Here is a 40,495-nt window from a genome sequence, read left to right as displayed (position 1 = left end):
AATCCCTACTACGGCAGTCTTGGAACATACTTCGCTGATGTGACTGGTGATGGCAAGGCTGATGCTATCGTTGTTAACAACGACAAAGTTACTGTGCGACGCTCTAATTAAGTGAATGGCATTCGCTAGGAAGTCAGCGCCCTGACTCGGCTACAACACTCAATCTGACCACTGCTTATAAAACTTTTTTGATAAACGGGCTGGCTTCCCTAATAAAAAATGGTTCCTTCCAGACGAGTTTATTTATGGTTGGTTTTGGGTATAGCGATGTCTACGACGGGCGTAGCTGCGGCCCCGATGCTATCCCTTTTTCTCAACATTAAAGCAACGATCGCTATCACTTTGCTATTTGATGCGATCGTTTTCGGATTGATGGTTGTAGACGGTTTGCAGGTGCGGCGTTCTCGCGTGCAAATTACCCGCGAACTACCGTCGCGATTATCCATTGGGCGGGACAATCCTGTGGTGCTAAAAGTAACATCGCAAAATACCGATGCCCTAATTGAAATCTGTGATTATTACCCAACAGGGTTTGGCGTATCTGCACCCGTACTTCATGCTCTTGTTAAGAGTAACAGCACCCAGGAATTGACGTATACCGTCAACCCGACACAACGGGGAGAGTTTCCTTGGGGAAATATTCAAGTCAGACAGTTGGGACTTTGGGGATTAGCTTGGGATGATTGGCAAATTCCCCAAAGTCTGCCAGTAAAAGTTTATCCTGATTTAGTGGGATTGCGATCGCTCACAATTCGTCTGACATTGCAATCATCAGGATCAATGCGCCAATCTCGTAAAACTGTTATTGGTACAGAGTTTGCCGAACTGCGGAACTATCGCACTGGTGACGATTTACGGTTTATTGATTGGAAAGCTACCGCTCGTCGGGTTGGGGCCTATGGTAATGCAACGCCACTGGTGAGGGTTCTGGAACCAGAACAGGAGCAAACATTACTTATCTTGCTTGATCGTGGACGGTTGATGACAGCAAAAATGCAAAGTTTGCAGCGATTTGACTGGGGTTTGAATGCAACTTTATCCTTAGCTTTGGCGGGGTTACATCGAGGCGATCGCGTGGGTGTTGGTGTATTTGACCGCCAGATGCATACGTGGATTCCCCCAGAACGCGGTCAACATCATTTGAATCAGCTAATTGATCGCCTAACTCCAATTCAACCAGTGTTATTTGAATCTGATTATTTGGGGGCGGTGACAAATGTTTTGCAGCGTCAAACTCGCAGGGCGCTAGTGGTAGTGATTACCGACTTAGTTGATGTCACCGCCTCTACAGAACTCCTGGCTGCACTCTCCAAGCTAGCACCGCGCTATCTGCCATTTTGTGTTACTCTGCGAGATCCGCAAGTTGATCGTCTGGCACATACCTTCACAGATGATGTTACAGATGCTTATGCCCGTGCAGTGGCACTCGATTTATTAATGCAACGACAAGTAGCATTTGCCCAGCTGAAACAAAAAGGTGTATTGGTACTAGATGCACCAGCAAATCAAATTGCCGATCAGTTAGTTGAGCGATATCTGCAACTCAAAGCGCGGAATCAACTTTAGTAGAGACGCGAAATTGAACTGGGCTTCTCTACGAGACGCTATCGCGAACGCCCCGCTACGCTAACGCGTCTCTACTAATCACGATTAAACAACCACAAAATTATTGTTGCTTAGTGACAATCCAGCTGATAGTTGGGCAAATTTTACCTGAGTAAACCCAGTCGCACTGCCATCTTGGTCAAAATACAATGCACCTTTAATAAAGTCATAGATAAATCGTTGATTGCTTGTCGTTGCAGATGTTCCCAGAGTAAACTGACTTTTCTGAAGTGAAGATGTTGATAAGCTGCCACCAAAAGCAGCAGCCGATACCTGAATCAGTTCATTGGTGGCGTTGAAATCATAAATAGTGTCAATGCCTTCATTGTAACTATTGAAAACAAAGACATCATTACCATCCCCTCCATAAAGGGTATCATTCCCGTTCCCACCGATGAGGATGTCATTGCCATTACCACCATCAAGGGTGTTATTCCCTAAGGCGGTTATGGCGGAGAGCAAATCATTGCCATTGCCCCCAGAGAGGAAATTATCGCCTGATGAATAGTCAATATTCAAGGAATCGTTACCAGCGCCACCGTTGAGAGTGTTATTGCCAGAGGCAGCATAGCGTCCGTAACCGATTTCCATGAAGCCAGAGGCGGAGAGAAAATCATTGCCATCGCCCCCAGAGAGCAAATTATTGCCTTCTGAAAAATCAGCATACAATTTATCGTTACCAGCGCCACCGTTAAGGGTATTATTGCCAGAGGTGGTAGTGGGAAGCCGTCCGAAATCAAAGTCGAATGAGCCAGAGGCGGAGAGATAATCATTAGACTTCTCCGAAAATGAATCTACAACCCTTGTGCAGCTTGGGCTGATACCTAATTTCTGGAGATGTCTATTGCCATCGCCCCCAGATAGCAGGTTATCGCCTGTTGAACCGTCAGTATACAAAAAATCGTTACCAGCGCCACCATTGAGAGTGTTATTGCCAGCGGTATTATAGAATTTGTGTCCTACGTTGCTGCGGGCGTAAAATGAGCCAGAAGCACTAAGAGAATCATTGCCATTGCCCCCAGAGAGCAGATTATCGCCTATTGAATCAGACTGAGAATTATCTAATAGAACATCGTCACCAGTACCACCAATGAGAGTATCATCGCCCGCACCACCGCGCAGCAAGTCGTTGCCACTCAAGCCATCGATGCGGTCATTACCCCCCTGACCATTGATTACATCATCTGAGTCATCAAAGCCGTTGACATTGTTGGAGAGGTCGTTAAGGAAGGTGACTGTGTTCAAGTTGAAGATAGTGCTTTGGGTGGAGTTAGCATTGAAGACATCAAAGCTATCCGTGATGCTAGTTTGCCCATCAAACAGGATATTGCCGACCTGAGCTAAATTGTCTAGGTTTTCCAGGGCAAAGTTTTGCAGAACCACTTTAGGACTATAAAACACCCCTTCAAAAATGATTTCTAGATTGTTGCCATTTTGAGTTAATAGCAGATTTCTCGGAGTTAATTGGTCATTTCCTCTAAATTGCAAGGTATCCAATTCGGTAATCACCGCTGCTGATGGATTTGAGCCTTTACCAATGCCACCGAAATCGGTGATGGTACTAACGTCAGTATCACCTTCGTCGTAAACAAATTTATCATTGCCACCGCCACCAGTTAAGATATTATTACCCAAATCAGTATAGATGGTGTCATTCCCATTGCCACCGTCTGGGTCAGCAGCAGATTCTGAGCAGTCAAGCCGGAACCAAGGAATTTGATGGTGTCTACTTCGGCAATGACTGTTGCTGTTGGGTTTGTCCCTTTACCTACGCCACCGAAATCAGTAATAGTATCAGTGTCGTAGCCGTCGCCCAAGTTGTAAACAAATTTATCTTTGCCACCGCCACCAGTCAGAGTATCGTAGCCCTTTTTCGCTGTGATGGTATCGTTGCCTGCTTTAGCGTTAATCGTGTCCTCGAAGTCGCTGCCTACTAGAGTATCATTACCGTTGGTTCCAATGACATTTGCCATAACTTTTACCTACCTAAATCGATTTTTTCAGTAACTTCAGTTCTCAACCTTGAGTTTAGTGCAGTTTTAGCGCCCAAAAATTCGCCGAAATTTGACGTTTTCGTGGCAGCGATGCCTGGGTTGGGCTACGCCTATTATTATGATCAAGATCAAGCGATCGCCTGGGAATATCTTATATGCAATAATCGTTACAAGTTACCAGAGTTAGAGCGCAGACATGAGCCAACTTTGCCCAGAACGCTTGCAAGCCATCCGCACCCATACCGAAAGTTGAGCAACAAAACCCAACATCTACTCTCTGTTAACACTAATTGCATTGAACAACCGAATGCAAGGTGCTTACAAAAGCACCTTGCAATCCGCACCGCTTAGTGATATAAAAACGCTAATTTCGATTAAACAACCGCAAAATTGTTGTTGCTTATTGACAATCCAGCTGATAGTTGGGCAAATTTTACCTGAGTAAACCCAGCCGCACTGCCATCTTGGTCAAAATACAGTCCACCTGTAGAAAAGTCATAGATAAATCGTTGAGCGATGGCTGTTGCAGATGTTCCGATGGTAAACTGGTTTTTCTGAAGTGAACCGGTTGATAACCCGCCAGCAAAACCAGCAGCCGATACCTGAATCAGTTCATTAGTGGCGTTGAAGTCATTAAGACTATCAAGACCTTCTTTGTAACTATTGAAAGCAAAGGTATCAGTACCAGATCCTCCATAAAGGGTATCATTACCAAAACCACCTGTCAGGATATCGTTGCCCAAACCACCATAGATTGTGTCATTCCCATTGCCACCGTTGAGGGTGTTCTTACCAGAGGCGTTAGAGGCAGAGATATAATCATTGCCAGCCCCACCAGAGAGTAGGTTATCGCCTTTTGAATTGCTAGCACTCAAGTTATCATCACCAGTGCCACCGTCAAGGGTGTTATTCCCTATGGAGCGGGAGTCGAATGTGGACGAGAGGTCGCGGGGTTCGTGCGGGTCTTGGTTGGGGGTGTACTTGTAGTAGCCAGAGATGGAGAGAGAATCATTACCATCGCCCCCAGACAGCAGGTTATCGCCTGTTGAACCGCCAGCACTCAAGGTATCCTTACCTGCACCACCGTTGAGGGTATTATTGCCTATGGAGCGAGAGTCGTAGTCGTCGTAGTTACTTCCTTGGTGGTAGCCAGAGATGGAGAGAGAATCATTGCCATCGTCCCCAAAGAGCAGGTTTTTGCCTGTTGAACCGCTAGCGCTCAAGTTATCGTTACCAGCGCCACCGTTGAGGGTGTTATTGCCATAGGAGCGAGAGTTAAAGTAGTCGTTTGCGTACACGAAGCTCTGGTAGCCAGAGACGGAAAGAGAATCATTGCCATCGCCCCCAGAAAGCTGGTTATCGCCAACGAGGGTATCATTCCCCGTACCACCAATAAGGGTGTCATCCCCCGCGCCACCAATGAGAGTATCATTTCCCGCACCACCCCGCAGCAAGTCGTTGCCACTCAAGCCATCGATACGGTCATTGCCCCCCTGACCATTAACGACATCATCTGAGTTATCTAAACCCGTAATATTGTTAGAGAGGTCATTGAGAAAAGTTACCGTGTTCTTGATGCCCAGGCTAGTTTCAGTGGAATTGGCATCTAGGACATTAAAATTGTCTGTAATGCTAGTTTGCCCATCAAACAGGATATTACCGATAGCTGCTCTGCCTCCAGAAGCTTTCAGATTCTCCAAGTTTTCTAGTTTGAAGTTTTGCAGGATAACTATGGTATTAGCCTTCCCTTCAAAGGCGATTTCCAGGTTGCTGCCATTCTCGGTAAGCAACAGATTTCGGGCAGTTAAGCCGGAACCAAGGAATTTTAGGGTGTCCACTTCAGCAATGACTGCTGCTGTCGGGTTAATTCCTTTACCTACGCCACCGAAATCAGCGATTGTATCAGTGCCGTCACCCAAGTTGTAAACAAATTGATCCTTGCCACCGCCACCTGTGAGGAAATCACCTCCCACACCACCAATGAGAGTATCATTCCCAATACCGCCCTGTAGCAAGTCGTAGCCGTCGGTTCCAATGATAATTGCCATAATTTTTACCTACCTAAATCAATTTTTTCAGTAACTTAAGTTCTCAATCTGCTGTTAGTGCTGTTTTAGGGAACAAATAACTCGCCAAAATTTCACATTTTCGGCATAGTTTAACGTCACCCTTGAGGATCGCCTTCGCTGAAAATACCTCGAAAAATCAAGCCAGAATGCCTAAAACTCACACTTGATAGTCGGTTTTGTTATCAATAGTCCTAATTATAATCAAGATCAAGCGATCGCATGGCGATGTATTGTCTCTAAGTAATAATTACTACAAGTTGCTAGAATTAAAACGCAGACATAATCCAACTTAGCCCAGAACACTTGCAAGCCATCCGCACCCATACCGAAAGTTAAGCAACAAAACCCAACATCTACTCTCTGTTAACACTAATTGCTTTTAACAATCGAATCCAAGGTGCTTACAAAAGCACCTTGCAATCCGTACCGCTTAGTGTGGAAAAACGCTAATTTCGATTAAACAACCGCAAAATTGTTGTTGCTTAGTGACAATCCAGCAGATAGTTGGGCAAATTTTACCTGAGTAAACCCAGCCGCACTACCATCTTGGTCAAAGTACAGTCCACCTGTAGAAAAGTCATAGATAAATCGTTGATTGCTTGTCGTTGCAGATGTTCCGAGGGTAAACTGACTTTTCTGAAGTGAACCTATTGATAACCCGCCACCAAAACCAGCAGCCGATACCTGAATCAGTTCATTAGTGGCGTTGAAGTCACCAAGACGATCAACACCTTCATTGTAACTATTGAAAGCAAAGGTATCAGTACCAGATCCTCCATAGAGGCTATCATTACCTTTGCCACCTGTCAGGATATCATTGCCATTACCACCATCAAGAGTGTTATTGCCTAATGCGCTGTAGGCGGAAAGAGTATCATTGCCATCACCCCCAAGGAGTAGGTTCTTGCCTGTTGAATAATCAACAATCAAGTTATCGTTACCAGCGCCACCATTGAGGGTGTTATTGCCAGATGTTCTCCGATAGACTGCCTGGTCGTCGCCTAAGTAGTTGTCGTACTGGTAGCCAGAGGCGGAAAGAGTATCATTGCCATCGCCCCCATTCAGTAGGTTCTTGCCTGATGAATAATCAACATTCAAGTTATCGTTACCAGCGCCACCATTGAGGGTGTTATTGCCAGTGGTACCAAAATAATTTCCTCCCCAGCCGTAGCCGTAGTCAGAGGCGGAAAGAGTATCATTTCCATCGCCCCCATCCAGTAGGTTATTGCCTGATGAATAGTTAACATTCAGGTAATCCTTACCAGCGCCACCTTTGAGGGTGTCATTGCCAGAGGTATTCCAATACCTGTAGCCCTCGAAGTCAGAGGCAAAGAGAGTATCATTGCCATCGCCCCCAGAGAGCAGGTTAGCGCCTGTTGAAATGTTAGCACTCAAGTAATCATCACCAGTGCCACCGTTGAGGGTATTATTCCCAACGGCAAGATTGACGGAGAGAGTATCATTGTTATCGCCACCAGAGAGCAGATTAGCGCCTGTTGAAAACATCGCATTCAAGTAATCGTCACCAGCGCCACCGTTGAGAGTGTTCTTACCAGAAGCGCCATCTCGGTAGCTACCAGAGGCACTAAGAGTATCATTGCCATCGCCACCAGAGAGCAGGTTATTACCTGTTGAAATGCCAGCACTCAAGTAATCGTTACCAGCGCCACCGTTGAGGGTGTTCTTACCAGAAGCGCCATAGTCAGACGCGGAGAGAGTATCATTGCCATCGCCACCAGAGAGCAAGTTATTACCTGTTGAAATGTCAACATTCAAGTAATCGTCACCAGCACCACCATTAAGGGTGTCATTGCCCGCACTATCAATGAGAATATCATTTCCTATATCACCTTGCAGCAGGTCATTCCCCGTACCACCAATGAGAGTATCATTCCCTCTACCACCAACGAGAGTATCATTCCCCGGACCACCCCGCAGCAAGTCGTTGCCACTCAAGCCATCGATTTTGTCATTACCCCCCTGACCATTAACGACATCATTTGAGTTGTCTAAACCCGTAATATTGTTGGATAGGTCATTGAGGAAGGTCACTGTGTTCTTGATGCCGATGCTAGTTTCAGTGGAGTTGGCATCCAGGACATTAAAATTGTCCGTGATGCTAGTTTGCCCATCAAACAGGATATTACCAAAAGCTGGTTTTGTTCTAGAAGCTTTTAGATTCTCCAAGTTTTCTAATTTAAAGTTTTGCAGGATGACTTTTGTACCATCTTGCCCTTCAAAGGTGATTTCCAAATTGCTGCCATTCTGGGTGAGCAGTAAATTTTGGGCAGTGAAACCAGCACCTTGGAATTTGATGATATCCACTTCGGCAATGACTGCTGCTGTTGGATTTATTCCTTTACCTATACCACCAAAATCGGTAATAGTATCAGTGCCGTCGCCCAAGTTGTAAACAAATTGATCCTTGCCGCCACCACCAGTCACGGTGTCGTTGCCCCTGTTCCCGATGATGGTATCGTTGCCAGCTTTACCGTTAATCGTGTCCGCGCTGTTACCACCAAGTAGAGTATTATTACCGTTAGTTCCAATGATATTTACCATAACTTTTACCTGACTAAATCTATTTTTTTAGTAACTATTAAGTTCTCAGCCCTAAATTAGTGCTGTTCTAGAGGACAATAACTCGCCGAGAGTTGACACTTTTGGTATACTTTTGTGTCTCTCTTGAAAGAGAGTAATTTTTCTCGAAAATCCAATCTATTGGCCAGCTTGCAAGTAGCACCTATTTAAGTATCAAAGTCTCACGCACTATACAAATCCATGATCTATGAATTAACTCAAATAAGTCGTTTAGGCTTTTTTTAACCATCCTTTATAGAATAGCGTAGGCGTAGCCCAACGCAGGCATAGCTGAAAAAGCGTTGTCAAATCAAGCTTGAATGCCTCAAATTCACACTTGATAATTTGGTTTTTTTGTCAATGAGTCAGTCCTACTCTCTTAAAAATAGAGAACAGTTAACTCTTGATAGGGAAAGGGATTTTTATAACCCCGTTGTGGGCTATTGCCCGTGGGTGTTTAGCTTAAAAATACAGAACATCTAAATAACACTGTGATAACCATATATGAATATTTACTGAGATGTCTATACTGAAAGCCACATCTTTGCATACTCTTCACATTAAATGCTGTTTGTGTATATAAAAATACTTAAAATTGTGTATTTCTAACATTTTGATAGTCAATAATTTGCAGAAAGCAGCAGGTAATGTGAAGTTTGATCGATTCGCGGAGCGTGTCGTTCGCGGAGCGTCTCCGACAGGAGAAGACAGCCTTCCAAGGGAGGAAACTTGTTAGATCCTTGAAATAATAAAAGACGATAAGCGTACCCTACGCAGAGGCTACAAAGGTGTGAATGATGGGAGAACCTATAATCTTGACACTTATGTGGTGGGTAAGTTTGCCACTGGCAGCATTGGGCATCAACTGGTCGCAGGTTTTAATCTCACCAGGAATACTGATGATACCATGAATAGTAACCGCCAAATTGCTGCTATTAACCTGTTTAACCCGGTGTAGGGTAGCCAGCCATTCGGTGATGTTAGCTTTTCTACACACCAAAAGAACCAGATGCTCCTTATCAACTTAGGCTCAAACCCCCACAAGGCGAAACCACAGCAGTCTATGTCAATCCTTACCTGGTGCAATTATGGGCAGCAGTGTCAGCGATCGCGGGAAAAATTGCGTTGGGAACTCAAAAAGATATTAGCCCAAGGCGTTGAGCACGAGTAAACCTGCTTTTGCTTTCCAACAGAAGCTAGCAGATGAGCCAAAGATTTTTGGTAAGGTCATTCGCGCAGCTGCCATGAAATGACAACTCAACTTAATAGTACCCTCAAGGGTACTACTAGATACATTTTTTAGTTGATATCATAGCTTTTAAGTACAGCGATGGAGGCAATCTTTCCTCTAGCTGGCATTAAAAATTACAGGTTAAACAAAAATGATCATGAATTCACTCAAGAAGTCCATGCGCTTGACCAAGATTTTAGCATTTGCTCTATCATTTCTGGTTTTCTATTTCTCTACATCAGCGATCGCAGCGCCAAGCACCCTTGCTACCTTAATTATCACGGAAAAAGCGACAATTACTGGAGGAAAGTTGAGTATCGACACAACACATCCTTTGCCAGCTACAACAGTTATTCGCTCTGCTAAACTTTCCTTACCGGCTGGTGAAACTGGAACAATTAATAAGATTAAAATTACTAGCCCAAATGGACTTGAATTCGGTTGTCAAGATATTCAAGTGAAAGACGGTGTTGATTTAATTAAAGCCTGTGGTGGTCCTGCTGTTTTAGAAGCAGGAGGAGCGATTACTTATGTAGCTGAAGGAAGTGGTTTTGCACCAAAACTTAACACCAACCTAACAGTTGTTTTATCGGATGATTTTTAGACACCAGTTTTAGCTCGACTTTATCCATTTTTTGGCAACGCTCAATCTGACGCTGAAAGCTTTGTGGGACAATAGTTTTACTTGTTCGATTTCACCGAGAATCCGTGACATGGAAAAAGTTTTTGCCAAAAAGCTAGGGTTTTGCTGTATCAAGGAAACCAAGTTCTTAATTTTGGATAAAGTCGAGTTTAGAGGATGTTTGAAAAGTATTTGGCTGTGATTTTAGGCACTTATTTATCTCCCATAACCTCCCTTAAAAAGCAGGGCTGTTTCATTCCCTAAAAGACGCTGATTTACAAGCGTTTCAAGCAAAAAAATCAGGTTACTAAAAAATCTGATTGGACAAGAAAATGGTGATCACACTTAAATTTATCCGTTGAAGTGGTAATTTTTATTTTTCCCACTTCCCTAAATTTCCCAGTGAGTACTCTTGACAAAATCATGACCTTATAGAATGAAACACCCCTGCCCTTAAAAAGGGGGGAACTGGAATTAAAATCCCCCAATTTATCGGGGGATTTAGGAGAATCTAGAACGTTTTGATACCTACAATAGAACTTTTCAAACAACCTCTTAACCGGAATTACAATTACAAGTTTAGTGAATAAGTCGCTCTAACTTTTATTCCAGGCACAAATTAGCCTTATCGGCTTAAGCAGTCAGCATTTGCGCTTGGAATACATTGTGCTATGTGAATACATTACTTATGTCAATAATTTATCCCCTAACACATTTCAGTCTTGCCTTGAATGAATGCGTTTTAGTAGGCTGGGCAATTCGTTTGTGGCGGCAATCAACCAGCCTAGCAATGATTGTATAGGCATCGGTATTTGGATAATCAGGGTTCCAGTGAGTTTACGACACTTTACTCTATTATTCTCTCATAAGAGTGATGGAAGAGCGTTAATGCTACTTTCTGAGTAGAGGTGTAATTTGGCAACACTTGATTCAATTTTGCTTCATTGAGATGTAGATGATCTGACAACACGGCAGAGATAACATCCCGAAAATCAGTAGTAATAGCCAAGTCCCTACCTTGGTAAAGTTGGGCTGTAGATAAACCAGGCCATTCACCGTAAACTTTACCACCGCGAATATTACCGCCCAAAACCCACATGACATTTCCATGACCGTGGTCAGTACCACCGTTATCATTTTGCTTGACTGTACGACCAAACTCGGACATCACGACAATTGTCGTATTCTGGTAAACGCTCCCCAAACCTTTGACCAAAGCGGTCAAACCTGAACCCAATTTTTCTAGGTTCCGAGCTAACTGTCCTTGAGTGCTACCTTGATTGACATGAGTATCCCAACCCCCCAAAGCCATAAACCCTAATTCAATTCTGGGGTCTTTGAGCATTAGTTGCGCCAATCGTTGGGCATCGCTGGCGAAGCCATCAGGTGAAGGCGCACCATTATTCGCCATTTTCATTTCACTATCTAGGTCATTCATGATCGCCTGACGCGCCATCTGTCCTTGGCGATAGGTCTGACTTAGGGCATCATTACCGCTATAAAGTTGGTTAAATGCTGCTGCTAATTGAGGACGATCTATTGGCAAAGGTCTGTTAGCATTTCTCCCTGATGCGATGTTAGCTACAGGCATCCGTCCAGAAAAAATCCAGGGTGTTGTTTCTCCGACACTTACTGCTTGGATGGGTGTTTTTTGAGAAATCACCCCTAGTAAACGATTCATCCAACCATTCGGAGTATGTTTGTCACCAGGCGTAGCGTTTTCCATGTATTCTTGAGCATCAAAGTGAGAACGAGTTGGATCGGGAGAACCACAAGCGTGAACAAATGCCAAACTGTTCTGCTGCCATTCGGGCATCAAAGAAGCTAATGCTGGATGCAACCCAAAGCGTCCATCTAAATCTATTACTCCCCCTTCCTTCCCTGGTTGAGGAATAGAAATTTGCGGTCGGGCTTGATAGTAAGCTGTTTCTGAGTAAGGAACCACGACGTTTAAACCGTCTACTGCCCCCCGGAGGAAAATTACAATCAAGCGCTTCTGGTCACTGTTTGGGGTAGCGGATCTAGCTATCCAAGCATTGCTGCTTACGGCTGTGATTGCGGAAGCTGAAAAAATTCCACCTTGGATTAGGAAGTTGCGTCTTTTCATAATTAAAATTACTGAGTTATGGCTGTTTTAAATTCGGTAGAATACAAGTTCTTTGTAAAAACATAGAAATATCTGATCTTCACTGTATCTGGGTCAGAACTGCTATGTCAGCAACCCAGGTCTTTAGACACTGCTGCTTTCGCGTAAGCTTTGAAGCCGTGCTGACTAGACCACTTAATGATTTGAGTTTTATAACTTCACAATTGTGTAACTAACGATGCATAAATTCTGGACTGCCCAAAATTAAAGCACTATGGATTTGAGGGGAACTAGAGGCGATCGCCTTTTGCGTTTTCACTGAAAAAGAATTGCCCAATGTATTAGTTAGTTGCAAAGCATCTACAGGAATACTGGGAGACTTTTGTAAAAGTCCTTGGCCTGTGCCGATTTTCTCCTGTCCTGGTGTTCTCTCCCTCTCTTCCATATTTGTGGGGATGCTTGATAAGGGTAAATTTCCATTGGCGATCGCTGATGCAAAGCTGAGGCGGCGGTTCATTGCATCAGGATTTAACCACACATCTGCTGTGTTTTTGTAACCGTCTGGAGTTTGGCAACCGTATAGGGGCATTCCCAACTGTTGCAGCAGATTGGAGATTGGTTTTGTGTTCTTCACTTCGACACCCGTGGCTCGTACTGCCGAGATAGCGTATTGATAGGGTGTTTTAAACTTGGCATTAAAGTTTTTTGCATCCCAGAATTCCCGGCTGTGGAATAGGGTTTTAAGAACCTCACGAATATTGCCATCAGTGGCAAGATAACGTTGTGTGAGATTGTTTACCAGAGTAGTTGGGGGAAGATCGCTGACAAAATATTCAGCTATCTGATAGCTGATGTGACGTGCAGTTGCCGGACTTCGAGCCAAAATATCCAAAGCTTCCTCACCTTGGGCTTCACCACCACTTTTAATTGTGTGTCCCAGGAAAACTTTGTCGCTAAAATCATGACGCTTTGGGTTGAAGTAAAATCCGAAACTATTATCTGTCTGCTGACCGGCACGACTGAAACCCCAACCACTTAAAATCCGCGCCAGAGCAATCACATCTTGCTGAGTATAACCTTCATCCACACCGAGAGTGTGTAGCTCCATCAGTTCGCGGGCATAATTCTCATTCAAACCTCGGACATTACCTTGGGCATCAGGGCGGCTGTCAGCCCGATTTTGGAAGTTGTCCAGATAAAACTGCATGGCTGGATGATGAGCTGTTGCCCCTAACAGGTCACGAAAGCGACCCAAAGCATAGGGTCGAATCGCCTGTTGTTCATAAGCTCCTACCCAGAGGCGATCGCGTCCTTTAGCAGCATCTACATTAAAATGGTTATACCAAAAGTCCACCATCACTTCCTGGAGTTGTCGCTGACTGCTAGTTGCCTGTAATAATCGCGCCTGGACTGCCTCATTTAGCACCTTTTTAGCCCACTTGTTGGCAGCTTTTTTTTCTGACTGGCTGGGTTTTTGTCCTGGGAGATGAGTTGTGCCATATTCTAAGAGTTCCACTGGATTCAAGTGGAGAGTATCTAGCTGCTTTAGTTGGCTGGTGAGACTTTGTGGTTCGGGAATCGATTCGGGTGAGAGCTGCTCTTGAATGTATCGCTCTACACCCATAGACTCCACTCTTTGCACATCTTCGGGACGAGGGCCAAAGCTGAGGCGATTTATTATATGTAATACTTTTGGGTCAACAGGTGTGGAGGCTGCATGACTGGGGTCAATTCCTCCCAGTAAGATCAACAGCAACAATACCCAATATTTCGGCTTTACAGTCATAGAGTTAATTGTGCTGTGCTATAGGTGGGGGATTTTTCTTATACATGCGATCGGCAAATTTCTGTCGTTGCTCTGGGTTCAAAATTTCCCGAATCGCAAGCGTATTTTCAAACTGGGTATCAGCAAGCTGCTGCTTTACAAGCTTGATTTGGTTATATTTACCACGCACTTGCTCTTTAGTAGCTGTCCCTGCTATCAGGTCATGTAATTCCTGTTCCCCTTGACGTATCTCCTGTGATTTTTGGGCTATCTGCTGTTTGGATTGATTACGAATTTCCTTAATCTGTTGCAGTTGCTGGGATGTCAAATTCAAATCCTTGAGCCATCCCCCTGATTTACCACGATTTGGATGAGGTACATTTGTGGGGGTTTGGGCAATGACTTGGCGTGAAACTAAAGTTGGCTTGGCCAGAGCAATAGTGCTACCAAGGACAATCATCGCCACCGCCAAAATGGAAACACGACGGATTAACATCAAAGCGATCTCCTATTCAGTATCTAAATCTGTAAAATGCCATACATCACTTTCCAGATGTTCGTTACTGACTGTACCTTGCCAATTGCTTTCAATAAAAGTTTCTAATGTGGCAAGTTCAGCCGGACTCGGTTGAGCCGGTATGAAGGCACGGTAGCCAACTATAGCAGATACTAATCCAGCAGCAAGGGCAGGCAGAACTAACCTCAGCCTTGAATAGTGGCGTAAGGGTGCTTGAGGCCAAGTTTTCACCTGTTGTAAAATTTGTTGTTCCAAATCAGGCGAGGCTGGCGGAACTTCTGGGCGATGTTGGCAGAGAAAATTAATTAGGTCAGAATCATCATTGGGGAGCTGAGTCATAGCTGTACTCCTTGGTTTTGGAGAAATTGACGCATGGCAGCACGAGCATGGAATAGGCGTGACTTGACTGTTCCCAGGGGAATGTCTAGAATTTGTGCTACCTCTTTTTGAGGTACTTCTTCCAAATCATGCAAAACCAATATCGTGCGATGGTCAAAACTTAGGTTTGCCAGTCCCCGTTGCACAAGGTCTTGATAATGCAGATTCATTAACTCTGGGGCTTCCTGTTGGGTAGGAGTTTTTTCACTCAGAATCTGTAATTGAGTTCGCCTTTTAACATCTGCCTGTCGCTGGTCATAAGCCACGTTCCAAGCGATTCGATATAGCCAGGTGGAAAATTTTGCTGTTTGGCGAAACTTGGGTAATCCTTTCCAGGCTTGCAGAAACACTTCCTGCACCACATCATCCAGGCAGGCAGGAGTACAGAGTTTGTAGAGGATTGACCTCACTCTTTGCTGATGGCGACGGTAAAGCTGACCGTAGCTTTGGGTATGACCTCGCAAGCACTGCTGTACTAGATAACTGTCAGATTCGCTTTCTGATTCACCAATCAATTGATTTGTTTTTGAAATCTTGGCTGGCACAACTAACACCTGAGGCGTTCTCCTCTATCCGTTTCGTTGCTTGTATTTATTAGACTGGATGAATGGGAAAAAGGTTCAAATGGGTTAGAAGTTGGGGCATAAACAACACCTGTTCAAGGTAACTACGGCTCTCAATACGTAGCAATTCATTTACTAATATCTAGTTTTACTAAGTTTAGGTAAGTATTTTAGACCAGCCGAAACGTGTAATATCTGACTATATATGAAGTGCCATCCAGATCCACGCCACACAACCAGCAATTGAGAACACGGCTGGTATTTTTTGAAAGCCGTCTCCCCTAATTGAACCTTTTGTGAAAGAAATAAGTCTAAAACTATAGATTTCTGGTTCAATCAAAGGTATGTCTTTATGAACATGAAAAGAATTCTCTCATCTTGTTTGTTAGGCGTTTTGCTAACTTCGAGTGTTTTCGCAGAGCGTGCATCTGCTCTAGAAGTAATTTTGGGAAACGATCACCGACATGAGTGGCGCGAACGAGAACAAGCGAGGCTAGTATTGCTACGTAGAGAGCGTGAAGAACGTGAGCGCCGTGAATGGCAACGTAGACAACATGAAAAACGTGAATGGCGCTCTAGACATGAGTATGACTATCGATAAGAAATCACTCTCAGTTAAGAGATTAGCACTTAATACACTAGATCGATAAAAAGTAGAAGGGAGGCAATAACTTCCCTTCTTTTGTGGCATCAGAGGAAAAATTTTCAAAAGGGAATGGCACTCGACCAACCAGTTTTTTCAATAAATCAAGTGAGCCGTCCAGGTTGTCGCTAAAGATGCGAGAGTAAGTTTTCAGAATCATTGTACATGCAAAATTTTGATTCGCTAGATATCATTTTTGGGTAAGTTAGTAAATAAATAAGTCCGACTCTGCAATATTTATTTACAACGTTTCCCATTTTGCCGTTATCTCGGTGGACACCCAATAATGAGCAAGTAATAAATGCTGCTTAATTGTCATGACTCGTAACCGCTAATTTACTTATATTGAATCTGCTGGAATCTCTAGGATTTATCGTCATAATTCCTCCAATTATTGAAATACGTTGTTGTTGAATCCACGTTAAACCTGTGGTCGATTACCTTTTATAACACTAGCAATGAAAGCATAGCTTTTGCCCCTCAAACGACTTAATCTAGGGAAAAGTTAGAGAAAAATTAGTTAATTAGCAGGTGAATAATTATATGGAATTAAAAGCACAAAACTGGAAAAATTTGACAGCAAACCATTTGTGCGACTGGCACGGTATTTGGACAAGATATTCGCCCCAAGGAGAAGTTACCGAGTCGTTTCGTAGTCTGAGAAGCTTTCAGAGCAATCCACAGCACACAGAAATAGCTCACACTAATCGCTATATATATGCTGATGGCACAATCAAGTCAGAAAGTTGGGAATATAACTTGGAGTCTAATAGCTTACTTGATGGGGTTTTTCACCCCCAAAGTCAGTGGATGAGGGGGTTGTTCTTTGAATCAGGTCATGCTGCTTGGGTGACAATGCAGTTAAAAATTGACTCCTTTTTTGCTGTTGAATTATTTTTTAAGGACGAGGAACTACGACATAGTGTCGGTATTGTTTACGATCAGCAAGGAGCTTTGTTCCGAACGGCGAACATTCGTGAAGATGCTACAGGTTTCCCTAGTAAATACTGGTCTAAAGAAATAGAACAGGTATCTGAGAGAAATCTGAGTGGCAATTGGCAAGGAACCTCCGTCACCATTACCCCTGATTTAAAGATTTCTGAGCCTGTACCAACTCAACTACACCCTAGTTGGGAAGGACAAAATACCTTCTTTTTACCTGACGGAGTTTCTATCAGTTGTCCAGATAAAGTCAGTGTTGGTACTCCTTTGATTCTGGCAGCGAATTGGCTGGTGACAGACTCCAAATTGCAACAATTGAGCGTATTGTATGATGAGTCTGGCGCTTTTGCTGCACTGACTCTGGAACTCCTGCACATTTGATCCTCCCGAATTGGTGGGCTTTGCCAATATAGCCAAGGGACTTCCAAAAAATAAAATAATCAACTAGTAAAAATGTACTCTTAATTTTTGTTGATTAATTTATTCTTTGGAAGTCCCTTAAGACCGGACTCAATCCCTCAGAAGCGCCATAAACTGCCGCTGCTAGTCCAGTAGGCCCACCACCCACAATCGCCAAGTCATAGAAAGACCGCTCTGCCTGGGTTTGCAGTCCAATTTTAGCGGCAATATCTAAATTAGATGGTTGAATTAATCTGGAAGCATCGGGAAACAGCAGCAAGGACAATTGCTGTCTACCATCAGCTTGTGCGTATTCCACCAGTTTTGCGGCATCTTGCTCCAGTTCAATGTTTAACCACTTGTATGGAATCTGGTTACGCGCCAGGATGTTACTCAACAATTGCAGTGCCTAGCCGTTGTCTTCAGAAATCTGTCGTCAAAATATTTACTGTTTAACCAGTTGCTTTAAACGAAAGTATGCCTCTTCTGGTGTCAGCGCAACTGATTGACTTTCATTAGGCATGTAAAATACCCAGGTATCAGGAAAGTAATGCACCACAAAGCTTGGAATCAGACCCAAACTTACTGCTTGCTTTCCGAGTTTTTCAGCTTGTTCCTCTAAACTCAGTTGGTCATGAAATGGGTGTTCAGCCATACTTTTTCATCTCCCTGCACTTTATTTGACCCTGTAAGAACGTTCAATACCCGCATTGCACAAATCACTTAAAAGTGATTCACCATGTTCCAGAATGACTTGAGAATATTTTGGTAGTAGACCTAAATAATTTCAAATATGCTTTTGTAGAGAATCATAAAGCTATTTTGGTCATTCAGTCTAGCCCAATGTCTGTTTCTCCAAATCCTCCGGTACTCATAACTTGGATAATGTTGAGTTGCTTTAATCAGGGAAGAGGGTACAGGGGATACCTATAACCTATTCACTCTAACGAGGGAGACTAGTACACCTGGCGCGTAAATCCAGCTAACATCTCAATTAACAAGACTTAAGGCAAAATCCCCTTGTTAAAGATAGGCAAACTGACGCCGTGCACTAGCTACAATTAAGCTAAATCTTTGGCGTTTCATGTGACGCCGATAGCGTAGCTTGCTTCCCTGTTCGCGGAGCGTCCCGTAGGGAAGGGGTACGCCAACGGCATAGCAACTCTTAGAGACGCTACGCGTAGCTTGCTTCTTTGCAGGAGTACGCTTAGAGCGAGTCTTCTCCCAAAGGGAGACGCCAAGGGCGAACGAGCGTCACAGCCTGTCGTAGACATCGCTCAATCACGTTAGGATACTTAGTTAGGTGTTCCTCATCAAACGGTAATTTACTTATGAGCCAACTTGAAGACATTCAAGCTGAGTACGAAAAGTTTCCTGAAGCATTTGAGAGTGTAATCATTAGCACCGTGAGTGCCCAGGCAATACCCAATGCTAGTTATGCTCCCTTTGTAATGGATGATTCCAAGAATATCTACATTTACGTCAGTGGTCTTTCAACTCATACCAAAAATCTCTATGCCAATCCTCATGTTAGTGTCTTGTTTATTGAGGATGAAGCTAAGAGTAATCTAATTTTTGCCCGTCGTCGTTTGAGTTTTGATTGTACAGCAACTTTGATAGAGCGTGAAACTGACAAGTGGAATCAAATTGTTGAGCAATTTCAAGGGCGCTTTGGTCAAATCATCGAGGTTTTGCGCGGCTTGTCTGACTTTCGGATTTTCCAGTTAACTGCGAGTGAAGGTCGTTTTGTAGTTGGTTTTGGGGGAGCGTATCACATCAGTGGTGATAACCTCAATCAAGTTGTTCAAATCACAGGAGATGCCGGCAAAAAGCAAGGATGAATTATGAATTAGTTTAACTGTATGCAAATTAAATATAGAACAGCTTAGAAGACAAAAAGTTTACTTCCTCTGGGATTTATCGGTAAGCTTTACTTTATACCTCATAATTTTGCCTTCGGGTAAAGTGTTATTAAACTAAACTTTTTAATTTTATGCTTCAGTTTAAACCTCCTGGCTTTGGACATAAACTTATCCATACATCCTTGGGGGCAATGGTTTACTATACCCAAACGAATGCACCTTGGGCGATGCCTGCGGCGGGCGGAGCGATCGCTGATACTGAAGATTTACGCCCACTACTGTTTCTCCACAACTTTGGTGGTGGGGCGTCTGCATATGAATGGTCTAAAGTTTACCCGGCTTTTGCCTCTAATTACCATATTTTAGCCCCCGATTTAATCGGCTGGGGAGAATCGGCTCATCCAGTCCGGGATTATAAAATTAGGGATTATCTCAGCACGATCGCAGAGTTTATCATCCAAACTTGTCGTCAGCCGGTGACGGTGGTAGCCTCGTCTCTAACAGCCGCTTTTGCTATCCGCCTAGCTATTGTTCAACCCAATTTATTCAAAGCACTGTTTTTGGTGTCACCCTCTGGATTTGATGATTTTGGACAAGGTGCTGGACGCAGACTTCCGCTTTCGGTGATCAATACGCCTCTGTTGGACAATTTTATTTACATGCTTGGTGCTGAAAATGAAATTGCAGTCCGAAATTTTTTACAAAGTTTTCTTTTTGCCAAGTCACAACGAGTATCTCAAGAAATGGTGGAGGCTTATTTAACCTCTGCACAACAGCCTAATGCCAAGTTTGCCGCTTTAGCATTTTTGCGGGGTGATCTTTACTTTGACCTGAGTTTATATATTCAGCAACTGACAATTCCCACCGTCATTTTTTGGGGAGAAAAGGCACAATTTACTAGCATCAAATTAGGAAGACGCTTGGCAAATTTAAATATAAGGGCAATTCAAGATTTTTATGCGATCGCAGATGCAGGAATATTACCTCACTTGGAAATGCCAGAAGTTTTCATTGGTCTATTGCAAAGGTATCTTTAGGAGTTAGGAGTTAGGAGTTAGAGTTAGGAGTTAGGAGTTAGAGTTAGGAGTTTGGAGTTTGGAGTTAGGAGTTTGGAGTTTGGAGTTTGGAGTTTGGAGTTTGGAGTTAGAGTTAACTTTCGCCTGTTACTTAGAGAGCAACTGTGCATTTAATGCTTTCGTGATGCGATCGCTAGAAACTTCCTAGTGAGCTAGAGTGTAAATATCAAGGCTTTCACTAAGTTGTTTGAGCCTAACACTAATGGCTTTTTGCAGTTGGCGCAATTCATACCAAGCCAATGTCCGACCATCTTCAGGTGTATTAGTAGTACCCAACATTATCTCTAGCAAAATATTCAGATATTCCCCTTGCAGTGAACGGCGGATGCTAGAAATTGGCTTTGGTTTTTTTGAGGCAAAAACCTCTGTCCAGATGCCTGTTTGCAGAGTGTCGAACAGTTCGGGCATTGAAAGTGCTTGCCCAGGCTGGGTTTTTAATTCTATATCTTGTAAACGATTGAGCCGATCGCTGTCTAATAGCGATCGCAGTACGGCACTTTGGAAGTTCAAAATACTTTCGTGAATTGGATAATCAAGGCGGTTGTTAGGTACAGAACTACCCCAGTGTTCCCAGCGCAAGGGTGCCAGTTGATTCAGTAATTTTGGAGAAAAACTGAAAGCATCAAATTGGCGAAAATCTTCCTTTTTACCTTTAGCAAGATTATTTTCAGCACTTGCTAAGTTTTCAACATATGGGAGTGCATTTAATTGTTGTACATCAATATTTGAAAGCTGGTTTCCCCCGCGTAATTAGTTACTAGTAACAAGTTAAACAGTATTAATACTATACAGATTCCTAATTTGCTTATCCAGTATTTCATCCTTTGGCTTTCCACCTGAAGCAGTTCTCGTGTTGATGAAAAAATGTGATTAATTTGTTATCTGCAAGTTCCTCAAATATTTATGAATTACGGTATAAATCCACTCAGTCAGACAAACAACGCCTCTAGCCTAAAAGTCGTGTGACTATTGATTATTATTAGTAGCTCTCTAGGAATTATCCATTAATTATCTATATCTTAAGATAGATAATTTACACATCTAAAGATACATGTTTTTTTACTTCTATCTGTATTCAAAACTAAATCTAGCATTAAAAATGTATTTAGTGCTACAAAAGTTATTTCACATCTGACTCTAACTGTTAACGACATACAGTTAAGTGGGTAGGCGCAATTAGAAATCATTTCAGGACTTACGCAAAAAAGTTCTGAAGTAGGGGTAATTCATGAATTACCCCTACGACAAATCAGGTTTTTGAGACAATTTTGCGTAAGTCCTACATTTATAAAGTAAATCAAAAGTTAGGGTGCGTTACGGCATTAGCCTAACGCACCGCTATCTACAGCAGTTTGCAAGTAATTAAGGTACACAATGCAGGACTCAAAATCAGATATAAAGAGTTTCTACCTCATGCTTCCAGCAAGAACAGCCTCCTGCCTTAAAACCCGTAGCTTTGTACTTCATGCAAAAGAAAACTGCTGTAACATGGTGCATTAGGTGCTCCCATCGTGTTTATCGTGACAAATCATCTCAAAATATGCGCTTAATCCACCTTACAGTAATTTTCTTTTTACTTTATAAATAGCTTCTTAAATCTAAGATGTCATTGCGAGGAACGAGGTAATCGCGAATACTTGGATTACTTCGTTTCTCGTAATGACAGACCAGATGATATTTATCTATGCTCATCTACATTATGTCCCATATTTATAATAACTATAGTTTTTTCGCTTTAATATTCTCCTGATTTGAGAACTACTTAACTCCATCCCGTTTGCTTGCTCTGGTAAATATGTGGCAGATAGCTCAATTGTTATGTAAACTCTCCAGAGAAAGGCAGTATTGCTCGTTGCTCCTGCTCATAGCCGAATTGCAAATATCGATGCATTTAACAAATCATCTCTTCCCCAAGATTTAAAAAGTCTTTATTTTTTATAAATTAAATATGCCTTTTGTTAGAAGGATAATTACCTTTTTATAGTTAATCTTTATTTGTACTCAAAAAAACAAGCTAATTAGCATGATAAATTTGATTTCTAGGACGATAGGTCACATCAGTTCCCTGCTTAAAGGACTTCAGGTAAAATCTTTTTTGGCTGTTGTTATAGTTGGTTTTCTAGTGCTGACGACGAATGTCAGTTCTGGGCAAAATGACAAATCATTAGGCGAGAGAGTTCGCGAACAGGTAGAGCAAAATGATGCTCAAAGACCGAAAACAGTAGGGCAGTGGAATAAAGATGCTCGTGAAACGGAAGGTTCTCCTGGTGAACGACTTCAGAAGATTGGACAACAGTCAGCAGAAGCCTTGAAAGAATTTGGGTCGGGGTATGTAGAAGGTGCTCAGAAAACTGCTAGTGATGTAGGGGAAAGTGCAGCACAGACAGGCAAAGATATCTCTAACCAAGTTCGACGCTAAATGCGTTACAATATTTTATTGGCAGCGAGTACTTATAACTTTTCGCCAATAAATGAGTCACATAGGGACGCTGGGTCTAACCAACGAACTCTTCTAATACTTGGGTAACGCGCTTACCCTTGCTGATAAAAGATTGTAGCCGTTTCTCAGTTGCATAAAATATAAGTCTTTAGTAGGGGCGCACAGCTGGCTGTGCGCCCCTACTGCGTATTGCATCCAAAGGAAAATTGCTAATTTTGAGTTGCCGCAGCTACGCCAGTCGTAAACATCGCCTGCACCTTGTTGGATGCATCTGCACTGCAAAATCCAGATTAATACCAGATAAGAGATAACTTTAAGTAATATCCTATAGCAATCCGATTTGATTTCTGAAATTATTTGCGTAGGCTGGGAGTGGGGAGTAGGGAAGAAGCCTCTTTGAGTTGTACTGAATTTTTTCAAAAATCAAATATGAGTCCTATAGTAAGTTGGCATAAATAAAGTGAACTATTAGGGCTTGTCATTTATTCTTTGTAAAAAGTAAAAGACACTTGATGCAGAAGCGTCAGTGGCTTTCCGTAGGGGAATGAAAAATGACAATATAGTTATGTTTGTTTATACCGACTAATGTAACTTCCTTAAGTATAAAAGTATATTTTTTTACAAACCTAATAGTACTTTAATAACAGCAAAGTAACTGTTGAATAACTGTTTGAAAACATGAAACAATGAGGAGATAGTTAAGACAGTTAATAAAAAAGCACATAGATAATTAGCGAGATGAAGCAATCTAAAAGCACGCGAAGGCGGGGAATTGTCCTAACGATCGCTGGGCTGAAGCGTTTACAAGCGGCGATTCTGGCTGTGGAAAAACTTCAAAACAATGGCAACCGCTTCACTTTAGAAGATTTAGGCGATCGCATGAATGTTTCTACCAAAACTCTGAACCGATTATGGTCGTTGAATACAGGTGTAGATCAAAAAACCTTGAAATTGTGCTTTAGCGCCTTTAACTTAGAATTACACAGGGAAGACTATGCAATTCTGAGTGAGCCGAATAATACTGAAGGTTCTCAAACTAGCTTGGTTAGTTTAAATACACAAAAAAGGTTTTCACCTCCGTCTTTGTCCTTGGATTCATTTGTTACTCAACATCATAACCAACTGGAAAATCTTTGGTCATACCCAGATGGCCCCGTACCTCTAGATTCCCCTTTCTATGTAGAACGTCCCCCCATTGAGGAACTAGTTTATCGAGAAGTAATTCAACCAGGCTGTGTGATTCGGATTCGAGCACCAAGAGAGATGGGTAAAACTTCTCTTGTATTGCGGCTATTAGCCTTTGCCCAGATGCAAGGTTATCGCCCGGTGAACGTGAATTGCAACCAAATCGATTCAAGCTGTCTGACAAACTTAAACAAGCTTTTGCGTTCTTTTTGCTGGCAAATTGCAACAGAATTAGGCATTGATCCTAAGCTAGATGACAACTGGGATGAGGAAATAGGCTGTAAGTTGAGTTGCAGTGTATACTTACAATCTTATTTGCTCAAGCAGAGTCAAAGTCCAGTGGTTTTAGTGTTAAATGAGGTTGATCGCTTTTTTGAATATCCTGAAATTGCTCAGGAGTTCTTTGGTTTGTTGCGCTCTTGGTATGAGGAGGCACGACAAGATACCAACTTGCATAAACTGAGGCTAGTGGTGGTTTATTCCACAGAAGTGTATGTCTCCCTGGATATCAACCGCTCCCCATTTAATATCGGACTACCAATCAGTCTGCCAGAATTTACTGAGTACCAAGTAGAATACTTAGCCCAACGGCATGGGCTAGATTGGACATCTAGTAACGAGGTTGCCCAACTGATGTCCCTCGTGGGGGGACATCCAGCACTAATTCGGATTGCTCTGTATTATCTATGCTGTCAAAGAATCACCTTAGAAGAACTCATACAGGAGGCGATCGCTAACGGCGGTATCTATCGTTATCATCTATGGCGACACTGGGCTATCCTGCAAGAAAATTCCAGTTTGCTAAACGCATATGTTGAAGTTGTGGCCGCAAAGCAAAGCATTCCTCTCAATCCTATTCACGCTCATAAGCTCGAAAGCTTGGGGTTGATCACTTATGAAGGCGATCGCATCCTACCCCGTTGCGAACTCTACCGTGCTTACTTTAAAAAACAACTAGGCGTTGCTGAATTTGAATATGAATCATTGCAAAAACGTGCTTGAGAAAAAACGATCAGATCCTCTTTCTCTTGCGCCCACGCAATTTTGAGCAAAGGAAGCTTCCGCTCAAACTTCTCTTGAGCGTGAAGCTATTTTATATCTTGAATCAGCAACGCCAACAACTATCTACAGTTTTCCAATAATGGGGGCTGAAAAAGATTTTAAACCATTCTGTTGTCATCGTTATAATCTTTTCATCAAATAATTAACCTGATCAGCTATGATAATTTAATTGGTAATGCTTAGATTTTACATGAGACTGTAGAGTTGCTAATTTTGGGATTTCCGATGAAAAATAATTAACTAGTTGACCAATAAAGTTGATATTCCTCAATAGAAAATGTTCCATTATTGGAAGACATTTTGAAAAATAAATAATAATCTCCTGGCTCCCAAATACTAAATTCTCGCTCTTGTTCTTGAACATTAGCCGTCGTGCCACCATTGGGAATGGTCATGCTAGCAGTTTGTGTTCCTTTCTGCGCTTTGATCAGAAAAACTTCTAGCAGGCAGAAACCCTGTAGTTCTGCGGAATAACGAATTTTGAAGCGGATTTTTCCTCCATCTCGTAGGGTCTTTTGAACAGAAAAATTTTCGGACTGAATAGGATTGCCAGACAGATGAATGCCTTGACCTTGTGTTAATATATGGGGATGCCTTTGAGCGAGTGAACTCATTATTTTTTATCCTCAAAAAGAATAGACTCTATTAAGATAATTGCAATTTTGAGAAATGTTTTTTATTCTCACGTTTGTATTTTCTCGCCCTCACCAAGAAAATGCAATGACAGATAAGACAGTTAAAAAAATTGATTGCAGCAAAAATAATCGAGACTTAAGCATTTACTAGACAGTTAAGACAGTTAGTTCCCAAGCCCTTGGTTATTAATAGACCTCTTGCATAAATCAAAAATTAAGAACCCCACCCCGCATTTGCTGACACAAACGCTCCCTGCTTGCGGGGAGGGGTTGGGGGTGGGGTGTTAGGGACTTTTGCAAGAGGTCTCTTCTCTGCGAGACGTTACGCGAACAACGGAGTAAGGTGAGGAGAATGTCAAGAAAATTGTATATCTTGCAACTTTGCCACCATTTCGGCACGCGCCGAAACCTTCAATTTACGAAACATCCTTTTCAAAGCTTGTTTGACGGAATTTTGCGTAATCCAAAGTTTTTCCCCAATTTCCCCATTCGTTAACCCCTGCGCCACCAACTCGGCAATTTCTAACTCACGCGCTGTTAAAGGACTTACTAAAAGGGAATTGGATATTTTTGGTTTTGGTTTTGTCCGTAGATTTGCCATTTTTGCTGATAAATGAATGCATAAAGCACTAAGATCAGCTAAATCGTTGCCATTAAAAGCAGGATTTCCCTTGTCACGAGCTAAGTTAAGCGTTCCTACAAGCCGGCCATCGCAAACAATTGGCCCGGTCATTACGTGTTCGTGATCGGAACGCGAGCAAAAATGCTTCCAGTCTCCTGGTGATAATAATAACTGCTCATGGGCGGGAGCATGACGCTCAACCACGTAGCGCCCGACTGGATTGCTTTCTAAACATACTGCGGGAATACCCTGAACATCAATATCAGCCGTTGGCTGCTCATCTAGGAAATAAATACCCCAATTTTGCACGCCAAAATGCTCGCCAATTTTATCCGTGAGAGCTAGTCTTAATTCTTGCTCATTCTGGACATTGGCGATCGCATGAAATACGACGTGGAGAGAATTTGCCATAAGTGTACCCAGTTGGGGACTATCCAAGCCTCAACAATTACTTCTATGCTAATACCAAGAAAACTAAAACGCTAATTACAGTAGCGACTAGGAGAAGCACATGACAGTTACACAACTCTCTGCTCAGGAACTTTTCCGGGCTGCTTACGAGAACCGCTACACTTGGGACAAAAATTTCCCTGGTTATACCGCAAATATCACTTTTAAGCAAGATGATAAAGTATTTACAGGCAAAGTTATCATCAGCGCCAATCTCAAAGCCGAAGTTTTGGACGTAGATGACGAGTCGGCCAAGCAGGCAATTCATGGTCAAGCATGGGAGATAGCAATTCACCGCATCCGCCGCAGCTTTGAAGACACCCACAGCGCCAATACGTTTAGCTATGGTAAAACTGACGAAACTGGTGCGGTTGAGCTTTTAATGGGTGGTAAGGCTGAGGGCGATAAATATAAAGTCCGCAATAATGAAGTATGCCATGTTCACCGTCTAATTCACGGTACTTTTGTGACAATTGACACCTTCAGCAGTCACGACACTGGGGAAGGCTACCTGTCCCATACTTATGACTCTGTGTACCATGACCCCAAAACTGGGGAACAAAAGGGCGGTAAAAGTGAATTTACCGATGAGTATGAGAAAGTTGGTGACTATTTCATCCTAAATCGTCGGGAGATTCGCACCGAGACAGCAGGACAAGTTTCTATTCAGGAATTTGTTTTCTCTGACATCAAATTGTTGGAACCTGTTGCTGCTTAAGCTGTATTATATGTAATCTAAAAATTAGCGTAGGCGCAGTCCGCAGCAGGCATCGCTCTCTAATTGAAGGGAGCGATAGCTTTTATTTTTTGACGTTTTGAATTCTAAGCATGAGGTTTCAAGAAAATAGCTTGATATTTAGAGTATTGATAACTTATTTCTGGCGATCGCTTCAGATATAATCAACATATAAAAAGTCAGAGGCTATTATTTAATCAAAATAGTAAGCAAAATGACACAACTATCTTCTAATCACACACCGCGTCGAGGAAGAGTATTTCCAGAACGTCAACTATCACCTGAAGAAAAAGCACGACGCAAGGCTGAAGATGAGGTATTTTATCAGCGTTGTCGAGTAGTATTTGACAGAGTTCAACCAGAGTTAATCAAAGAACACTACGACTGGTTCATAGTCATTGAGCCTGATAGTGGAGACTATTTTATAGATCAAAATGAGGATATTGCTAGACAAAAGGCTCGTGATAAATTTGGTAATACTTTGCGTCTCATGATGCGAATCAATGAGACTGGAGCCTGCGGCAAAATATGATTGTCGGAGATTTTAACAGTAAAGGCGAGTTAATTTTTGAAATTGGTTTGATAGCTGTTGATGGTGATATTATCTCAGTACAGGCACTACTAGATACAGGATTTACTGGCACTCTAGCAATTGATAACCAAGATGCTTTGAGCCTGGGATGGTTACGGGAAAGTCAGAGAGAAGATATGCGGACGGCGCAGGGAGAAGCACAGTTTAACCTGTATCAGGGAGCTATACTTTTAGATGAAGAAGAGTTCATGATTTCAGCGTTGGGTGGAGATGAACTGCAAGATATTCTTTTAGGTGTGCGTTGGCTACAGACAAAACGACTAGTGGCAGATTTTGCAGCAGGAGTGTTGACATTGGGGTAAAGGCGATCGCTTTATTGTTAGTTTGAGGATCGCTTTCTCTCTACATTATGTAACCCCATCACTCTCAACGATTTAAAATTCTGTTGGTTAGACGCGCAGCCGTTTATCGTCAGAGATCGCTTTGATTTTTTGACGTTTTGAATGAGAATTGCGAACTTTTTGAGATGATAACCAAAATCAATCAACTATACAAGTTCAATAGTCATATCATATCCGCCAAATTACCCAGAACCCCCAACCCCAACCCCTCCCCGCAGGCTCTTAGGGGAGACAAAGCATAGCTTTGGCTCTTTGGGGTTCTTCGGGTTTAATAAGCAATCAAGCGGACATGATATCATTAGTGTTTCCAGAATTTAATAATTTATTACTAACGTAAAAAAATAAAATAATTGGCGTTAAGAAGTAACGGTTCTATCTGTGTAGTAAGCAATTTAGATCCCGATGTAGTATTAGATGAAAGAATCTAGAAAATAACTAAGCGATCGCTAAAACTTTGTACAGATGGCAATCGTAATAATATCAATTAATTTATGTCGGTCAAAGCCAGTTACCAACTAAAACATAAGGTGCCCAGTAACCAGGACGACTGTAATTGGGATAATCTTTTAACAACTTTACTTGGGCACGACGCAAGGCTTCAGCCTTTGTCACCTTAGTTTTAACTAACTCACGATAAAATTCACCAATTAAGATAGCAGTAGATTTATCACTGATATACCACAGTGAAGCCAAGGTACTACGGGCACCAGCTTTTACGGATGTTCCTGCTAGTCCTAGCGTGGCGCGATTGTCACCAGCAGCAGTTTGGCAAGCACTCAAAACCAGCAATTCCAAGGCTTCTGAACGAGTTTGATCCCGACGCCGCAGCAGGCTATCAAATTGCATCACGTTGATTGGGCCATCAGCAGCAAGGATAAAAGTATTCTCAGGACGGGAGCTAAATTGACCGTGGGTTGCCAGATGTAACACATTAAATGGCACAGCATTTACCTTACTCTCTAGGTTTTTGCTGTTGAAGTCCCTATCTAGTAACTCCGTAGTAGACGCGATCGCTTGGGAAATAGAGTTAAATTCTGATTTAATTTCTGGTAACGGTGGAAATTGCTGTTGAAAGCCTGGTGGTGGTTGTACTAACCCGGCAGCTAGGACGTTGAGTTTTGTTTGTGTCAAGGGTTTGGGTGCGAGTAACTGGAGTCCCAAGCTGAGTGCTACAGCATATTTTTCTACCAGATATTGCTGACCGTCATACAGTATAGCCATTGGCACGTTTCGCAAGATTCCATCCAGTACAAATACAAGGGTTTTGACTCCACTTTCTTTTAAATCTGACTCAATTTCTTTGATTAACCACCCATAGACTTCCTGTGACAGCGCCTGCACTTCCTCAGTTCTATCAGGTTCTAAAAGATACTCTCTAAGTTGTTTTATAATACCTTCTACTTCGTTATGGGACTTGTTTACTGTATAATTACGCAGTGGCTTATTAGGAATTTTGACAATAACTTGGAGTTCAGAAGGCAGAATAATTGGATAAATGATTGCGGCTGTGGGATTATCTTTGTCTACCACTGTGTCAAGCAAAACAGTTTTGGCATTAATGCAAGCTTCCCGAAAAAAGTCGTCTAATTCCGCCAGTTGCAGTGCTTCAATCCTCTGTCTCGCTTTGTCTAGGATTGCTTCGCTTGGATGATTTTGCTGAGACTGCAACAGTAATTCTACCGACTCTCGATATACAGGTTCTACACTTTCTTTAAAGGAAAACTGGACATCTCGATTCACAACAACTAAGTCACTACGGAGAGTCTGCAACTCACTGACCGCAGTATCATAGGCGGCAATAGCGCCCTTAATCTCTCCCTGCTGTTTTAACAAGCGTCCCAACTGCCAATACCAACGATAAGCGATATCTGGGGCGTTGATTGTTTGGGCTATGATCAGTGCCTGTTGGGTGAGGTTCTGGGCAATTGGCCATTGTTTAGTTTGCTCGTATACACTGCCCAGAGTCCCAAGGGCAAAGCTTTCGGCTCGCTGATCTGCCAAATCTTGAGCTTGTTGCAAAGCGATCGCGCAGATTTGAGCGATCGCTTGGGGTGGAGTCCTGAATTTCATCAAGCTTTGAGCTAGATTAATCCGGGCATAGATAGTTCTCACAGAAGGAGGTAATTCTGCCAGTTGAGTTTGGATTTGCGGCAATAATGTCTGCGCGGCTGCTGTTTGTTCCGTGTTCACTAGCAAGCTCAACTGATTTATTTCAGCCTGGACTTTAGTAATCGAGTTAGGAGCGATCGCAGCAGCTTGCTGATAGAATTCTATTGCCCCTTTAAAATCTTGCTCTACTTGTGCTGTGTTGCCTAAACTGAACAAAGCAGCGCTCACATCCTGGGGAGAATCCAATTTTTGGGCAATTGACAAACTTTGCTGTAATATCTGACGAGATTGATCCAAATCACCGGCTAATTGCAGAGCATCACCAAAAGACCGTAATTCTACTGCTTTGGTGACTGAGTTAGGTTTTGATTGTAACTGCTGCTGCAATTGAGTCAAGATTGTCAAACCCCGACGATAAAACCCCAAAACTTGCCATGCTTGTGCTTGGTTGATGCGATCGCGGGTAATGCCATTTTGATCACCTAATTTCTTATAGGTTACTTCTGCACGTTGCCAGGTATTAAGTGCTTGTTCAGCTTGTCCCAAGTCTAGTTGAATGCTACCTTGAATATCCAGAATTGGAGCCAGAACCTGAAGATTTTGGGAATTAGAGGATTTTTCGAGCAACTTCAAGCTATCTGTAATTGCCTGTTGCGCTTGTGTCAAATTACCCAGTTTTTGATCTGCCAATGCCAAATTACTTAATGCCACAGCTTGCCGCAATTCATTGCCTTGGCTGTTATAACTTTTAACTGCTTGTTGCAAAATTTTAATTGCTTCTGCAAACTGTCCTGTCTCATATAGCACTTTCCCCTGTTGCAACAAGTCTTGTGTTTGTGCAGTCGGATTTTGGATTGACACTCCAAGAGTTGCGATATGTTGTGTCTTTATAGTTGCAGCAACAGGAAAAGCAATAACGCACAAAAAAGCTGTCACCAGAACCAAGAGAATGAAAACAGGCAAGTCATGGATTTTAAAAAGACGAATGAACCATCTGTTACATCCGTTACACATTCGTTGCCACTGATTGTTTTTACAATTATTGGGTTTCATGGGAATTCCTCCCCATACTCTTGGGGTAACGAATTATTGATTACAGGACATGGCAGAGGGAATAGAAGAACTTTGCCCAGATTGAGCCACAAGGATAATATGACCGTTAGCATCGACAATCCATCCTTGAGCCTCCACAATCTGATCAGTAGATTTGGTAACAGTTGCAGTAGATAATTTATCCGTGACTCTGGGTGTTGCTTGTGGGGGCAAATCTACCCAACCTGTAATCACTGCTCGTCCTCGCAACGGTTCATTAGGACTTTGGGGTAATCCACCGCGTCCTGTAGCGATAAAACGACTGGCGTTTTGTCCTCTTCTGGGAGTGCAACCTTGAGCAATTTGTTGGGATGCATCCACGAGGTTAGAGGGTAGTTGAATTAAGCCGCGAGAAGGGTCTACATCAAGGGTGTTAATGGTTATTGTACCACTCACTCCCAATTGCGAACTCGCTGTAATGTCGCTCTTTTCGGTTGGCCTTTTTTGCGGGACAATACCGAAAATACCCTTTGTTGTAATGTCAACTCTACCACCAGATCCAGTGAAGGCGTTAGCGCTGATATCGCTATTTTCTTTGGGAACTGCAACGATAAATCTTGAGTTGATATTGATGTTCCCGCCATCGCCACCTTTTTCGGCTGTACCTGCGTTGGTGGAAATTTGACTGTTGCGACGGAGTAAGAGTAAGTCGCTGTTGACGTTGATATTGCCACCGTTACCGGATGCAGATTCGGCGTTGAGTCTACCTTGGTTGTCTAAGGTAATTTTGGGTGAGTTGATTTCGATGTCGCCTGTGATTCCTGAACCAGAGGAACTGACGAAAAAGCCACTGTTAGCACCAATATTTAGTACGTTATCAGGAAAGTTATTAACTCGGTCATCATAACTAAAGTTACTACCACTAATTATTACTTCATCAGTAGCATTGACAGTTATTTTACCTGCACGTCCATTGCTTGAGGTAGTGGTGGTAAGTTGTCCACCATTGAAGGCGTCAAAAATATTTGCATTTACTGTAATATCGCCACCCTTTTGATTATTTGTGGAGTCTGCATCCAGTAAAGCGCTGTCCGAGATGCGAAAGATATTGGTGTCTAGGGTGATATCACCACCTTTACCTGTGGAAGTAGAATCAGTAAATGTGAATAAACCACTAGAATCTCCGCTCTCTTGACTAGTTCCAGAAACAGTTACCGCATTTTTTGCATTGATGCGAATATTCCCCGCATTTTCCTGTCCAAAAGTTGAGGCAACAAGTTGAGCGCCATCTCGTAATGAGAAGTCACCAGAATCGATGGTAATGTTACCCCCATTGCCAATTGTTCCCGTGTCCACGTAAGTGCTAATCCTACTGGGAAAACCGTTTTTCTTCTCTCCAGCAATATCAACAGCACCTGTTACCTTAACATTGACATTGCCTGCATCCCCTCTTCCTGCTGGTTGGGTATCAGATGCAGCACGAGTAATAGTTAGCAGTTGAGGACCATCAGTGAGTGACAGGGAAGTAGCATTGATGTCGATATTGCCACCCTTACCCACACCTCCAGCTTCCACGGTGCTGAGGATGGAAGCATCATCTGCAAGGGAAACAGCATTTTTTGCACCCACTGTCACATTCCCCGCATTCCCCTGTCCATAAGTTGAGGTAGAAAGTTGAGCGCCGTCTCGTAATGAGAAGTCACCAGAATTGATGGTAATGTTACCCCCATTGCCAACTTTTCCCGTGTTCACAGAGCTGTAAATCCCACTCTTCAAACCGTTTTTCTTCTCCCCAGCAATATCAACAGCACCTGTTACCTGAACATTAACATTGCCTGCATCCGCTCTTTCTGCTGGTTGGGTATCAGATCCACCACGAGTAATGGTTACGAGTTGAGCGCCATCAGTAAGTGACAGGGAAGTAGCATTGATGTCGATATTGCCACCCTTACCCACACCTCCGGCTTCTAACGTGCTGAGGATGAAAGCATTTGCAAGGGAAACAGCATTTTTTGCACCCACTGTCACATTCCCCGCATTCCCCTGTCCCAAAGTTGATGTTTCAAGTACAGCGCCATCTCGTAATGAAAAGTCACCAGAATTGATGGTAATGTTACCTCCATTGCCAACTTTTCCCGTGTTCGCAGAACTGTAAATCCCACTCTTCAAACCGTTTTTCTTCTCTCCAGCAATATCAACCGCACCTGTTACCTTAACATTGACATTGCCTGCATCCCTTCTTCCTGCTGGTTGGGTATCAGATCCACCACGAGTAATGGTTAGCAGTTGAGCGCCATCAGTGAGTGACAGGGAAGTAGCATTGATATCGATATTGCCACCCTTACCCACACCTCCGGCTTCCACTGTACTGAAGATGGCAGTTTGTTCACCTGCAAGGGAAACAGCATTTTTTGCAGCCACTGTCACATTCCCTGCATTCCCCACTCCTGAAGTTGAGGCAGAAAGTTGAGCGCCGTCTCGTAATGAGAAGTCACCAGAATCGATGGTAATGTTACCCCCATTGCCAATTGTTCCCGTGTCCACACTGCTGCCAATTTTACTAGAAAAACCATTTTTCTTCCCAGCAATATCAACAGCACCTGTTACCTGAACATTGACATTGCCTGCGTCCACTCTTTCTGCTGGTTGGGTATCAGATCCACCACGAGTAATGGTTAGCAGTTGAGCGCCATCAGTGAGCGACAGGGAAGTAGCATTGATGTTGATATTGCCACCCTTACCCACACCTCCGGCTTCCACGGTGCTGAGGATGTAAGCATTTGCAAAAGAAACAGCATTTTTTGCACCCACTATCACATTCCCCGCATTCCCCTGTCCATAAGTTGAGGCATAAAGTTGAGCGCCGTCTCGTAATGAGAAGTTACCAGAATCTATAGTAATGTTGCCTCCTTTACCTTTTGCTCCTTCTCCTACAAAATTGCCAATCCCGCTACCAGAACCAGCAATTTTGATGTCTCCGCTAGCATTTAGCATAATATCCCCTGCAACAGTCTCGGGTGTCCCCAACCCCCCCCCGATACCAGCATAAAGGCCACTTCTGCCTAATATTTCCAAATTTCGGGCATTGATAGCAATATCACCGCCACCAGCACCTACGACATATATAATTGCTTGATTCTTAAGTGATACCGAAGCACGAGTCACATTAAGAGGAAATTTCAAGCTGAGATTATTGCCATTAAAAAGAAGATTGACATTTCCAGGTGCTGCTAACCCTCCTAATTCAACTCTCCCACCAAAAGCATTTAACTGGCCGCCATCCATGCTGACATTACCACCCACTAGCAGCAAACTTTTACCATCAGGCACTCGTAAACCATAAGCATTAAAACCTGCGGGATCTATTCCTGCTGGTGCAATTGACCTGTTTTCAATTCTGCCAGCCTGAAGTTGATTAAAAAACAATGCCGAAGGATTAACTGTTAGTAATGCAGAAGGACTCTGAGGATTAGTTGCACTAAATTCTAACCGATCGCCAAAGACAAATGAATTCGCCGTAGTCGCTATAAAGGAACCGCTCACATCCAAACGCGCATTCTGTCCAAAAATGATGCCATTGGGATTGAGAAAAAACAAATTTGCACCACCATCCACCCCCAAAGTGCCGAGAATATTCGAGATATTACTTCCCGTCACCCGTGTGAGAATATTTTTAATTCCGGTGGGATTGGCAAAATAAACACGCTGCAATTCCCCGACATTGAATTCCTGGAAACTATGGAACAGGTTTGCACCGCGAGTTGCTCCGCCATCAATCCGGTCAGCCGGAAGTCCTTTAATATTGACATTGGAAGTGACTTTTGAAGAGCGATCGCCCAATGTTCTATCAGGGATAATCTGGGCTAAGGCGTAATTTTCAGAACAAAAAATGATATGAGTAAGCACTCCAATAATGCTAAAAACTCCTAATAAACCTGAGCGCCAATTATTATCTCCACAGATTGCCATATCAGAACCAGCCTCACCTGCTCATTTGCTACCTGTGAATATGCAATAGACCTCTTCTCTTGCAAAAGTCAAAAAATCAGAAATGTCATTTTGTTAGCGCAGCGTTCCCGCAGGGTACAAAACGTAGTGGAGAGAAGAATCTCACTACTCTATTTTGCTCCGCTCAACATGACAATTGAAGCATTTATTTATGCAAGAGGTCTAATCAATCTATTGATAAATTTATCTACAATTTATTTCAGCAGATATCTTAACTAGATAAGAGTGAAGTTTTTAAAACTTAAAGTTTAGGTAATGCTTCCCAAAAGAAAAAGTTACAAATCACTCATCAACCTCGCCTTACGGAGAAAGAATTGCAGCACCGTTTCTTCACGGGAAATAATATCAGCCCTACCATCCATGCCCAATTGAATGTGACACTGGTTTTTCCCTTTACCTAAAACCAGAGTTTCCGGTTCAATAGTCACTTCATAAAAAGCACCAGGCGCAAAAAGCTGTCACCAGAACCAATAGAATGAAAATAGGCAAGTTATGGATTTTAAAGGAACGAATGAACCATTTGTTACATCCGTTACATATCCGTTGCCACTAATTGTTTTTATGACTCTTGGATTTCATTGGAATTCCTCCCCCTACTCTTGGGGTAACGAATTATTGACTACAGGACATGGCAGAGGGAATAAAAGAACTTTGCCCAGATTGAGCCACAAGAATAACATCACCCTTAGCATCGACAATCCATCCTTGAGCCTCCACAATCTGATCAGTAGATTTGGTAACAGATGTAGTAGGTTTTTTATCTGCAATTTCCACAGATAATTTATCCGTTACTCTTTCTGTTGCTTGTGGCGGCAAATCTACCCAACCAGTAATCACTGCTCGTCCTCGCAACGGTTCATTAGGACTTTGGGGTAATCCACCGCGTCCTGTAGCGATAAAATGACTGGCGTTTTGTCCTCTTCTGGGAGTGCAACCTTGGGTGATTTGTTGGGATGCATCCACGAGGTTAGAGGGTAGTTGAATTAAGCCGCGACTAGGGTCTACATCAGGAGTGTTAATGGTTACTGTACCACTGACTCCAAATTCCGAACTCGCTGTAATGTCGCTGTTTTCGGTTAGGCTTTTTTGCGGGACAAGACCGAAAATACCGTTTGTTGTAATGTCAACTTTACCACCTTTACCAGTGAAAGCATTCGCGGTGATATCGCTATTTTCTTTGGGGACGGCGACAATGAAGGGGGCATTGATGGTGATGTTACCGCCATCGCCACCGAATTCGCGATTCCCGGCAGTGGTGGAAATTTGACTGTTGCGACGGAGTACTAGCAGATCCTGCACTGTTAGCGCAATATTCCCACCTTGACCGCTGTTTGCTATTGCTGAGAGGAAAGCCTTATTGTCGAGAGTGAGAAAGCCTGCTTGTACCTGTAAGCTGCCAGCCTTCCCGATTCCTTGGCTATCTACGGCGACACCCGCACCATCTGCGATCGCTAACTGCATCGGGTCAATGAAGATACTGCCACCATTTCCACTAGAGCCAGTCGCGGTGTTGGCAAACAACCCTGCTTCTGAACGAACAGGATCAATTATAGCTTTGGCTTGCTCCTCACCAAAAACTTTAGCAACAGAGTTAAAGCGATCGCTAAAGGTAGAATCACTACCTGAAATAGTGATGCGGTCTTTAACTTTGACGGCGATGTTACCTGCATCGCCCCTGTTTAAGGCAGTGGTCAGAAATTGCCCACCATTTATTACTTCAAGCACATTAGCATTAACGGTGATATTACCACCCTTGGAGCCGCTTTGGCTGCGGGCGCTCAAAACCGCCCCATCTGATACACGTAAGATACCAGTAGTGACGCCCAGTTCACCACCTTGTCCACTGGCTCCTTTGCTGGTGTTCGTAAACAACCCACTAGAGAATCCGCCTGCACGACCATCTTCAAGGACTGGGAACGAAGCAACTCCGGAGAGTTCAACAGAATCTGTTGCATTGACCAGAATATTTCCTGCATTTCCCCGTCCTTGAGTGCTAGCTCCTAGTTCAGCGCCACCCGTTAGAGAAAAAGACCGGGATGAGATGTCGATATCACCACCCTTGCCTACTGCTCCAGGGTTTACAGTACTCAAGATATCAGTGCCACTACCTGCCAGAGAAACCGAATCTTTAGTTTGCACAAATACGCTACCAGCATTCCCCTGTCCACCAGTACTGGTTTCCAGTTGAGCACCATTGGTCAAGGAGAGTGAACCAGCAGTAATATTGATATTACCACCCTTGCCATTGCCCACGATTCCTTGATCTGGTATCAATCCCAAAAATCCGAAAGTCATGCCAGGTGGTAGCGCTCCCACCCCGCTGTAAACGCTGCTTGGTACAGGGATACCACTTATTTCCCCCGCACCGTCCAATAAAACTGCACCATCAGCTTTAATAGTTACGTTTCCTGCATTCCCTTGTCCACCAGTGAAGGTACTCAATTCAGCGCCATTGGTTAGAGAAAATGAACCTGTAGTGATATTAATGTCGCCACCATTGCCAATGCCCACACTTCCTGGAGTTGCTACTGCTATCACCCCGCTGTAAGCCCCGCTAGCTCTAGGAAAGCCATCTATTACCCTCGCACCGTCAAAGGAAACTGCACCATCAGCTTTAATCGTCACATTTCCTGCATTCCCCCGTCCACTAGTGGCGGTAACTAGATCAGCTCCATCAGTTAAGGAAAGCGAGTCGGCGGTAATATTGATGTCGCCCCCCGTTCCTACTCCTGAAACATTGCTAGAGATGAAGCTACCACTTAGCGAGACTCTACCCGATGCCTGTACAAATACGCTGCCTGCATTCCCTTTTCCAAGGATGCCGGTATATAGAATAGCGCCATTAGTTAAGGAAAATGTCTTAGCTTTTATAGTGATGTTACCACCATTGCCGACTGCTCCACTGTCTACACCGTTGGATATGTCGCTATTCGTGAGAGAAACCGAGTCCAACGCTTGCACAAAAATGCTGCCGCCATTCCCCTGCCCAGAGGTATTGGCAGACAGGAAAGCGCCATTAGTTAAGGAGAGTGACCCAGCGGTGATATTGATGTCGCCACCATTGCTGCTGAGTACTTCTTTTGCTACATTGCTGCCGATAAAGCTATTGTTTGCGAGAGAGACTCTACCCGAAGCTTGCACAAATACGTTACCGGCATTCCCCCGTCCATATGTGCTGGCAAACAGGCCAGCGCCATCACTTAGAGAAAGCGCCCCAGCAGTAATATTAATATCACCACCATTGCCAACCGCTTCATTTTGTACACTGCTGGCAATAGTGCTATTTATAAGAGAAACCGAGTCAGACGCCTGCACAAATGTGTTACCTGCATTCCCCCGTCCAAGGGTGCTAGCAATTAGTTCGCCATAAGTTAAGGAAAGTGTCTTAGCTTTAATATTGATATCGCCACCCAAGCCTTCCGCTTCACTTCCTACACTGCTAAGGATGTTGCTATTTGCGAGTGAAACCGAGTCAGACGCCTGCACAAATACGCTGCCGGCATTCCCCCGTCCATATATGCTGGCATTCAGTTGAGCGCCATTGGTTAAAGACAGCGACCCGGCGGTGATATTGATGTCACCCGCATTGCCTATCGCTCCGTTGCCTACATCGGTGTAAACTCCACTGACACCTCCGTTATTCACTCCATCAATAGTGACAGCATCACGGACATCAATATTCACATTGCCAGCATCGCCACGCCCAGCAGCGAGCGGATCAGAAGTTCCCTGAACGAAGGTTAGCAGTTGAGCACCATTGGTTAAAGACAACGACCCGGCGGTGATATTGATGTCGCCACCCGCTCCGACTGCTCCTGTTTCTACAGTGCTGTCGATGTGACTATTTACCAAAGAGACAGGACCTGATGCCTGCACAAATATGGTTCCCCCATTCCCCTTGCCAAAAGTGCCGCTCTCTAGATAACTACCATTGCTAAGAAAAACTGACTCAGCATTAATCCGAATAGTACCACTATTACCATCTGCATTATATACTGAGTCCCAGATTGAACTTGCGTCAACTTTGATTGCTCCCGTTAAGTTGAGTGTAATATCTCCTGCCTGACTATCCACAGATCCTAAAGACGGTCGTATTCCTCCCACGAACTCGCTCCCTCCAGCAATATTTAGATTTCGCCCGTAGATGGCAATGTTGCCGCCATCCCCAGCAGCGACATCTAATCTAGCTGCGTTAGTAACAGAGACGTCTGTTCGCTCTACTCCCTCAGGAAAACTCAGACTCAGATTATTAGCATCCATATTTAGTCCAACTGTTCCCCCTGCTGCTAATCCTCCTAACTCCACCCGTCCACCAAAGGCATTTAACCTCCCGCCATCCATGCTGATATCGCCACCAACTAACAGCAAACTTTGACCATCTGGTACACGTAGACCAAATGTATCGAAGCCTGATGGGTCTAATCCGGCTGGTGCGACTGAATTGTTTTGAATCGGTGCGGCGGCAATTTGATTGAATAGTAAAGCGGAAGGATTAACTGTTAGTAATGGGGAAGGAGTCTGAGGATTAGTTGCACTAAATTCCAGCCCATTGCCAAACACAAATGAGTTCGCCGTACTCGCTACAAACGAACCCGCCACATCGAGGCGTGCGTTGTTCCCAAATAAAATGCCATTGGGATTGAGAAAAAACAAATTTGCGCTACCATTCACCCCCAAAGTGCCGAGAATATTCGAGATATTACTTCCCGTCACCCGTGTGAGAATATTGGAGATTCCCGTGGGATTAGCAAAATAAACACGCTGCAACTCTCCCACATTGAATTCCTGGAAACTATGGAACAGGTTTGCACCGCGAGTTGCTCCGCCATCAATCCGGTCAGCCGGAAGTCCTTTAATATTAGACCAGTCCTAAAACTTGCAAGCAAGTATTTACAAGGCTTTGAAACCAATCCTTGCAGCTTTTCTTTGAACGTAACAATTAGGGTTTGAT

The 40,495-nt window shown here is 43.4% G+C and carries 26 protein-coding genes and 5 pseudogenes; 13 read left to right on the top strand and 18 right to left on the bottom strand.

Features of this window, described 5'->3' with window-relative positions:
• Positions 1-219 precede the first annotated feature (219 nt).
• Complete coding sequence (locus V7K30_RS10970; RefSeq protein ID WP_334999069.1) at positions 220-1,566, top strand: DUF58 domain-containing protein; 1,347 nt, start codon at positions 220-222, stop codon at positions 1,564-1,566.
• A gap of 87 nt (positions 1,567-1,653) precedes the next feature.
• Here V7K30_RS10970 and V7K30_RS10965 read toward each other — a convergent pair.
• A pseudogene (locus V7K30_RS10965) lies at positions 1,654-3,578 on the bottom strand (calcium-binding protein); the annotation flags it as partial.
• A 102-nt stretch (positions 3,579-3,680) separates the two neighbouring features.
• Here V7K30_RS10965 and V7K30_RS10960 point away from each other — a divergent pair.
• Complete coding sequence (locus V7K30_RS10960) at positions 3,681-3,950, top strand: hypothetical protein (protein WP_334999068.1); 270 nt, start codon at positions 3,681-3,683, stop codon at positions 3,948-3,950.
• Positions 3,951-3,973: 23 nt separating this feature from the next.
• On the opposite strand, the pseudogene V7K30_RS10955 reads toward V7K30_RS10960, so the two are convergent.
• The 3 genes and pseudogenes from V7K30_RS10955 to V7K30_RS10945 all read right to left on the bottom strand — a co-directional run.
• A pseudogene (locus V7K30_RS10955) lies at positions 3,974-5,638 on the bottom strand (calcium-binding protein); the annotation flags it as partial.
• A 486-nt stretch (positions 5,639-6,124) separates the two neighbouring features.
• Positions 6,125-8,230 (bottom strand): annotated as a pseudogene (locus V7K30_RS10950) (beta strand repeat-containing protein); the annotation flags it as partial.
• Positions 8,231-9,017: 787 nt separating this feature from the next.
• Positions 9,018-9,248, bottom strand: coding sequence for a hypothetical protein (locus tag V7K30_RS10945; protein ID WP_334999065.1), 231 nt, complete (start codon positions 9,246-9,248; stop codon positions 9,018-9,020).
• A 382-nt stretch (positions 9,249-9,630) separates the two neighbouring features.
• Between V7K30_RS10945 and V7K30_RS10940 the strand changes: the two genes are divergently transcribed.
• Positions 9,631-10,083, top strand: coding sequence for a hypothetical protein (locus V7K30_RS10940; protein ID WP_334999064.1), 453 nt, complete (start codon positions 9,631-9,633; stop codon positions 10,081-10,083).
• Between the two features lie 865 nt (positions 10,084-10,948).
• Here the strand turns inward: V7K30_RS10940 and V7K30_RS10935 are convergent.
• The 5 genes from V7K30_RS10935 to V7K30_RS10915 form a co-directional block, all read right to left on the bottom strand.
• Positions 10,949-12,208: a DUF1501 domain-containing protein gene (locus V7K30_RS10935; protein WP_334999063.1), complete on the bottom strand. Its 1,260-nt coding sequence runs from the start codon at positions 12,206-12,208 to the stop codon at positions 10,949-10,951.
• A 211-nt stretch (positions 12,209-12,419) separates the two neighbouring features.
• A complete protein-coding gene (locus V7K30_RS10930; RefSeq protein ID WP_334999062.1) occupies positions 12,420-13,973 on the bottom strand; it encodes a DUF1800 domain-containing protein in 1,554 nt (517 codons plus the stop codon).
• Between the two features lie 4 nt (positions 13,974-13,977).
• Positions 13,978-14,448 carry a Spy/CpxP family protein refolding chaperone gene (locus tag V7K30_RS10925; RefSeq protein WP_334999061.1) on the bottom strand — a complete coding sequence of 157 codons (471 nt, stop codon included), beginning with the start codon at positions 14,446-14,448 and terminating at the stop codon, positions 13,978-13,980.
• A gap of 12 nt (positions 14,449-14,460) precedes the next feature.
• The gene (locus V7K30_RS10920) at positions 14,461-14,808 is read right to left on the bottom strand and encodes a hypothetical protein (protein ID WP_334999060.1); all 348 of its coding nucleotides are present in this window, start codon (positions 14,806-14,808) and stop codon (positions 14,461-14,463) included.
• Positions 14,805-15,392, bottom strand: a complete 588-nt coding sequence (locus V7K30_RS10915; RefSeq protein WP_334999059.1) for a sigma-70 family RNA polymerase sigma factor — start codon at positions 15,390-15,392, stop codon at positions 14,805-14,807. The genes V7K30_RS10920 and V7K30_RS10915 overlap by 4 nt, the downstream gene beginning before the upstream one ends.
• 370 nt (positions 15,393-15,762) lie before the next feature.
• On the opposite strand from V7K30_RS10915, the gene V7K30_RS10910 reads away from it, so the two are divergent.
• Positions 15,763-16,011 carry a hypothetical protein gene (locus tag V7K30_RS10910; protein WP_334999058.1) on the top strand — a complete coding sequence of 83 codons (249 nt, stop codon included), beginning with the start codon at positions 15,763-15,765 and terminating at the stop codon, positions 16,009-16,011.
• A 585-nt stretch (positions 16,012-16,596) separates the two neighbouring features.
• The gene (locus V7K30_RS10905; RefSeq protein WP_334999057.1) at positions 16,597-17,376 is read left to right on the top strand and encodes a DUF3598 family protein; all 780 of its coding nucleotides are present in this window, start codon (positions 16,597-16,599) and stop codon (positions 17,374-17,376) included.
• 94 nt (positions 17,377-17,470) lie between these two features.
• On the opposite strand, the gene V7K30_RS10900 is transcribed toward V7K30_RS10905, so the two are convergent.
• Both V7K30_RS10900 and V7K30_RS10895 read right to left on the bottom strand, forming a co-directional pair.
• Positions 17,471-17,794 (bottom strand): hypothetical protein, encoded by a 324-nt coding sequence (locus V7K30_RS10900; RefSeq protein WP_334999056.1) that lies wholly within the window; start codon positions 17,792-17,794, stop codon positions 17,471-17,473.
• Between the two features lie 45 nt (positions 17,795-17,839).
• Complete coding sequence (locus V7K30_RS10895; RefSeq protein WP_334999055.1) at positions 17,840-18,049, bottom strand: hypothetical protein; 210 nt, start codon at positions 18,047-18,049, stop codon at positions 17,840-17,842.
• Between the two features lie 676 nt (positions 18,050-18,725).
• Here V7K30_RS10895 and V7K30_RS10890 point away from each other — a divergent pair.
• The 3 genes from V7K30_RS10890 to V7K30_RS10880 all read left to right on the top strand — a co-directional run bounded on the left by V7K30_RS10890 (position 18,726) and on the right by V7K30_RS10880 (position 20,480).
• A complete protein-coding gene (locus tag V7K30_RS10890) occupies positions 18,726-19,235 on the top strand; it encodes a HugZ family pyridoxamine 5'-phosphate oxidase (protein WP_334999054.1) in 510 nt (169 codons plus the stop codon).
• Positions 19,236-19,387: 152 nt separating this feature from the next.
• The gene (locus tag V7K30_RS10885) at positions 19,388-20,293 is read left to right on the top strand and encodes an alpha/beta fold hydrolase (RefSeq protein ID WP_334999053.1); all 906 of its coding nucleotides are present in this window, start codon (positions 19,388-19,390) and stop codon (positions 20,291-20,293) included.
• Between the two features lie 58 nt (positions 20,294-20,351).
• Positions 20,352-20,480, top strand: coding sequence for a hypothetical protein (locus V7K30_RS10880; RefSeq protein WP_334999052.1), 129 nt, complete (start codon positions 20,352-20,354; stop codon positions 20,478-20,480).
• Here V7K30_RS10880 and V7K30_RS10875 read toward each other — a convergent pair.
• Positions 20,477-20,956 (bottom strand): annotated as a pseudogene (locus V7K30_RS10875) (zinc-dependent metalloprotease); the annotation flags it as partial. The gene V7K30_RS10880 and the pseudogene V7K30_RS10875 overlap by 4 nt on opposite strands.
• A 1,399-nt stretch (positions 20,957-22,355) precedes the next feature.
• On the opposite strand from V7K30_RS10875, the gene V7K30_RS10870 reads away from it, so the two are divergent.
• Positions 22,356-22,751, top strand: coding sequence for a hypothetical protein (locus V7K30_RS10870; protein ID WP_334999051.1), 396 nt, complete (start codon positions 22,356-22,358; stop codon positions 22,749-22,751).
• A gap of 759 nt (positions 22,752-23,510) precedes the next feature.
• Positions 23,511-24,959 carry an AAA-like domain-containing protein gene (locus V7K30_RS10865; protein WP_334999050.1) on the top strand — a complete coding sequence of 483 codons (1,449 nt, stop codon included), beginning with the start codon at positions 23,511-23,513 and terminating at the stop codon, positions 24,957-24,959.
• Between the two features lie 296 nt (positions 24,960-25,255).
• Here the strand turns inward: V7K30_RS10865 and V7K30_RS10860 are convergent, their stop codons facing one another.
• Both V7K30_RS10860 and V7K30_RS10855 read right to left on the bottom strand, forming a co-directional pair.
• Positions 25,256-25,633, bottom strand: coding sequence for a hypothetical protein (locus tag V7K30_RS10860; RefSeq protein WP_334999049.1), 378 nt, complete (start codon positions 25,631-25,633; stop codon positions 25,256-25,258).
• A gap of 376 nt (positions 25,634-26,009) precedes the next feature.
• A complete protein-coding gene (locus V7K30_RS10855) occupies positions 26,010-26,687 on the bottom strand; it encodes a LuxR C-terminal-related transcriptional regulator (protein ID WP_334999048.1) in 678 nt (225 codons plus the stop codon).
• 100 nt (positions 26,688-26,787) lie between these two features.
• Between V7K30_RS10855 and V7K30_RS10850 the strand changes: the two genes are divergently transcribed.
• The 3 genes from V7K30_RS10850 to V7K30_RS10840 all read left to right on the top strand — a co-directional run bounded on the left by V7K30_RS10850 (position 26,788) and on the right by V7K30_RS10840 (position 28,356).
• Entirely contained in the window at positions 26,788-27,444 is a 657-nt protein-coding gene (locus V7K30_RS10850; RefSeq protein WP_334999047.1) for a DUF3386 domain-containing protein, read from the top strand.
• Between the two features lie 232 nt (positions 27,445-27,676).
• Positions 27,677-27,994, top strand: coding sequence for a hypothetical protein (locus tag V7K30_RS10845; protein WP_334999046.1), 318 nt, complete (start codon positions 27,677-27,679; stop codon positions 27,992-27,994).
• The gene (locus V7K30_RS10840) at positions 27,991-28,356 is read left to right on the top strand and encodes an aspartyl protease (protein WP_334999045.1); all 366 of its coding nucleotides are present in this window, start codon (positions 27,991-27,993) and stop codon (positions 28,354-28,356) included. Before V7K30_RS10845 ends, V7K30_RS10840 begins: the two co-directional genes overlap by 4 nt.
• A 537-nt stretch (positions 28,357-28,893) precedes the next feature.
• Here V7K30_RS10840 and V7K30_RS10835 read toward each other — a convergent pair.
• The 4 genes and pseudogenes from V7K30_RS10835 to V7K30_RS10820 all read right to left on the bottom strand — a co-directional run bounded on the left by V7K30_RS10835 (position 28,894) and on the right by V7K30_RS10820 (position 40,377).
• The gene (locus V7K30_RS10835) at positions 28,894-31,557 is read right to left on the bottom strand and encodes a CHAT domain-containing protein (RefSeq protein ID WP_442941058.1); all 2,664 of its coding nucleotides are present in this window, start codon (positions 31,555-31,557) and stop codon (positions 28,894-28,896) included.
• Between the two features lie 33 nt (positions 31,558-31,590).
• Positions 31,591-35,505 (bottom strand): two-partner secretion domain-containing protein, encoded by a 3,915-nt coding sequence (locus V7K30_RS10830; RefSeq protein ID WP_334999044.1) that lies wholly within the window; start codon positions 35,503-35,505, stop codon positions 31,591-31,593.
• 314 nt (positions 35,506-35,819) lie between these two features.
• Positions 35,820-35,990: pseudogene (locus V7K30_RS10825) on the bottom strand (HlyD family secretion protein); the annotation flags it as partial.
• Positions 35,991-36,156: 166 nt separating this feature from the next.
• A complete protein-coding gene (locus V7K30_RS10820) occupies positions 36,157-40,377 on the bottom strand; it encodes a two-partner secretion domain-containing protein (protein WP_334999070.1) in 4,221 nt (1,406 codons plus the stop codon).
• Positions 40,378-40,495: the final 118 nt, after the last annotated feature.

This window comes from Nostoc sp. (genome assembly GCF_036917655.1).
In the GTDB taxonomy this organism is placed as follows: Bacteria; Cyanobacteriota; Cyanobacteriia; order Cyanobacteriales; family Nostocaceae; genus Nostoc.
This window is presented reverse-complemented; position numbering and strand designations above follow the sequence as displayed.

Coding starts and splice junctions, on each gene's coding strand:
- V7K30_RS10865 (WP_334999050.1), top strand. CDS start 23,511: ATGAAGCAATCTAAAAGCACGCGAAGGCGGGGAATTGTCCTAACGATC.
- V7K30_RS10935 (WP_334999063.1), bottom strand. CDS start 12,208: ATGAAAAGACGCAACTTCCTAATCCAAGGTGGAATTTTTTCAGCTTCC.
- V7K30_RS10925 (WP_334999061.1), bottom strand. CDS start 14,448: ATGTTAATCCGTCGTGTTTCCATTTTGGCGGTGGCGATGATTGTCCTT.
- V7K30_RS10845 (WP_334999046.1), top strand. CDS start 27,677: ATGACACAACTATCTTCTAATCACACACCGCGTCGAGGAAGAGTATTT.
- V7K30_RS10870 (WP_334999051.1), top strand. CDS start 22,356: ATGATAAATTTGATTTCTAGGACGATAGGTCACATCAGTTCCCTGCTT.
- V7K30_RS10910 (WP_334999058.1), top strand. CDS start 15,763: ATGAACATGAAAAGAATTCTCTCATCTTGTTTGTTAGGCGTTTTGCTA.
- V7K30_RS10850 (WP_334999047.1), top strand. CDS start 26,788: ATGACAGTTACACAACTCTCTGCTCAGGAACTTTTCCGGGCTGCTTAC.
- V7K30_RS10930 (WP_334999062.1), bottom strand. CDS start 13,973: ATGACTGTAAAGCCGAAATATTGGGTATTGTTGCTGTTGATCTTACTG.
- V7K30_RS10860 (WP_334999049.1), bottom strand. CDS start 25,633: ATGAGTTCACTCGCTCAAAGGCATCCCCATATATTAACACAAGGTCAA.
- V7K30_RS10885 (WP_334999053.1), top strand. CDS start 19,388: ATGCTTCAGTTTAAACCTCCTGGCTTTGGACATAAACTTATCCATACA.
- V7K30_RS10970 (WP_334999069.1), top strand. CDS start 220: ATGGTTCCTTCCAGACGAGTTTATTTATGGTTGGTTTTGGGTATAGCG.
- V7K30_RS10940 (WP_334999064.1), top strand. CDS start 9,631: ATGATCATGAATTCACTCAAGAAGTCCATGCGCTTGACCAAGATTTTA.
- V7K30_RS10895 (WP_334999055.1), bottom strand. CDS start 18,049: ATGGCTGAACACCCATTTCATGACCAACTGAGTTTAGAGGAACAAGCT.
- V7K30_RS10890 (WP_334999054.1), top strand. CDS start 18,726: ATGAGCCAACTTGAAGACATTCAAGCTGAGTACGAAAAGTTTCCTGAA.
- V7K30_RS10830 (WP_334999044.1), bottom strand. CDS start 35,505: ATGGCAATCTGTGGAGATAATAATTGGCGCTCAGGTTTATTAGGAGTT.
- V7K30_RS10855 (WP_334999048.1), bottom strand. CDS start 26,687: ATGGCAAATTCTCTCCACGTCGTATTTCATGCGATCGCCAATGTCCAG.
- V7K30_RS10905 (WP_334999057.1), top strand. CDS start 16,597: ATGGAATTAAAAGCACAAAACTGGAAAAATTTGACAGCAAACCATTTG.
- V7K30_RS10920 (WP_334999060.1), bottom strand. CDS start 14,808: ATGACTCAGCTCCCCAATGATGATTCTGACCTAATTAATTTTCTCTGC.
- V7K30_RS10835 (WP_442941058.1), bottom strand. CDS start 31,557: ATGAAACCCAATAATTGTAAAAACAATCAGTGGCAACGAATGTGTAAC.
- V7K30_RS10840 (WP_334999045.1), top strand. CDS start 27,991: ATGATTGTCGGAGATTTTAACAGTAAAGGCGAGTTAATTTTTGAAATT.